The 46,253-nt window shown below is 43.9% G+C and carries 43 protein-coding genes and 1 pseudogene (1 of these 44 only partly in view); 20 read left to right on the top strand and 24 right to left on the bottom strand.

Annotated features, from left to right (window positions below; genetic code table 11):
- On the top strand, nucleotides 1-1,079 hold a 1,079-nt coding region (rlmM, locus tag MED222_RS08930; RefSeq protein ID WP_009847460.1), incomplete at its 5' end, for a 23S rRNA (cytidine(2498)-2'-O)-methyltransferase RlmM.
- Between the two features lie 451 nt (nucleotides 1,080-1,530).
- On the top strand, nucleotides 1,531-3,561 hold the full coding sequence (locus MED222_RS08935) for a TonB-dependent receptor (protein ID WP_009847459.1): 2,031 nt from the start codon (nucleotides 1,531-1,533) through the stop codon (nucleotides 3,559-3,561).
- A 199-nt stretch (nucleotides 3,562-3,760) separates the two neighbouring features.
- On the opposite strand, the gene xni is transcribed toward MED222_RS08935, so the two are convergent.
- From xni to queF, 5 genes are all read right to left on the bottom strand, one after another.
- Entirely contained in the window at nucleotides 3,761-4,534 is a 774-nt protein-coding gene (xni, locus tag MED222_RS08940) for a flap endonuclease Xni (protein WP_009847458.1), read from the bottom strand.
- A gap of 141 nt (nucleotides 4,535-4,675) precedes the next feature.
- Nucleotides 4,676-6,043 carry a nucleotide 5'-monophosphate nucleosidase PpnN gene (ppnN, locus tag MED222_RS08945; RefSeq protein WP_009847457.1) on the bottom strand — a complete coding sequence of 456 codons (1,368 nt, stop codon included), beginning with the start codon at nucleotides 6,041-6,043 and terminating at the stop codon, nucleotides 4,676-4,678.
- Between the two features lie 262 nt (nucleotides 6,044-6,305).
- Nucleotides 6,306-7,871 carry a sensor domain-containing diguanylate cyclase gene (locus MED222_RS08950; RefSeq protein WP_009847456.1) on the bottom strand — a complete coding sequence of 522 codons (1,566 nt, stop codon included), beginning with the start codon at nucleotides 7,869-7,871 and terminating at the stop codon, nucleotides 6,306-6,308.
- A 118-nt stretch (nucleotides 7,872-7,989) separates the two neighbouring features.
- The gene (locus MED222_RS08955) at nucleotides 7,990-10,248 is read right to left on the bottom strand and encodes a tetratricopeptide repeat protein (RefSeq protein WP_009847455.1); all 2,259 of its coding nucleotides are present in this window, start codon (nucleotides 10,246-10,248) and stop codon (nucleotides 7,990-7,992) included.
- Between the two features lie 57 nt (nucleotides 10,249-10,305).
- Nucleotides 10,306-11,151, bottom strand: a complete 846-nt coding sequence (gene queF / locus MED222_RS08960; protein WP_009847454.1) for an NADPH-dependent 7-cyano-7-deazaguanine reductase QueF — start codon at nucleotides 11,149-11,151, stop codon at nucleotides 10,306-10,308.
- Nucleotides 11,152-11,282: 131 nt separating this feature from the next.
- Here queF and syd point away from each other — a divergent pair, with 131 nt between their 5' ends.
- From syd to MED222_RS08975, 3 genes are all read left to right on the top strand, one after another.
- Nucleotides 11,283-11,828 (top strand): SecY-interacting protein, encoded by a 546-nt coding sequence (gene syd / locus MED222_RS08965; RefSeq protein ID WP_009847453.1) that lies wholly within the window; start codon nucleotides 11,283-11,285, stop codon nucleotides 11,826-11,828.
- A gap of 4 nt (nucleotides 11,829-11,832) precedes the next feature.
- Nucleotides 11,833-12,609: a Zn-ribbon-containing protein gene (locus MED222_RS08970; RefSeq protein WP_009847452.1), complete on the top strand. Its 777-nt coding sequence runs from the start codon at nucleotides 11,833-11,835 to the stop codon at nucleotides 12,607-12,609.
- A 113-nt stretch (nucleotides 12,610-12,722) separates the two neighbouring features.
- Nucleotides 12,723-13,571 carry a hypothetical protein gene (locus MED222_RS08975; RefSeq protein ID WP_009847451.1) on the top strand — a complete coding sequence of 283 codons (849 nt, stop codon included), beginning with the start codon at nucleotides 12,723-12,725 and terminating at the stop codon, nucleotides 13,569-13,571.
- A gap of 67 nt (nucleotides 13,572-13,638) precedes the next feature.
- Here the strand turns inward: MED222_RS08975 and MED222_RS08980 are convergent, their stop codons facing one another.
- The 3 genes from MED222_RS08980 to metN all read right to left on the bottom strand — a co-directional run bounded on the left by MED222_RS08980 (nucleotide 13,639) and on the right by metN (nucleotide 16,222).
- Nucleotides 13,639-14,448, bottom strand: coding sequence for a MetQ/NlpA family lipoprotein (locus MED222_RS08980; protein WP_009847450.1), 810 nt, complete (start codon nucleotides 14,446-14,448; stop codon nucleotides 13,639-13,641).
- Between the two features lie 66 nt (nucleotides 14,449-14,514).
- Nucleotides 14,515-15,198: a methionine ABC transporter permease gene (locus MED222_RS08985; protein WP_009847449.1), complete on the bottom strand. Its 684-nt coding sequence runs from the start codon at nucleotides 15,196-15,198 to the stop codon at nucleotides 14,515-14,517.
- Nucleotides 15,188-16,222, bottom strand: coding sequence for a methionine ABC transporter ATP-binding protein MetN (gene metN, locus MED222_RS08990; protein ID WP_009847448.1), 1,035 nt, complete (start codon nucleotides 16,220-16,222; stop codon nucleotides 15,188-15,190). Before metN ends, MED222_RS08985 begins: the two co-directional genes overlap by 11 nt.
- A 240-nt stretch (nucleotides 16,223-16,462) precedes the next feature.
- Between metN and gmhB the strand changes: the two genes are divergently transcribed.
- The 5 genes from gmhB (at nucleotide 16,463) to treC (ending at nucleotide 21,956) form a co-directional block, all read left to right on the top strand.
- Nucleotides 16,463-17,014 carry a D-glycero-beta-D-manno-heptose 1,7-bisphosphate 7-phosphatase gene (gmhB, locus tag MED222_RS08995; protein WP_009847447.1) on the top strand — a complete coding sequence of 184 codons (552 nt, stop codon included), beginning with the start codon at nucleotides 16,463-16,465 and terminating at the stop codon, nucleotides 17,012-17,014.
- Nucleotides 17,015-17,132: 118 nt separating this feature from the next.
- Nucleotides 17,133-17,468 carry an MliC family protein gene (locus MED222_RS09000; RefSeq protein WP_009847446.1) on the top strand — a complete coding sequence of 112 codons (336 nt, stop codon included), beginning with the start codon at nucleotides 17,133-17,135 and terminating at the stop codon, nucleotides 17,466-17,468.
- A gap of 90 nt (nucleotides 17,469-17,558) precedes the next feature.
- Nucleotides 17,559-18,503, top strand: coding sequence for a trehalose operon repressor TreR (treR, locus tag MED222_RS09005; protein ID WP_009847445.1), 945 nt, complete (start codon nucleotides 17,559-17,561; stop codon nucleotides 18,501-18,503).
- A gap of 204 nt (nucleotides 18,504-18,707) precedes the next feature.
- Entirely contained in the window at nucleotides 18,708-20,132 is a 1,425-nt protein-coding gene (gene treB, locus MED222_RS09010; protein WP_009847444.1) for a PTS trehalose transporter subunit IIBC, read from the top strand.
- 138 nt (nucleotides 20,133-20,270) lie between these two features.
- Nucleotides 20,271-21,956 carry an alpha,alpha-phosphotrehalase gene (treC, locus tag MED222_RS09015; RefSeq protein WP_009847443.1) on the top strand — a complete coding sequence of 562 codons (1,686 nt, stop codon included), beginning with the start codon at nucleotides 20,271-20,273 and terminating at the stop codon, nucleotides 21,954-21,956.
- 141 nt (nucleotides 21,957-22,097) lie between these two features.
- Here the strand turns inward: treC and MED222_RS09020 are convergent, their stop codons facing one another.
- The 3 genes from MED222_RS09020 to MED222_RS09030 form a co-directional block, all read right to left on the bottom strand.
- On the bottom strand, nucleotides 22,098-23,006 hold the full coding sequence (locus MED222_RS09020; protein WP_009847442.1) for a hypothetical protein: 909 nt from the start codon (nucleotides 23,004-23,006) through the stop codon (nucleotides 22,098-22,100).
- 102 nt (nucleotides 23,007-23,108) lie between these two features.
- Nucleotides 23,109-24,674: a winged helix-turn-helix domain-containing protein gene (locus MED222_RS09025; RefSeq protein WP_009847441.1), complete on the bottom strand. Its 1,566-nt coding sequence runs from the start codon at nucleotides 24,672-24,674 to the stop codon at nucleotides 23,109-23,111.
- Nucleotides 24,675-24,756: 82 nt separating this feature from the next.
- The gene (locus MED222_RS09030) at nucleotides 24,757-25,359 is read right to left on the bottom strand and encodes a YitT family protein (protein ID WP_009847440.1); all 603 of its coding nucleotides are present in this window, start codon (nucleotides 25,357-25,359) and stop codon (nucleotides 24,757-24,759) included.
- Nucleotides 25,360-25,706: 347 nt separating this feature from the next.
- Between MED222_RS09030 and glyA the strand changes: the two genes are divergently transcribed.
- Nucleotides 25,707-26,957 (top strand): serine hydroxymethyltransferase, encoded by a 1,251-nt coding sequence (gene glyA / locus MED222_RS09035; protein ID WP_009847439.1) that lies wholly within the window; start codon nucleotides 25,707-25,709, stop codon nucleotides 26,955-26,957.
- A 346-nt stretch (nucleotides 26,958-27,303) separates the two neighbouring features.
- Here the strand turns inward: glyA and MED222_RS09040 are convergent, their stop codons facing one another.
- The 6 genes and pseudogenes from MED222_RS09040 to tsaA all read right to left on the bottom strand — a co-directional run bounded on the left by MED222_RS09040 (nucleotide 27,304) and on the right by tsaA (nucleotide 31,830).
- Nucleotides 27,304-27,630, bottom strand: a complete 327-nt coding sequence (locus MED222_RS09040; protein WP_009847438.1) for a hypothetical protein — start codon at nucleotides 27,628-27,630, stop codon at nucleotides 27,304-27,306.
- A gap of 226 nt (nucleotides 27,631-27,856) precedes the next feature.
- A complete protein-coding gene (locus tag MED222_RS09045) occupies nucleotides 27,857-28,048 on the bottom strand; it encodes a DUF4250 domain-containing protein (RefSeq protein WP_009847437.1) in 192 nt (63 codons plus the stop codon).
- A gap of 1 nt (nucleotide 28,049) precedes the next feature.
- The gene (locus tag MED222_RS09050) at nucleotides 28,050-28,253 is read right to left on the bottom strand and encodes a YaeP family protein (protein ID WP_009847436.1); all 204 of its coding nucleotides are present in this window, start codon (nucleotides 28,251-28,253) and stop codon (nucleotides 28,050-28,052) included.
- Between the two features lie 187 nt (nucleotides 28,254-28,440).
- A complete protein-coding gene (locus MED222_RS09055; protein ID WP_009847435.1) occupies nucleotides 28,441-29,130 on the bottom strand; it encodes a tellurite resistance TerB family protein in 690 nt (229 codons plus the stop codon).
- 188 nt (nucleotides 29,131-29,318) lie between these two features.
- Nucleotides 29,319-31,033, bottom strand: a pseudogene (locus MED222_RS09060) (proline--tRNA ligase).
- A gap of 101 nt (nucleotides 31,034-31,134) precedes the next feature.
- Nucleotides 31,135-31,830 carry a tRNA (N6-threonylcarbamoyladenosine(37)-N6)-methyltransferase TrmO gene (tsaA, locus tag MED222_RS09065; RefSeq protein ID WP_009847433.1) on the bottom strand — a complete coding sequence of 232 codons (696 nt, stop codon included), beginning with the start codon at nucleotides 31,828-31,830 and terminating at the stop codon, nucleotides 31,135-31,137.
- Between the two features lie 124 nt (nucleotides 31,831-31,954).
- Here tsaA and MED222_RS09070 point away from each other — a divergent pair, with 124 nt between their 5' ends.
- The 3 genes from MED222_RS09070 to MED222_RS09075 all read left to right on the top strand — a co-directional run bounded on the left by MED222_RS09070 (nucleotide 31,955) and on the right by MED222_RS09075 (nucleotide 34,316).
- Nucleotides 31,955-32,215, top strand: coding sequence for a type B 50S ribosomal protein L31 (locus MED222_RS09070; protein ID WP_009847432.1), 261 nt, complete (start codon nucleotides 31,955-31,957; stop codon nucleotides 32,213-32,215).
- Between the two features lies 1 nt (nucleotide 32,216).
- Nucleotides 32,217-32,342 carry a type B 50S ribosomal protein L36 gene (gene ykgO, locus MED222_RS22020; protein WP_009847431.1) on the top strand — a complete coding sequence of 42 codons (126 nt, stop codon included), beginning with the start codon at nucleotides 32,217-32,219 and terminating at the stop codon, nucleotides 32,340-32,342.
- A gap of 387 nt (nucleotides 32,343-32,729) precedes the next feature.
- On the top strand, nucleotides 32,730-34,316 hold the full coding sequence (locus MED222_RS09075) for an AbgT family transporter (RefSeq protein WP_009847430.1): 1,587 nt from the start codon (nucleotides 32,730-32,732) through the stop codon (nucleotides 34,314-34,316).
- 277 nt (nucleotides 34,317-34,593) lie between these two features.
- Here MED222_RS09075 and MED222_RS09080 read toward each other — a convergent pair whose 3' ends face one another.
- Together MED222_RS09080 and MED222_RS09085 are read right to left on the bottom strand one after the other, a co-directional pair.
- Nucleotides 34,594-35,037, bottom strand: coding sequence for a YaiI/YqxD family protein (locus MED222_RS09080; protein WP_009847429.1), 444 nt, complete (start codon nucleotides 35,035-35,037; stop codon nucleotides 34,594-34,596).
- Nucleotides 35,038-35,075: 38 nt separating this feature from the next.
- Complete coding sequence (locus MED222_RS09085; RefSeq protein ID WP_009847428.1) at nucleotides 35,076-35,363, bottom strand: hypothetical protein; 288 nt, start codon at nucleotides 35,361-35,363, stop codon at nucleotides 35,076-35,078.
- 768 nt (nucleotides 35,364-36,131) lie between these two features.
- Here MED222_RS09085 and MED222_RS09090 point away from each other — a divergent pair.
- The gene (locus MED222_RS09090) at nucleotides 36,132-36,650 is read left to right on the top strand and encodes a GNAT family N-acetyltransferase (RefSeq protein WP_009847427.1); all 519 of its coding nucleotides are present in this window, start codon (nucleotides 36,132-36,134) and stop codon (nucleotides 36,648-36,650) included.
- Here the strand turns inward: MED222_RS09090 and MED222_RS09095 are convergent.
- Together MED222_RS09095 and MED222_RS09100 are read right to left on the bottom strand one after the other, a co-directional pair.
- Nucleotides 36,616-36,924: a DUF3301 domain-containing protein gene (locus tag MED222_RS09095; RefSeq protein WP_009847426.1), complete on the bottom strand. Its 309-nt coding sequence runs from the start codon at nucleotides 36,922-36,924 to the stop codon at nucleotides 36,616-36,618. The two genes, MED222_RS09090 and MED222_RS09095, sit on opposite strands and share 35 nt — an antisense overlap.
- 84 nt (nucleotides 36,925-37,008) lie before the next feature.
- Nucleotides 37,009-38,049, bottom strand: coding sequence for a DUF3549 family protein (locus MED222_RS09100; RefSeq protein ID WP_009847425.1), 1,041 nt, complete (start codon nucleotides 38,047-38,049; stop codon nucleotides 37,009-37,011).
- Between the two features lie 87 nt (nucleotides 38,050-38,136).
- Between MED222_RS09100 and MED222_RS09105 the strand changes: the two genes are divergently transcribed.
- Together MED222_RS09105 and truC are read left to right on the top strand one after the other, a co-directional pair.
- Nucleotides 38,137-38,451 (top strand): YqcC family protein, encoded by a 315-nt coding sequence (locus tag MED222_RS09105; protein ID WP_009847424.1) that lies wholly within the window; start codon nucleotides 38,137-38,139, stop codon nucleotides 38,449-38,451.
- The gene (gene truC / locus MED222_RS09110) at nucleotides 38,451-39,200 is read left to right on the top strand and encodes a tRNA pseudouridine(65) synthase TruC (protein ID WP_009847423.1); all 750 of its coding nucleotides are present in this window, start codon (nucleotides 38,451-38,453) and stop codon (nucleotides 39,198-39,200) included. Before MED222_RS09105 ends, truC begins: the two co-directional genes overlap by 1 nt.
- A 161-nt stretch (nucleotides 39,201-39,361) precedes the next feature.
- On the opposite strand, the gene MED222_RS09115 is transcribed toward truC, so the two are convergent.
- From MED222_RS09115 to map, 3 genes are all read right to left on the bottom strand, one after another.
- Nucleotides 39,362-39,745, bottom strand: a complete 384-nt coding sequence (locus MED222_RS09115; RefSeq protein WP_004734354.1) for a DUF3461 family protein — start codon at nucleotides 39,743-39,745, stop codon at nucleotides 39,362-39,364.
- Nucleotides 39,746-39,963: 218 nt separating this feature from the next.
- Nucleotides 39,964-42,585, bottom strand: coding sequence for a bifunctional uridylyltransferase/uridylyl-removing protein GlnD (gene glnD, locus MED222_RS09120; RefSeq protein ID WP_009847422.1), 2,622 nt, complete (start codon nucleotides 42,583-42,585; stop codon nucleotides 39,964-39,966).
- A gap of 123 nt (nucleotides 42,586-42,708) precedes the next feature.
- On the bottom strand, nucleotides 42,709-43,599 hold the full coding sequence (map, locus tag MED222_RS09125; RefSeq protein ID WP_009847421.1) for a type I methionyl aminopeptidase: 891 nt from the start codon (nucleotides 43,597-43,599) through the stop codon (nucleotides 42,709-42,711).
- 457 nt (nucleotides 43,600-44,056) lie between these two features.
- Between map and rpsB the strand changes: the two genes are divergently transcribed.
- The 3 genes from rpsB to pyrH all read left to right on the top strand — a co-directional run.
- Complete coding sequence (rpsB, locus tag MED222_RS09130) at nucleotides 44,057-44,788, top strand: 30S ribosomal protein S2 (RefSeq protein WP_009847420.1); 732 nt, start codon at nucleotides 44,057-44,059, stop codon at nucleotides 44,786-44,788.
- Between the two features lie 137 nt (nucleotides 44,789-44,925).
- On the top strand, nucleotides 44,926-45,771 hold the full coding sequence (tsf, locus tag MED222_RS09135; protein WP_009847419.1) for a translation elongation factor Ts: 846 nt from the start codon (nucleotides 44,926-44,928) through the stop codon (nucleotides 45,769-45,771).
- A gap of 156 nt (nucleotides 45,772-45,927) precedes the next feature.
- Nucleotides 45,928-46,253, top strand: the 5' end (the start) of a protein-coding gene (gene pyrH / locus MED222_RS09140) for a UMP kinase (protein ID WP_009847418.1). The gene runs 406 nt beyond the window's last position; the window shows 326 of its 732 coding nt (coding positions 1-326); the start codon lies at nucleotides 45,928-45,930; the stop codon falls past the right edge of the window.

Here is a 46,253-nt window from a genome sequence, read left to right as displayed (position 1 = left end):
TACTTTATTGTCGCTCTGGTTTTGAAAAAGAATGTGCTGGCGAAATTCAAGACAAGGCAACACAACTGGAAGTGTTTGGTTTTCCTCGCTTAAAGAACAATACAGGCTTTGTATTGTTTGAATGTTATCAAGCAGGCGAAGCCGATAAACTGGTAAAAGAGATCGACTTCCAATCGTTGATCTTTGCTCGTCAAATGATCGCGGTAGCGGTTGAAATCAAAGATCTGCCGACTGATGATCGTATTTCTCCAATTCTTGAGGCGCTTTCTGAGAAAGAAGGTTTCCCACGTTGTGGCGATATCCGTATTGAAACACCTGACACCAATGAAGCGAAAGAGCTTTTGAAGTTCTGCCGTAAGTTTACTGTGCCAATGCGTCAAGCAATGCGCGGTAAAGGGCTGATGACAGCGAAAGACAATGTTAAGAAGCCTGTGCTTCACTTATGTTTTATCGCTCCGGGTCACTGTTTTGTTGGTTACTCTTACCCAACCAACAACTCGCAGTTCTTCATGGGTATTCCTCGTTTGAAGTTCCCATCAGATGCACCAAGTCGTTCTACATTGAAGCTAGAAGAAGCATTCCACGTATTCATCCCTCGTGATGAGTGGGACGAACGTCTGGCTCCGGGTATGTGGGGCGTAGATTTAGGCGCGTGTCCAGGTGGTTGGACTTACCAATTGGTTAAGCGCTCTATGTTTGTTCACTGTGTTGATAACGGCATGATGGCAGATAGCCTAATGGAAACGGGTCAAATTAAGCACCACATGGTGGATGGTTTTAAATTCGAACCTGACCGTAAGAACGTCACTTGGATTATCTGTGACATGGTTGAGAAGCCAGCTCGTGTTGCACACCTTATGGGTGAGTGGATCATCAAAGGCTGGGCGAAAGAAGCACTGTTCAACCTTAAACTGCCAATGAAAGGCCGTTACGATGAAGTTCTGCAGGATATCGAAAACCTAAAGCAGTTCCTGATTGATAACAAAGTGAAGTTCAAGATGCAGGCGAAGCACCTTTACCACGATCGCGAAGAGATCACGGTTCATATTCAGTCGCTTTCGAATATCTCACCGTACTAATATTTACGTTAGTGTGTCAGTGATAAAGAAAATGCTCCTTTAAGGGGCATTTTTTATATCTGAAGTTTGTTTATGAGTTTGATTATCGCTTCGTATGGGTAGTTTAGAAAGGTTGGTCTATATGCGTTTTTTAGTCATATTTAAGTGTAAATGTGACTAATTCAACTTGGTTGATAGTCGTCGAATTGTCGACTATTAGTGTCGATATGAGACAAAAAAGCCGTAAGCTATCGATACTTACGGCTACCTAGTTCAGCGATGAAACGAAGAAGGGTTTATTTAAAATTCAGCAGTAAATTACAGCAAGAACATCCTAATCAAATTGTATTTTATTATAAGTAAGTAAATGTAAGTAAAGAATGTAAATGATAACTATTACTATTAACATTGTTATTAGTGTTGTGTACCATTCGTGCACTTTTACTTAAATCTATAAAATATAAGTCGCATTATGAAACTTAAAGCATTATCAGTAGCCGTTACGGTTGCCTTAACCTCATTTACAGCATTTGCTGCCGACGAACCAGAAACCGTAGTCGTTATCGGTTCTGCCCTTGACCAATTGATTCAGACTGAAATCAACTCTGACACACTGGAAAAGAAGCAAGCATCAGACATCAAAGATGTTTTGAATACTATGCCTAGCGTTACGGTTGACGGGAACGCACGTTACTCACGCAAAGTATTTGTACGTGGTATGGAAGACAAATTTGCCGTAGTGACTATTGATGGTGCGCGACAAGAAGGTCAGCTTTTCCACCACTCTGGTGACCAAGCGATTGATCCTGCAATGCTAAAAAGAGCTGAAATTGAATTAGGTGGTAACTCTGCACTGTCAGGTTCTGGTGCTATCAATGGTTCATTTAGCTACGAAACGAAAGACCCAAGCGATCTTCTTAAGCCGGGTGAAAGCGTTGGTGCTCGAGTAAAAACAAGCTATCAAACAGCTTATGAGCGTTTTGCAACCAACGTTGCTGTGTATGCAAAAGTGAACGACAAGCTACAGTTCATGGGTATTGCGAACTATTCAGAAGATGGCGATCTGCACATTCCTGATCAAGAAGCGGTAACCTCTAAGCAGGGTGAGCTTAAGTCGGGTTTGGCTAAAGTTGTTTTCATTCCTAATGATGCCAATGAATTTAAACTGACTTTCAACCGATACAGTGATGGTGGTACGCGTCAGCTTTCTGGCGAAAAGGCGGGTGCTCTGTATGCTGACGATAAACACGACTATCATTCGCTTAATCGCGATACAGTGACGCTACAGCACGAATACGATGCGGGTAGTGATCTAGTTCATCTGAAAAGTAATGTTTACTACAACCGTCAATACATGGATCGTGATGCTCTTGAAGGTACCGCTTGGGGCAAAACACCGGCAGGTAAATGGTTCAAAGATGGCAAAATGTCTTACCCTAAGCGTGAATACAATGTAACAACCATTGGTGGTGACATTCGTAACGTTTCTTGGGTTGGTGAGCATGAGCTTACTTATGGTCTTGAGGGCTACAAAGCCAAGCAATGGATTGATGCTGGTGAAGGCGTATATCTAAGCGGTACTAAGCAAGGCCAAACTGAGAAGTACAGCATGGATGGTGGTACGGTGACGGCTTACGGTCTGTATCTGCAAGATATGTACGAATTCAGCGATTTCCGTCTGACAACAGGTCTTCGTTACGACGTTCATAAACTGGGTGGTGTGTATAAGGGCGAGTTTGACCAACTATCTCCAAAGTTCAAAGGTGAATACCAAACAACGGAAAACCTAAAACTTCGTGTAGGTTACGGTCGTCTGTTTAAAGGCGCGTCACTACCAGAAACGCTAACGATGAAAGCACCAAGCAAAGTTAAGCAGTCTGATACTAAGGCGATGACGGGTAATAACTACGAAGCTGGCTTTGATTACGAGCTAACACGTTTGCTTGCGGCTGATTACGCGATTCTAGGTTTCACGGCTTATACCTATGACCTTGATAACCAAATGCACCCAACTAAGAACAACGCAACATTATCTAATAAGTATGATGTTGAAGTTTGGGGTGTAGAGACAGTATTGAGCTATCAGTTAGATGCATTAAGTGTTTACGCTAACCACTCTTACTCTGATGGTGAGCAAAAGAGCCTGAAAAACGGCAAGACAAGTCACATGAATAAAACCGGTATTCATAACTTTAAGGCCGGTTTTAACTACAGCCTAAACAATGAATTTGTGTTTGGTTGGGATTCACGCTTTGTTCCGGGGAACGATTACGAGAACGAAAAAGGCAAAGAGATCAAACGCTCAGGCTTCGCAACGCACAACATTTGGGCGGCTTACACACCGACGTTTGCTAAAGACCTAGAGATGAACCTTGGTATCGATAACCTGCTTGATAAGAAGTACGCTGAGCATACTGGTTTTGGTATCTCTTGGGGTTCAGAAAAGTACACCAGCTATGAAGCGGGTCGTAACTTTAAAGCTTCTATCGCTTATAGCTTCTAATCTGCTCTTAGCTGAAAGTTATTCTAGAAATAGAGAGTTATCAGTATAAGTGCAATGTTTCGTCTTAAAATGAAACAACAAAAAAGCCTTAGTTCAGACTAAGGCTTTCTGCTTTCTAATGATTTATTTTCTATTTGTTGATTTATAAGCGGATTTATTTCTAACGGTTAGCTTTAATGACTGAATTTGTGACGTCAGATTAAGACACAGCTTCGTAGCGAATATCTTGCAGATTAAAACCTAAATCGATGTCTGTTTTGAGTGCAGAAACGAGCTTACATACGCGAGCCGACTCGATATGCTCATCGAATTTCTTACGATACTTTTTCGGTAAGTCTTCAGCTAGGAATGCTGTTTCGATATCAGGGTATGTCGTTAATATCTCTTTGGCTGCTTTTGGCCCTATACCTGGAATTCCGGGGACTTGGCTTGAGCTGACGCCCGTTAATCCCCAGTAATCTGCCAGTTGCTCTGGCTTTACGCCAAATTCCGCTTCGATAAAGGGCTTATCTAACCAACGGTGTTGGAAATAATCACGGATTTGTAGCGTTGGAGACAACAGTTGGCAGTAGCCCTTATCTGTCGAAATGATAGTGACAGTTTCTCCGTGGTCAGCGACTTTCTTTGCCAATGTTGCAACTAGATCATCCGCTTCATCGCCGTCAGAGAGCAGTGAATCAATCCCTAATTCCCACCAAGCTTGTTGAATCGCATCGAGACCTTTCATCAATGGTTCTGGCATCGGCTTACGGTTTTGCTTATAAGCGGGAAGGACTTCCGCGCGCCAACCTCGATCTTGTAAATGATGATCAAATACCGCAATGATATGAGTGGGTTTTGATTCGTTTAGGATGCGATTAAGAGTACGAGCAGTCGTGGTGATGGTTCTTGCAATATCGGTTGGGTCCGGCTGAACAGAGTGCACGCGTCGGATGAGGTTCAAGGCATCGATAATAACAAGATGGATAGACATAAGTTTCCACTAAATAGGCAATAAATAAGGGGCTGCTAGCCCCTTATAGTAACGTATCACTTGGTGAGTTGAAACTTTGGTGACGTAAACGTCATGACTTGTTTAACTTTATACTTGTGGCTTGTTATCAGTTACTTGCCGTTATTCGCTGCTAGGCATAATTTTATAGCAAGGAACATAGTCAGTGCCGCCCGGCAGTTTCATTCGATGCTGTTCAACAAAGTCATTCAGCAGCTGGTCCATTTTTGTCATCAGCTCTTTGTCGCCATCAATCAGGAAGGGGCCATGTTTCTCTATCTCCAAAATACCTTCAGCTTTGACGTTACCTGCCACAATTCCAGAGAAGGCTTTACGTAGATTCGCCGCAAGGCTTTCTGTTTTCTGATCCATATGCAGATCAAGCGCCGCCATAGATTCATGTGTAGGGTCGAATGGCAGTTGGAACTCAGGTTCAATATGCAGTGACCAGTTGTAGCTGTAGGCATCGCCAGTCTCTTTACGGTGAGAGCGTACATCTGGCATTGCCTGTTTCATGATTTTCGCAGCGCGTGCTGGGTCATCAATCACGATCTCATAGTGTTTTTGCGCATCAGGCCCTAAGGTTTCGCCGATGAACTTGTCGATAGAACGGAAGTAAGCTTCACTCTCTTTTGAACCTGTTAAAACAATCGGCATTGGTTGGTCGACGTTATTTGGGTGCATCATGATCCCTAAGATATACAGCAGCTCCTCAGCCGTACCTGGACCACCGGGGAAAATAATGATGCCATGCGCCATACGAACGAATGCCTCAAGACGCTTCTCGATATCTGGCATGATCACCAGTTCGTTCACTATCGGGTTTGGTGGCTCAGCCGCAATGATTGATGGTTCAGTTAGCCCTAAGTAACGGTGGTCTGTATAGCGCTGTTTCGCGTGACCAATTGCAGCCCCTTTCATTGGCCCTTCCATTGCCCCCGGTCCACAACCGGTACAGATATTCAGCTCACGCAGGCCAAGTTCATTACCCACTTCGCGAGTGTACTGGTATTCAGTGGCATTAATTGAATGACCACCCCAACACACGATCAGGTTAGGTTCGATACCTGGCGTAAGTGCGCCTGCATTTCTCAAAATGCCAAATACAAGGTTGGTAATATGAGTGGCATTGGTCAGGTTGAGTCTTTGGTTATCTGCAAGGTGCATGTTGACGTAGACAATGTCGCGCAACACTGAGAATAAGTGTTCTTGGATACCCTTGATGATTTCACCATCGACAAAGGCATGCTCTGGTGGGTTGCTCAGTTCAAGCTTGATCCCGCGCTCACGACGGACGACCTCAACATCAAACGATTGATATTTATCGAGCAGCTCTTTGGAGTTGTCGGTGTGGCTACCCGAGTTGAGTACCGCTAACGTACAGTTACGATAAAGCTGGTACAGATCACTAGATGCGGTTTTCTTAAGACGCTCAACTTCAAGTTGAGAGAGTAAATCCATGCTACCGGCAGGGCTGATATGAGTGATCATAGTGCCTCCTTGTTGAAAAGAACTAGGGGAGGTTGAAAGTGGCCCTTTAGTTCGAGATGAGAAGCTAACGTTGAAAGTGTTTGGTTAAAGGCGAGAGAATTAACCAGACGAAACGATTACGACAGCGTTGCTCTTTTAAATACAGCATTGCTTGCCAAGAATGCTTGTTAAGCGAATGTTAATCATTAGCTTAGCAAACATTGAGGGATATGGTATGTGATAAGTATTTGAAAAAATGAAATAAATTAAATCTAGGGCTGTCTTAGTCCCAAACAAGTTGGTTGTTACCGCGCTGTTTGGCTTTGTTAAGTGTTTTATTGAGTCGTTCTAATACTTCTTCAGGTGTGTCTGACTCTTTAAACGGAGTACTTGCTGCGCACAAGGTAATTGTGATTTGTTGGTCACGGAATTTGAAAGGTAAGCGGCTGACTTGATTCTGGATGCTTTGAGTCACTTGATGGCAATATTCATCGCTTTGCTCGGGAAGTAGTAAGATGAACTCTTCACCAGAAAAGCGAGCGACAGTATCGGTAGTACCAATTTCTTTGGTGATCGCTCTTGCGATGATCTTGAGTGCTTTGTCACCAGCGGTATAGCCAAAGCTATCGTTAATTGCTTTGAAGTTATCGATATCTAGCAGCACGACTCTTAGTGAGTGTTGTGCACGAATCCAGCGACGATATTCTAACTCTAAACGATCGGTGAAGGCGGTACGGTTGTAGATCTTAGTCAGAGGGTCAAGCAGCATACGCTGAGCCTGATCTTCTAGACGCTTGCGGTAATCTTGGGTGACTTCATAGAGCGAATCTAATTGGTTTTTTCCGTAGCTCATTCTTTCTATTAGAGCTTGTTCTTTCTGTTCTGCGTGATTCAGTCTTTCTGAAAGAGAGGCAATTTCACTGAGCAGCGGGTTTATCGAAAGTTTTAAGTTATCAATATCCGTTGCTTTATCAACAGAGCTTTGGCTCTTAGTAACAAGTTCATTCAACTCCGAATTAAGACCTTGGCGATGTTCAAAATAGCTTTGGCTCTGGTCGGCGTTTTGATCGGCTGTTTTGATACTAGAAGCGAGCGAGGAATTGAGTTGTTCGATAAATTGTTCAGACTGCTTACGCTCTAGGCTCGTGCCATCAATCACCAGTTTGAGGATCTGAAGTGCTAGCTCAAGTAGGTTTTGTGTTGAAACACCAAGTAGTAGCTTCGCTCTAATATCGGTCAGTAGATCCCCCGATTCACCCTCGAAGTCGAGTTCAGTGATCAGGTGTTGTAACTCGTTTGATAGTTCGGAAAGGAGTTCTTGTTCAGTTGATTGATCTACGTCGGCAAAATGAGTGCGTGAGTTGTTTGCCATAATCTTAATGGCACGCTCATAAATGCTGAGAAGCTTCATCGCATGGTCGACTTTTTGACTGCCATGACACTCGGAGAAGCTAAGTAAGTTTCTTAGATCGCGCTTTAGCTGAGCCGGAAGGCCAGTTATACGCTGCAGCGTTTCCCCACTGTGCTTAATACTATCATCCAGATATCCGTTCTGTTTATCCATAGCCAACGTTTTTTGCTTGAGCATCCTTTCTAATACTGCCAACTTGGGGATCATTGAGCTAATGTCTTTTTGCTTTTCGAGCTCTTCCCTAAGGGCAATGAGATTTTCATCTAAATGAGTGTTGCTGCCAACACATGCATCACTTAAAGACGCAACGATACGCTTGAGAACTTTTTGTTCTCGAATAAATTTGAACGAGGTATCTCTTTGCGTCAAGCGGACTTGATCCAACTGATATTTCAGCTGGTGGAGTTGCGCCTGAATGTCTTTTTCAAGAATGCCCATAGATGTATTAATTAGCGCCGCGTAGATCGTACTCGATCGTATAGATGAAATTCCGTGACCTTGATAATAACAAAACTAAAAATAAGGTCACGACCTACGACGTTTAACCGCTCGCAAATCAGTCATCTTTTAGCATTTTTTTGATATTGTCCTCATTCTGGTGTGAGGATTGTATCTTTATTAACCCTTGATTAATCGCATGTTTACAAGCCTCTCTTATGTTACCCGTTGCAAGGCTTGCTGCGGGGGCATTGTCGATGGCTTTAAGGTAAACCCATTGGCTACTGCGTTCTTTGAGGCTGATTTCACGTGCCAGGTTGGTCGACATTAATAGTACATCGAGCAGCTCTTGGTCGTTAATCGCGGTATAAGCGCGTGGCAAGAACGGGTAGTCAGCGATGCCCATGCGGACGGTTCGATTAATGTTTCGCTCTGGTTCGAAGTGATTAATCCAAGATTGAATCTTTCTGAACATAGCCTCAGGCGATGTATCACGGTCAGCATTTGGTTCGATATAAAGCAAGTTTGCATCCGAGAAGTGGTAGACGCGCGCAGGACCTTCAAGCTTAGATTTAAGGAACTCGCCGAAAGCATCTTCGAGCTCTAAACCTGCTTTATAACCGTTCTGAGTGTACATATTGCGTAGGAACGGTAAATCTATCATCACAAAGCGTAAACGGTCGTTGAGTGGTTCATGAATCAACTCACCAAGTTGCCATTGTTCGAAGTTTTGGCTGGTTTGTTCTAGAGAATTTGATAGCTTCGCGTTCAGCATTCTTAGATTTGGAAGCTTTGAGCGTGAGTGTGTAAATAGGTCGGTACGCAGTGAATCCATTTCCGTGACTAAGGTTTGAATGATGTAGCCTCGGCGTAGCACAAAGAAGAACAAGACAATGCTGAACAAAAATAAGGCGAACGATATTTTCTGGAACTTATGGTGCTCAAGTTTGTATTTCTCTAATTCTTGTTCTTGACCTGCATAGTGGAGCGTTTGCTCGGCAAACTCTTTTTGTTGGCGGAATGCGTCTTCACCAACACGGTTGAGTTTTTGTTGTTCCAAAGAGACAAGGATATTGTATTGTTTGAGATTTGCTAGCGCTTGTTGTGGACGCCCTGCTTGCTCATAACCTAAAGAGAGCAAGTGGTAGGAGTGTTGCGACAGGCGCATGTTCTCTACCTGACGCGAAATCTTGAGCGCACGTGTCGCATGCTTAATTACATCTTCGCTTTCTTGTAGGTGGTATGCCAAACCTGCGGATAAGAGTGCAGCGCGGCCTTCCAATTTAGGAATGTCGGAATACTCCAGCAGTTCAAGAGCTCGTGCTAGGTATTGCTCGGCTAGAGGGTAGTTATAAAGTCGTAAGTAAGTCGCAGATAAACTTAGACGAATGTCAATGACTTGGTGGATGTCTCGGTCGGTACTCTCATGATCAAGGACATTGAAAAAGTGCACGAGGGCAAGGTTATATTTGCCTTGATTGAAGTACACATCCCCCATCTTTTTTAGTACTTGCGCTAATATGGGAGAGCTTTCAAAATTATCGTAAAAGTCAGCAGCTTGAGACAGGTGCTCTAGAGCTTTATCTAATACTTGGCGTTCAAAGAAAAGCTGTGCAAGTAGGCGGTTTACTTTGGCCAAGCGCGAACTCAGGTTACCTTCTACTGATTTCCAGTAGCCGTACAATAACTCAGATAGTGCATGGTTGTACTCTTTATGGGTAAGATAAAACTCGCCGACGGTGATGTGATAATCAATGACGACTTTTTCCGAGTGACGCTGTTCTAGGTAAGTTTTTGCTTCTTGATAGAGTTTTTCTGCTTCCCCTACGTTGTTGTTATAAGAGGAAATGTCGGCTTTCAACATGATTAAGCGATAGGTAATTCCTTCCGTCAGGCGTAAGGTTTTATTAACCGACTCTAAGCTTGTTTCTATTTTTTTTAGCTCTGATTCTGCTTGGGCAGATTTTCTGTCCGTAAGCCAAAGTAACCTAACTTTAAGTATTTCCAGATCTAACTTTAGATACTCAAGCTTATAGGTTTTTGCTAGCTCAGAGGCTTTGTCGATGTGCTGAATCGCAATACGAATGTTGCCTAGATTAAACTCTGCTTTCGCTAAGATCTTATACGCATCGATACTGCTGTTCGGGGTTCTAATCGAAGAGTCGGCCTCTTCACGAGAAATAGCTGACGGGCTCTTCTCGCGTTGATCTGAAAGGATACGTAGCGTTAGGTAGCTGTTGGCCATTCGTTTTGCTTGGCTCGGTTCTATCTCAACCAAGTTATTGGCTTCATTGAGGAGCGCCGACGAATAGACCGACGCATTAACCGATGTGCTTAAGCTTAAAATGAATAGACTAACAACGTATAACCAACGCATTTCAATGTCCCTTTAAAGATTTTGTAGGTTCAAATAAGTTTGGGCGGTTCACGCCGATTATTGGCGAGCCATACGCTTATTGTGGCTTGGTCTATCTTGCTCAGTTGAACGGTATGGATTGATATCCAGACCGCCACGACGCGTGTAACGTGCAAATACGGTTAGCTTCGATGGTGCACAGTATTTCATGATGTCAGTGAAGATACGCTCAACACATTGTTCGTGGAATTCGTTATGTTCGCGGAAAGAAACTAAATAGCGTAGCAGAGCTTCACGGTCAATTTGCTTTCCGGAATATGCGATCTCTACGCTGCCCCAATCCGGTTGATTGGTAATTAAGCAGTTTGACTTCAATAAGTGACTATGTAGAGTTTCTTCTACTTCTTGCTCGCCAGCAGCCCCTTCAAGCAGTGACGCTTCAAAATCATAGCTCGTGATTTGGATGTCTTGATTGTCGATACAGTCACCTTCCATCGTCACGATAGGTTGGTTGGTGTAATCGGTTACTGAATTTACATTCACAATCACAGATTCGCCTGCACATGCTGACAAATCTTGAGTTAGACGCTCAGTGACTTGATCCCAGTTTTCAAACTGAGTTTGGTTGTAGCTGTTTAGGTACAGCTTGAAAGATTTTGACTCAATCAAATTTTGGCTAGTTGCCGGAATGAACACTTCACCAACAGCCACTTGTGGTAAGCCATTGGTGTTTAGCCACGAAAGCTCGTACATCGTCCAAATATCATGACCAACAAAAGGTAACTCTCCGTTTAGCGCAAGATCATTACGATTAAGGCTACGAGGTACTGGTTGCAATAAACTTGCATCGTATTGGTTAGAGTACTCAGTTTTTTGGCCTAGGGTTAAACCCGCTAGCTCTTTTGCGTCAGAATATTTGCTCATACTTTCGTTTCAAATTCGATTAGAATGGGGTCGATTTTACTGAATCCCCATTATCCTGTCATTAAGTCATCGCTTAATCGGCACGGAAAGGGCTCGGATTCTATTTATTATTTTGTGTTTAGGAGATTTTCATGACTCAACGCGCTCAAGACGCACTACTTTCTTTCAGTCAGCGATACGTTGACGCGTGGCAGCAGCAACACCAAAGCTTACCTCGTAATGAGGAGTTAGTGGACATCGTATCGCCATGCGTAGAAGAAAAGAGTGGTGATGCCGTGTTGTGGAAACACTATCCACGTGAGCAATTCGCAGATTTCACCAATGTTGAAACGGGTATTGAGTTGACTCTGCATGAAGACGTCAAGACTTTCTACGGCGCACAATTTAGTGCGGATATGAACGCGACTTTTGATGGTAACGAACTGACTCTGTTACAGATTTGGAGTGATGAAGATTTCGAATGCCTACAAGAAAACATCTTAGGACACCTAGTGACTCAGCGTCGTTTGAAGCTAAAACCAACGGTTTTCATTGCCGCGACTGATGCTGAACTGGATGTTATCTCTATCTGTAACCTAACGGGTAACGTAATCCTAGAGCGCTTAGGCACCAAAAATCGTGATGTACTAGCCGAGACATTGGCAGAATTTTTAGAAAAGCTACAACCAGCGGTATAAATAGATGTACGTACTAGAACTTCAATTTGAGTGTTTTGATAACACAACGGTAAGCGCTGTCGATAAGGCGGTTAATGGCTTAATGGATGCACTTCGTTATAACGGACAAGTGTTAGGTCGTGAGTTTCCAATCGTGATGGGTGACGGTGAATTCTATGTTCGCGTTGTGTGTCCGGAGCAAGATAGCTTACACCCACGTAATCATTCAGACTTCGTCAAAGTCTGTTTCGAGCGCTTATCTGCGGCGAGTTTATTAGCGCCTAAGATGCGTCTGCTTGGCCGAGATCTTAACTCCGAAGAAGTAGCCGAAGATGAAACGCCGAGCTGGCAAGTGTTGTACACGACGTTCGTGCATACCTGTTCACCGCTGCGCAGTGGCGACAGCTTGTTGCCTATTCCACTATATCGTAACCCGCCGACATTTAATGGCGATCATAAAGCCGTACTGAAATGGCAGACCGAATGGCAAGCCTGTGATGAAGTGCAAATGGGTGGTGGTTGCCGTGCTGAACATGCAACGCTAACCGAGATCAGTGATACTAAGAGTGTGTTGTTTAAACGCGGTTGGGGTCTAAGAGGGCGCATTGAATTTCTGACTAAGATTCCAACTTACTACTACTTATATCGTGTCGGTGGGATCAGCCTGAAAGATGAAAAAGAGCGCAAATGCCCACAATGTGGTGGTGAATGGCTGTTAGATGCGCCAATCCACGATATTTTCTATTTCAAGTGTGATGATTGCCATCTGGTATCCAACATTTCTTGGGATCATCTTAAATAGACATCGTTCATTTTTTATGAGTTGGGCCTATGAACTTTAGAACCATTTAAATGGAACATGAGTTTATTGTTATAGGGTAATTTTTAATGCTAAAACTTTGAGAGCTTATTTTTATGAACAAAATTAAAATATTCAATATTTTTTTATCGTTATCTGTGGTTTTGCTCTTTGGTTGTTCTTTTTCAAAGTGGGAACAGATTAATTTGGATTCGGAAAATTTTGAGTCGTATGGTAACGAGAGTTCAGAGGTGGTTATCATTAACGCACAGGGTGGTGCTTTCCCTGATTTAGAACGAAACTTCCTTCGAGAAATGTTTTCTTGGTTAGATTTGGGTCGTTATATGCTATTGAACGTCCATCAAACTCAAACTAAGCCTGGTAGTGATTTTGAATCTAGAGAAATCACATTCGAGGACGCTAAAGAAGCGGATAAGCAAAGTGTTTTGTGGTTATCGGAAACCATTAACAAATTTAAAGATAGCGGCAAGCGTGTTTATGTCGTAGGTGCTTCATTTGGTGCGTTTATGGTTCAAGAGTCGCTAGCAACTCAAGGTAATGTTGCTGATGGTTATCTCTTGATGGTCGGACGGTTAGATATGCCAAGTGAAGTATGGACTGAGTTTGCAGGTGGACGCATGGTGGGGTTTGAAGATAACAATACTATAGTCGACTTTTCAGCGCAGGAAGCGGGAATGGGGGGGGATGGTCTTTACACCGATATCAACATGGCTAAACTATCTGCAGGGTTAGCATACAATCGTTATTCTGAGACCCTAAAAGGTCTCGATATGAGAAATGTTATATATGTTTACGCAGCGTCGGATGAGCAAGTTGGGGCATTGACGGAGGCTGAAACCTCATTTCTCAGAGAGCATGGTGCTAAGGTCATAATAAAAGATACTGATCATGTAGAAACAGCTCTTTCAATAAAACCCATACTACAGGCGATGATAGAAGAATAAGTTAAAAAAAAGCTGATACAGAAGGTATCAGCTTTTTTTGTATTACACGTTAATTATCAGCCTTAATTTACCAACCTTTAACTACGCCACCTTGGAAGATGTCAGAAGCTGCGTTGTACACTTCTTCAGTTTGATATGCTTTAACGAAGTTTTGTACGTTTTCTGCATTTAGGTTGTCTTCACGAGAAACGATTAGGTTCACGTATGGAGAATCTTTGTCTTCAACGAATACGCCATCTTTTTGTGGAGTCAGGTTGATAGAGCTCGCGTAAGTAGTGTTGATGATAGATAAAGTTACATCATCAAGAGAACGTGGCAGTTGAGCTGCGTCTAGTTCAACAATCGTTAGGTTCTTAGGGTTACCAACGATGTCACGAACGGTAGCTAGAAGACCTGCACCTTCACGAAGTTCAAGTAAACCTTGCTGCTCAAGAAGCAGTAGAGAACGACCTAGGTTTGTTGGGTCGTTTGGTACAGCGATACGAGCACCATCTTGGATTTCGTCTACCGATTTAACTTCTTTAGAGTAACCTGCAATAGGGTAAACAAAAGTGTTACCTGCGACCGTTAGCTTGTAACCACGGTCAGCAACTTGCTGATCTAGGTACGGCGTGTGTTGGAATGCATTGATGTCGATAGAACCATCATCTAGCGCTGCGTTAGGTGTTACATAATCCGTAAAAGTGACCAGTTCAACATCCAGGCCGTATTGCTCTTTCGCGACTTTAGCTGCTACTTCAGCAACTTGTGCTTCTGCACCTGCCATTACGCCAACTTTGATCTTAGAAGTATCGACTTCTTTATCACCACAACCTGCTAGTACTAGCGCTGAAGCTGCTGCTGCAATAGTAAGTAAACCTTTAAGGTTAAATTTCATAATAATCTCCTTTTAATAAATCTATTTAATTTGGTTCAGACGACTTTGATTTTGGTCTGTAAGTCGTTATCTGTGGTCAACGCGGCGAACTAATGAATCACCGATTGATTGAATAATTTGTACTAGCACAATCAACATGACGACTGTTACTGCCATAATGGTCACATCGTAGCGGTGAAATCCGTAACGAATCGCGACATCACCTAGGCCACCACCACCCACAGTTCCAGCCATTGCCGAGTAACTCACAAGAGTCACTAGCGTAATCGTCACTGAGTTGATGATAGTCGGCAGTGCTTCAGGAAGCAGAACCTTATTGATGATTTGTGTGGGTGTTGCGCCCATTGACTGAGCTGCTTCCACTAGACCTGTTGGTACTTCAAGTAGTGCACTCTCGATAAGTCGAGCTACGAATGGGATAGCACCAATCGTCAGCGGAACAATCGCTGCGGTTGTTCCGATGAAGGTACCAATCAGCATCTTAGTGAGAGGGATGATCGCTACCATCAATACTAAGAAAGGCACAGAACGGCCCACGTTCACAACCGCACCAAGAATTTTGTTTAGCTTGGTGTTCTCTAACAGGCCACCTTTTTTAGTCGTGTGTAGAATAACGCCTAATGGAATACCGACAGCGAAACCAACGATGCCAGCAACAGCAACCATGTAAAGTGTCTCGCCTGTTGCTTCCAATAGAAGGTTGCCGTTAAGGCTGATCCAGTCAGCAATCTCGTTGAAACTAAAGGACATAACCAAGCACCTCTACTTTTACATTGTTGTCGCGTAGGAATTGGATAGCAGCATTATCATCGGCTTCGTTACCGAACAGCTCAGCGACCATCATGCCGAACTTCACGCCGCCGGCGTAATCGAGGTCAGAGCTTAAGATGCTGACATCGATATTGAATTTACGAGCAATTTGCGTCATCAGCGGAGCATCAACCGTTGCACCAGTAAACTCAAGACGTACTAATGGGTAGCTACTGTTAACACGAGTTTCTTGAAAACGCGCTTGATAATCTTCAGGGATAGATAGGTCTAGCGTTGAGCGAATAAACTGATGTGCTAGCTCTGTCTTAGGGTGTGCGAATATGTCGCCAACTGTACCTTTCTCTACTAGCTCGCCACCGCCAATGATTGCGACTTCGTGACAAATGCTCTTAACTACGTCCATCTCGTGCGTAATAAGTAGGATCGTGATGTGTAGCTTGCGGTTGATTTCACGTAGCAGCTCAAGAATAGATTGAGTCGTTGCTGGATCCAGAGCACTGGTCGCTTCATCACACAGTAGTACTTTCGGGTCTGAAGCTAGCGCACGAGCAATCGCGACACGCTGCTTTTGACCACCACTTAAGTTCGCAGGGTAGGTATCACGCTTATCCGATAGGCCGACAAGCTCAAGTAGTTCACTCACTTTCGCTTCAATCGCAGCTTTATCTTTACCAGCAAGCTCTAAAGGCAGTGCTACATTGTTAAATACAGTACGAGAAGACAGCAGATTGAAGTGTTGGAATATCATGCCGATGTTACGGCGTGCTTCGCTAAGTTCTGATTTGCTGAGTTTTGTCAGGTCGATACCGTCAACAATCACTTCACCTGATGTTGGAGCTTCCAACATGTTTACACAACGGATAAGGGTACTTTTGCCTGCACCTGAAGAGCCGATGACTCCAAAGATTTGACCTTGAGGTATGTGGAGGTTGATATCAATTAAGGCATTGATTTCTTTAGTGCCTTGATAAAAAACCTTATTGACTTGATTCACTTTAATCATAGAGAAACCCGTGCAGGTGGAACAGAATAATATGTCGATAGCTCGCTCGATTTACAGACGATGCTATGGTGTTCTATGATCTAAGTCAATAGATATTTTTACGTCTAGACGGCTAAACGTCGATTGTGTTGCTAAGGTAGAAACAAATCGTTAACGAACGCAAAACTAAATAGATAGTGATGAAGCAAATAAAGCGTGTAATAATTAATGATTAATAGAGAGTTGATAGAGAACTAAATTTTGTCTAAACCTGCTGTTTTTATAGATCGTGATGGTGTGATTAACGTTGATCATGGCTACGTACATGATGAGCATGACTTTGAATACATCGATGGTGTGTTTGAAGCGGCAAAAGCGTTTAAAGATATGGGCTATTTATTGGTACTTGTGACCAACCAATCTGGTATTGCTCGTGGCAAGTTTAGCGAAGATCGTTTTCTTTCTTTGACGCAGTGGATGGATTGGAACTTTGTCGATAATGGCGTTGAGTTAGATGGTATCTATTACTGTCCTCATCACCCTGAACACGGCATTGGCGACTACAAGCAAGATTGTGAATGTCGTAAGCCTAAACCTGGTATGTTCATTTCTGCGCGTGACTTTCTCAAAATTGATATGGCTAACTCTGTCATGATTGGCGATAAAGCTGAAGACATGATGGCCGCAGAAGCCGCTGGTGTTGGTACCAGAGTATTGGTGAGAACCGGTAAACCCGTGACTGAAAAGGGTGAGGCACTTGCCAGTGTCGTGCTAGATAGCATTAAAGATGTACCAGCTTTCCTGAAAGGCTGATACATTTTCCTACCGTTAACAGGCTTACTTATTACGTGGGTTCTAACCAGTCAACTGGGGTGCTAACCTATCAATAAGATATCAGCGCCGTTAACTATATAAAGATGAGGAACGCAGTATGAAAGCATTGTTGGCAGCATCTCTATGTACGGTAGCGTTAGTCGGGTGTTCTAAATCCGCGGCGCTTGATGGTGCAGTCTCGGACGATCAATTCGTGACTTATCAATGTGAGTCTGACGCTTCATTTAAGGTCGCTTACCTTGGTAATGAAAAAGCGGTATTACGTTTGCCAGAGAATGAATATCGCCTAACTCAAATAGCGGCAGGTTCAGGAACGAAGTACATCTTAGATGATGGAACCTCTGAACTGATCAATAGCGTCACTTTACGCACTAAAGGTGACAACGCACGTCTAGAATTTGGTCGTGTCGTCTATAAAAACTGCCGAAAGTAGGTCATAGTTATCTACTAGGATTTACAAACAGTTAAGTGAGGGAGTTCGCCCTCACTTTTTCTTTCTCTTCCCTTTAACGTCAGACTTTTTATGAGCAAAAAACTCACTATTCTCGATATTGCTAAGCTGTCCGGTGTTGGTAAGTCTACCGTATCTCGCGTTCTGACCAATGATCCCAAAGTAAAACCTGAAACCCGTGAAAGGGTGGAAAGAGTAATTCAAGAATCTGGGTACACGCCTTCGAAGTCTGCGCAGTCGATGCGTGGTGGCAGTCAAAAAGTCATCGGTGTCATCATCTCTCGTCTGGACTCTCCTTCTGAAAACAAAGCGGTAAGTACGATGCTGGCCGAGTTGTATCGAGCGGATTATGATGTGGTGATCATGGAAAGCCAGCTAGATAGAGAAAAAGCCAATGAGCACCTTCAGGTTCTCAAGCGCCGCAATGTAGATGGCATCATTGTGTTTGGCTTTACTGACTGTGATATTCCTGCAATCGAAGCTTGGGAACACAAAGCGGTGGTGATTGCTCTGGATACCGAGAACGTGACGTCGATTAACTATGATAACCAACAGGTGATCAATAGTGCGTTAACGCATCTAGCAGAGCAGGAAATCTCTGAGGTTGGTTTCATTGGCGTTGATCCTAGCGACAAATCAACCGGTGAACTGCGTCTTAAGGCCTATCTAGATTGGTGTGAAAGCGCTGGAGTGATTGCCAACTATCGTACTGGTCAACTTCATCATGAAAGTGCTTATCAGCTGGTGGATGAGGTACTGACTCCTACAACTCAAGCGATTGTGTGTGCCAGTGACACATTGGCTCTTGGTGTAATCAAACGTCTGCAAGAACTACAACGTGAAGATGTGGTGGTGACCGGTGTTGGTGGCAATGATCTTCTCTCTTTCTTGTTCCCGCGAGTATTTAGTATTGATCCTGGGTATCAATCTGCGGGTAAGTTGGCCGCTAATTTATTGATCTCTCAGCTTTTAGGTAATGCAGAGATCTCTCATCACACTCAATCACCTATTCTATAATCCACTCAATCAAGCGAAATTGAACCGCTTAGATTAAAATTAGAGTGTGATCTCTTTCAATTAATGGGACTGTTCCCATTTTAATTTATCATTCATGTGGGCATTATAATAATCGTGATTGGGAATGTTCCCATAAGTCTAAATCCGAGTGGTTATCGCTGCATGGTTTAGATGAGTAATTGAATGAAACCAGGGTGGGGTAGTATGAGTAAGATAGCGAAGCAAGACGTTGCGCGTCTTATCGAGTTAGTCGGTGGCAAAGAGAATATTGCGAGTGTCAGCCATTGTCTGACTCGACTGCGTTTTGTATTGAATGATACGGAACAAGCGAACAAAGCAGAATTGGAGAAGCTTAAGCTGGTAAAAGGCTGCTTTACTAACGCAGGTCAATTTCAAGTGGTTATTGGCACCGAGGTTGATGAGGTGTACGCCCTTCTTATTGAGCAAACCGGTAAAGATGCATCATCAAAAGATGAGGCGAAACTAGCGGCTCGCCAGAACATGAACTTCCTTGAGCGTGGTATCTCCCATTTAGCCGAAATTTTCGTACCACTGCTACCTGCCATTATTACGGGTGGTTTGATTCTTGGTTTCCGTAATGTGATTGGCGACATTCGCATGTTCGACGGCAAAACCTTGGTTGAGATAAGCCAATTCTGGGCTACCGTTCATTCTTTCTTGTGGTTGATTGGCGAAGCGATCTTCTTCTTCCTACCGGTTGGTGTGTGTTGGGCAACGGTTAAGAAACTCGGCGGAACCCCTATTTTGGGTATCACGCTCGGTGTGACCTTGGTTTCCCCACAATTGATGAACGCTTACATGATAGGTAAATCGGTACCTGAGGTGTGGGACTTTGGTTTGTTCGTGATTGAGAAAGTCGGTTATCAAGCTCAGGTGATCCCTGCGATGTTAGCGGGCGTGGCTCTGGCTTTCATTGAGACCAACCTTAAGCGCATTGTACCCTCTTATCTGTACCTAGTTGTCGTGCCATTTGTCTCGATCATCTTGTCTGTGATTCTGGCTCACGCCTTTATTGGCCCATTCGGTCGTATGTTGGGTGATGGTGTGGCATTCACTGCCAAAGTGGCAATGACAGGTGACTTCGCGGTTCTTGGTTCAGTGGTCTTTGGCTTCCTATACGCACCTTTGGTTATTACGGGTATTCACCACACAACCAACGCTGTGGACTTACAACTGATGCAAGACTTAGGTGGCACACCAATCTGGCCTTTGATTGCGCTATCAAACATTGCACAAGCTTCAGCGGTTGTCGGCATCATCATTTTGAGTAAGCGCGAAGGCGAACGAGACATCTCGGTACCTGCGGCAATCTCTGCGTACTTAGGTGTGACGGAACCAGCGATGTACGGCATCAACCTTAAATACAAATTCCCAATGCTGAGCGCAATGATCGGCAGTGCCGCAGCGGCTGCAATCTGTGGTAGTGCAGGTGTGATGGCGAATGGTATCGGTGTTGGTGGCTTGCCGGGCATCTTATCGATTCAACCTCAATATTGGTCGATTTACTTAGTCGCGATGCTGGTGGCGGTTGTACTGCCGATAACGCTGACATTGTTCTTCTATAAACGAGCACAGATGAAAGGCGAGCTAGAAACCGCCAACGCGTAATGCATTTAACAAGCGATGATTCAATTGAGTCATCGCTTTTCTCTTAGTTATAGCTTTTTCTCTCAGTTATAACGGCTATTCGACCATGATTTGCATGGTGATTTTTATTTTATATTTTCTGGTAAGTGAGTGTTAGAGATGGCGATGACTGAACATGATGAAAGCTGGTGGAAAACCGCGACCATCTATCAAATCTACCCAAAGAGCTTCTGCGACAGTGGCAGTAAGGGTACTGGCGATATCAAAGGGATCATTTCGAAACTGGATTACCTCAAACATTTGAGTGTAGATGCGATTTGGCTAACCCCAGTTTACGCGTCACCCATGATCGACAATGGTTACGATATCTCAGACTACTACGCGATTAACCCTCAATTCGGCACTATGGAAGACTTCGACTTATTATTGTCTGAAGCGCACCAACGTGGCATTCGCATCGTGATGGATATTGTGGTCAACCATACTTCAACAGAGCATGCATGGTTTCAGTCTGCACTGGGTGACAAAAACAGCCCATACCGTGATTATTACATCTGGAAAGACCCAGTAAACGGTCAAGCACCAACCAACTGGCAGTCTAAGTTCGGTGGTAATGCATGGGAAATGGATGAAGCCACTGGTCAGTATTTCTTACATCTATTTGCGAAAGAACAGGCCGACCTCAACTGGGAGACCCCGGTTGTACGCGAAGAAGTAAAAGACGTTATCAGCTTCTGGGCAGAGAAGGGCGTCGATGGTTTCCGCCTTGATGTCATTAATCTGATTTCAAAGCAGCAAGATTTCTCTAATGATGATATTGGTGATGGTCGTCGTTTCTATACCGATGGCCCACGTGTGCACGAATATCTAAAAGAGATCAGCGAAGCGGTATTCCAGAAATATGGTAGCGTGACCGTAGGTGAGATGTCTTCAACCACGTTGGAGCATTGTCAGCAGTATTCAAACGTTGATAACAGCGAGCTATCGATGGTGTTTAACTTCCACCACCTTAAGGTCGATTACTCCAATGGTGAGAAATGGACCAACGCTCCCTTCGATTTCTTACAGCTCAAGTCGATCTTTAACCACTGGCAAACTGGCTTGAACGGAAAAGGTTGGGGCGCACTATTCTGGTGTAACCACGACCAACCAAGAGTCGTGAGCCGCTTAGGTAACGATCAACAATATCGTGTTGAATCGGCTAAAATGTTGGCTGCTTCTGTGCATATGATGCAAGGCACACCTTATATCTATCAAGGTGAAGAGATTGGCATGACTAACCCGGGTTACACCGAGATCAGCCAGTATCGTGATGTAGAGAGTACCAATATGTACGACATCATGGTTAACCGTGACAGTGTTACTCATGAAGATATGATGGCGATTTTAGCGCAGAAATCTCGTGATAACTCTCGTACACCAATGCAATGGAACAGTGAGCCTTACGCTGGCTTTTCGCTATCACAGCCATGGTTAGATGTTTCGAATAACTACACTGAGATCAATGCTGAGCAAGCGCTTGAAGATAAAGACTCGGTCTTCTATTTCTATAAGAGTTTGATTGAATTGCGTAAAGAAGTGCCGGTGATTACTCATGGTAGCTATCAAGACCTACTGCCTGAGCATCCATCCATTTTTGCGTATGTTCGTGAGAGTGAAGAACAAACTCTGCTGTGCATTAACAACTACTATGGTAAAGAGGCTGAATGCGTTTTACCTGAACGTTTTGAGATGGCGAAGGCTAAGAGCTTGTTGTCTAATTATCAAGTGAGCGAGAGTTTAGTGGCGTCTCATCATCAAGTTTTGCGACCTTACGAGACTCGCATTCTCTTGATCGAAGGTTAGCCTTGTTTTTATTTCAATCGGCTTGATTCTTATTCCCCTTAAAGGATTCGGCTGTTAAAAGGCTTTGGAGTGCTCCCCAAAGCCTTTTTTATTGTTTGCGGTTTCGCGGTCAAGTTTAGGTTTAGTGAATCTAAGTCAAGGCTAGCTAATTGAGGTCAGTATCGCTGCTGATTCTTCAATAGTAGATTGCTCTACAGACATCAATTCAATATGTTCAATTAAGCCGATACTTGGGTTGAACCAGCGCTCTGATGATGTGCCAAATTCTGCGGAATCCATGCCTTCACAGTTGATGTTGTAGGTGTTTTTCTCTGTTAGGTTCGCAGCTTCGATTAATTTATCAGAGATCTTGAAACTCTTACGTACACCTGTTTCTTCAATCTGTTGTTGCCATGTGACTCGGCACGAGGCGTCAGTTGGAAGGCTTGCTACCCACGAGTGATCTTCAAAGTCATTCAGCATGTTAGCGACTGCTTCGCCATCTAACGTGACTTGTAACGAAACGGTTTCCTCACTGATATCAATGATCGGGTTGCTCTCTTTTACGTCTGTTCCTTTCAAACGGAACATTGGGCTGCTGTACATCATTCTTGTGATGTATTGGCTACCAATGAAGTAAGCGTTGGTGATTTCGTGTAACCCACGGTCGGGGCCTGCAAAATAAATGCTGCCGTCTTCTTGTGTACCTTCAGCATTCGTCATGATGTCTTCAGAAACATAAAATTCGGTGATGCCGTAATTGATTAGGTCGTTGATAACTTGAACTACCGCTTCATTACCTGTCTCTTCTTTTAAACCAGCAATGATGAGTTCACCGCTTACAGGTGTGAAGCTCATTATCATCACGCCTTCAGTCTGACCATCTTTGGTAAATGAGTAGCCTAATGTTGTTTCTGATTTAGGGGCAAATGCAGAGCTCTCAATAGGGTAATCAACCTGATTGTTTGGACCTTTGTTACCATCTGTTGAACCAGAAGAAGAGCCGCCTCCGCCGCCACAACCATAGAGAGCAAAGAGAGAGGTTGCTAGCAGCGTCATTGTTTTTTTCATGTTGAACATTCCTAAAGTTGGAAGCCCTTGGTGGGCCCGATGTTTTTAGGAATGCTATTGTTTGAGGAGTGAATAGGGCAAAAAACGAAGTCACATAAGATCTTAATTTATATTTAAGTTATTTATCTGAAAGGTTTTTTTGTTTTCCTTTGAGAATTGTTGCCCGACTGCGGTGCAGTAGTTAAGCATTAAGTTTTCCCACTGCTTTATGATCAGAGGCTCTTTAACGCTTAGCTTTAAGCTCTTCCAAGGTTGTAGGCAGGTCGATTTTGATTCAGGTTTGGATAGTCGAGCGAATAGATCTTCGGATGGAACCACTCTTAATAACGCAACCAGAGACTCCATGTAGTTCAGGCGGAACTTCTCCATGTTGTCTTGCTTATAAGCAATGTGAGAAACCATCATATAAACCAACGCATTTTCGATCGTAGAGTTGCCTGAGGTATTGGTCAGAAGCTCTTTTGCGGTTTGCAGGTCTCTTAGTTTGAAATGAATGATACCAAGCCACAGCTTCAGTTCGTCTGGTAGTCGGTTAAAACGAGTTTGAACAAGGTTAGTGAACGCGACGAGCTTCTTCTGATCTGTTTCAAATAGCGCAAGTTGACGCGCAATCAGAGTCGACGTCATGGTATTGAGCTTGATGCCATCCAGCGCTATGGCTTTTCCACTTAGCAATTCGCTGACTTCGGCATTGTCGACTGACCATTCTGGTGGTAATGGTGCTGGCAGTGCAAAGTAGTTAGCTAGCTCTCGGTTGATCTCCATAAGGCTGCTGCTGATATTATTGACATCAATAGAGTAAACACCACCAAATGCGAGCTTCCCTGAGTTTGGGTAAATCAGGCTTATCTTTGCGATAAGGCGTTTGTCCACTTCTTGATCTTTGAGCTGAATGTTAAGCAGGTAATCACTGGTACGCATGTTCTTTGCGCCCGGAAAGAAGGGAGAGCTATCAATAGGGTCAAGGAAGTAGCTTGGCGCATCTTGGTTAGCAAGATCGGTGTAGGCGTATTCAATCTGCTGTTGAAGTAATAATGCTTTTACGACTTTTCGGTATTTTCTGGAATTATCACCAATGGCATCCAATCGATTCAGGAGGAGTTCGACCTTAGGAATCAATCGTTGGTCGCGTTCAACTTCGGAGGCTCGAGTCGAAGATTGCCAAAGCATATAACCCATTACCGCAGTGCTGATCAGCAAAGCCAAAGACACTACAACAAGCCAGGGGTTAACTGGATTGGAGGCAAATCCTTTTTGTCTGGTTGGAGGTTCTATTGTGGCATCATCCGCTGCGGTTTCAGGGGGAACCGTGGAAAAGCTAACCGAGCTAGGGTTAAGGAAGTAGCCCTTGCGCGGGTAAGTCACCAGTATTTTGGTCGCATCGCTATTAGGCAAATGTTTTTGAAGTATTGAACGTAAGGTACTGATTCGGTTTGTCAGAACATTTTTGGAAATGAAGCTACTTTGCCATATAGATTCAATAATGTACTCGGCAGAGAGCGGCTGACCAACGCTGGTAAGAAATAACTCTAAGAGCTCGATAGAACGAGGTTCTAAATCAATGACCTGCTCGTCGCAGCTAAAGACTCGTGTGTTGGGGTTGAATTCCAAACCTTCAATATAAATAGAGGCTTGTTGGTCTTTGGCGCTAGAGAGGTAATCTTGCATAGAAAAGGCGACGGTTTATAAAACCTAAATTCTAGCTGTTTTTGTTATTAAAAACAGCTAGTAATTCATAGGGGAATTGGTATTAAGACGCGTAATTCACCGAGTAGCGAGTTGGTTTGTGGTTCATTGCCAATACGATGTTCAATACTGCGGTGCCTAATACAGATACGGCAATCACCCAAGGTGATACAAAGAAGAAGGATGCAAACAGAATACAGGCATCAATGGCCATTTGGGTTTTGCCTACTGAGATACCGTAGCGATCTTGAATGAACAGACACAATACGTTGAAGCCACCCAAGCTCGAGCGATGACGGAACAAGATCAACATGCCTAAGCCCATTAATAAGCCGCCAGCGACTGCACAGTAAATTTCATTATGAACGTCTAACGAAATCACCAAGTATAAATGGTCGGCAAATACAGACACTAAAAATCCAGAGATGGCACTGCTTATTGCGAAGTGACGACCAAATCGTTTCCAAGCTAATAAATAGAATGGACAGTTGGCAACAAAGTACAAAATACCAAAGGTTACAGGTAAGAATTGACTCAAAAGCAGAGCCAAGCCAGTAGTACCACCGGTAAGCAGATTTGCTGACTGTAAAAAGAAGACGCCTAACGCCACTAAAAACGTGCCAGTAAGAATGGCTACCCAATCTTCTTTACGTGAGTGTTTTTCCATCGTTTTTATAATTACCTAACCAATAAAGGCGTGCATAGTAGAGAAAAACCTTAGCTTTCGGTAGCTTGAGGTGCAAAATTAAGGTAAACCTATGTAATCTGCGTTTTACAGGGTGTAAAGCGTAAAATTGACAGTAAGCGTCATCTTTGGTTGGATAAGCTCAATAACCATGATGAATCTTATTTGTGATTATGAAAAAACTGCATGATAAAATTGCAATTAGCTCTTTATGACCTAGATCAAATTATGTAGAATGCGTCACATCAAAACGGTGACGGAAACGTTTGCTTTCGGTCGTTGTGTGGTTTTTTTGAAACTTTCAGTACAATCTGAGTCAGGAGATACAGATGCTTAAGCGTGACATGAACATTGCTGATTACGATGCGGACCTATTCGCAGCTATCCAAGAAGAAACTCTTCGTCAGGAAGAGCACATCGAACTTATCGCTTCAGAAAACTACACAAGCCCACGTGTAATGGAAGCTCAAGGTTCTCAACTTACAAACAAATACGCTGAAGGCTACCCTGGTAAGCGTTACTACGGTGGTTGTGAGTTCGTAGATAAAGTTGAAACTCTAGCAATCGAACGTGCATGTGAACTGTTTGGCGCTCAATACGCGAACGTACAACCTCACTCAGGTTCTCAAGCAAACAACGCTGTATACATGGCACTACTGAATGCTGGCGATACTGTTCTAGGTATGAGCCTAGCGCACGGTGGTCACCTAACTCACGGTTCTCCAGTAAACTTCTCTGGTAAGCTTTACAACATCATCCCTTACGGTATCGATGAAGCAGGTCAAATCGATTACGAAGAGATGGAAGCGCTAGCTATCGAGCACAAACCTAAGATGATCATCGGTGGTTTCTCAGCTTACTCTCAAGTTTGTGATTGGGCGCGCATGCGTGAAATTGCTGACAAAGTAGGTGCTTACTTCTTCGTAGATATGGCGCACGTTGCTGGCCTTATCGCTGCAGGTGTTTACCCTAACCCAGTTCCACACGCTCACGTTGTTACAACAACAACGCACAAAACGCTTGCTGGTCCTCGTGGTGGTCTTATCCTTTCTAACGAAGGCGAAGATCTTTACAAGAAACTAAACTCAGCAGTATTCCCAGGTGGCCAAGGTGGCCCTCTAATGCACGTTATCGCTGGTAAAGCAGTAGCGTTCAAAGAAGCTCTAGAACCAGAGTTTAAAGAATACCAAGCTCGCGTAGTGGCTAACGCAAAAGCAATGGTTGCTGAATTCCTAGCTCGCGGTTACAACATCGTTTCAGGTTCTACAGAGAACCACCTGTTCCTAGTTGATCTAATCGACAAAGACATCACAGGTAAAGAAGCAGATGCAGCACTGGGTTCAGCTAACATCACAGTTAACAAGAACTCAGTACCAAACGATCCACGTAGCCCGTTCGTTACTTCTGGTATCCGTATCGGTTCTCCTTCTATCACTCGTCGCGGTTTCTCAGAAGCAGACGCGAAAGAGCTAGCAGGTTGGATGTGTGACATCCTAGATAACATGGGTGATGAGTCTGTTATCGAAGCAACTAAAGCGAAAGTACTAAATATCTGTAAGCGTCTACCTGTTTACGCATAATTTTTCTGCGTAGTAATTTGAACTTCGTTGTCGAGCATGCTCACTTACATCCGTAAGCTCCGCGTGCTCTCCTAGAATTTCAAACGACTACTTTGAAAAGTACTTTTAAAGGGGCTCATTGAGTCCCTTTTTGTTTTAGGGAAAGGTGCTGAAAACTCCGTGCCTTTTCCTTGAACTAAATCTATTTGATTGAAACATACGATTTGAAGGGCTCCTGTATTGGGGCCTTTTTTGTATCTGTAGGTATGAGATTTAGGTTATCTGAGAATACAGAAAGGCAGGTACTAAAAAGGGTTAATGCTTTCACATCAACCCTTTATTGCTTTATCGCTTTCTTGTGTAGCTTCTACTTTTTAATGCTAAGTAGGGTGCCTGACTTACACTTGAAAGAGTAGTAGTGACGGCTTTCGTTGAATTTACCTAAGCCTTCGCCATCACAATAGTCGATGTTGATATCGCGCATAATTTCTAGCGTATCTTCACTGTTTAAGGCAAATTTAGAGCCGTCAGAGCAGACGATACGTACTCTTTCATCATGGCTTACAGAGTAGATATCGACTTCAGTATTACACAGCTCAAAAGAGGCTTCACGGAAGTTGTCTTGTTGAGTATTTGAAGCACAACCTGCGGTAAATACGGCTGCGATAACGGCTAAAAGTCCGAGTCTTTTCATTGTTAGTCCTTCGATATCATCGAATTTGGTGATGAGTTTTATATGCTGTTTGGAGTAGCCTATACAACAACACGCTTTGATTCAAGGAGTGTTGGCTGACTCTAGGATATAAAAGTATAGGTACAAACAGATAATTTATAATAAGTTTATTCGTGTTTAGCCTGCCCTAGAAACAAAAAGACCAACACAGAGGTTGGTCTTTAAAATTTAAGTTTGTTCTAAATGATTATCGAAACTGTTTTGCTTCAGGAAGAAACTCAAAACCGGCAGACGCAAGTTTTGCAGTCAATGCCGCTTTGTCGATTTCATAGAAGTTGACTACTCGATCCAAGTCACCGCCGAAATCGTCACGCAGTTTCATGTTGACGATGCTCATCAACATCACAGGATCCATCTTTTCAAAGTTAGCGAGGTTCATATTAGTCCTCGAAATCTGAGATCAGTAGATTCGCTGCGGCAAATGCAGCACGATCTCTTGCTTCTTTAGGAAGAGATTCATCTGCAGCAAGGTCGTTCAATGTTTTTACCGCGCAGGTGATCGCTTTAGGGATATAGCCTTGGTCGCCACTGCCAATTTGAGAATACAGTTCACGCACCAAATCACAACAATCGTATACTTTCATTTTTATACCTAACCAAATGATAACTGATCTCAATATACACATAGAGATAAGCAAAAACAAAGTGGATCTGACTAAGTTCCGAGTTAGTTTGTTCTTGCTCAATATCTCATTCTGTTGATGCTCAATGTATCACTTTGCTAACTTGTTACTTAGCGTGATATTTACTGATTCGCCTGATAATTACCGCTTAACTAGAGATCTGCTGTTCAAGCTGATAAGTGACCTCATCAGCTAAGTTGAGCTGCTTTGCTAACTCTTTGAGGTAAGCCTTCTCCATAAAGTTCTGCTCATCCGCTACAATCAAAGAGGCTAAGTAGATCTCACTCGCTTGTTGAGGTGACGTTGCTAATTGAGCAATTTCGCTTGGATCGAGTGGCTTGTGCAATTCTTCAGACACCAATTTAGTCAGCTGATAATCGGCGCCCATGTTCTCGACGGCTTGTTCAATCTTAGCCATCTCTTCTTCATCAACATGCCCGTCAGCTTTGGACGCAGCAATCATTGATCTTAGAATCAGTACGCTATGGTTTGAATCGGTCTCATCAAATTGAGCTTGTTCGGAATTCGGTGCTTGGCCTTGTTTAGACTGATAGTCGTTATAGACCTTGTAAGCGAGTGCGCCAAGTGCCGCAGCGCCACCAATACCAGCGGCTTTCTTACCCATTTTATTGGTTTTCTTAGAGCCCATTAACGCACCTAAGAGTCCGCCGCCCACTGCGCCAGCGCCGAAGGCTCCGAGCGTGCTTTTGTTGATATTCTTACCACTGCCGCCTTGAGTTAGGCCACTTAAACTTGAAGAGCCTTGGGAAAGCTTCTGAGTACCTTGTTTTACGAGATCTGACTTAAGTGCTTGGTTAAGTAAGCTTTTGATATCCATCGATACCTCCAATGTAATCGTGTCTAAAGAGTTGATGAACCAATATACGGATTTAAAGATGAACAGGGGATTAACTTACGTTATTTACTCTGGTGATAAATAGAAGGGAGTTTGAAGAGAAACGACAGGCACAAAAAAGGCCACCTAATGGCAGCCTTTCAATGTATATCTAGCGAGTAATCGGATTACTAAGCTAGTTGAGCTGTAAGGTGCTCGATAACCGTGTCCATAGCGATTGCTTCTTTATCACCAGTACGACGGTTTTTGTATTCGAAGTTACCTTCGTCCATGCTGCGATCACCGATGACGATAGTGTGAGGGATACCCACTAGCTCGATATCTTTAAACATAACACCTGGGCGCTCTTTACGGTCATCAAATAGTACTTCGATTCCCATAGCCGTTAATTCAGCGTATAGCTTCTCAGCGGCTTCTTTAACGCGCTCAGATTTGTGCATGTTCATTGGTACGATAGCAACTTGGAATGGTGCTAGTGCGTCTGGCCAAGTGATACCGAATTTATCGTGGTTTTGCTCGATAGCAGATGCAACAACACGTGAAACACCGATACCGTAACAACCCATTTCTAGGATTACGCTCTTACCATCAGGACCAAGCACGTTACAGTTCATTGCTTTAGAGTAAGTATTACCTAGTTGGAAGATGTGACCAACTTCTATACCGCGCTTAAGTTGGATGGTACCTTGACCACATGGGCTAAGGTCGCCTTCAACTACGTTACGTAGGTCTTCAACTTGAGCAAGCTCAACGTCACGACCCCAGTTAATACCGAAGTAGTGCTTACCGTCTACGTTTGCACCAGCACCGAAGTCGCTCATTACAGCAACAGAGCGGTCAACGATGAATGGTAGCTCTAGACCAACAGGGCCAAGTGAACCAGGACCTGCACCAACAAGTGCACGGATTTCTTCTTCAGAAGCCATCTCTAGTGGAGTAGCAACCTGTGGAAGGTTCTCTGCTTTCACTTCGTTAAGCTCGTGGTCACCACGGATGATTAGCGCGATGATGTCTGCATTTACTTCATCAGAAGCTTTAACGAATAGAGTCTTAACTGTCTTCTCGATTGCTAAACCGTGTTGCTCTACAAGTTCTGCGATTGTTTTTGCGTTTGGCGTATCAACCAGTTCCATCTCTTGAGTTGGCGCTGCCGCTTCAGTCGTTGGAGCTAGTGCTTCTGCTTTCTCGATGTTCGCTGCGTAATCAGATTCTGAAGAGAATGCGATTAGGTCTTCGCCGCTTTCAGCAAGAACGTGGAATTCTTGAGAGCCGCTGCCACCGATTGCGCCAGAGTCTGCTAATACTGGACGGTACTCAAGGCCCATGCGGTCAAATGCTTTACAGTAAGCATCGTGCATCGCTTGGTAAGACTTTTCTAAGCCTTCTTTATCGATATCAAAGCTGTACGCATCCATCATAGAGAATTCACGAGCACGCATTACGCCAAAACGAGGGCGGCGTTCATCACGGAATTTAGTCTGGATTTGGTACAGGTTTAGAGGTAGCTGTTTGTAAGAGCTGATCTCGTTACGTACTAGGCTCGTTACCACTTCTTCTGCTGTTGGGCTAAGAACAAATGGACGAGAATGACGGTCTGTGAAACGAAGTAGCTCAGGACCCATCTTTTCAGAACGGCCAGTCTCTTCCCAAAGCTCAAACGGTTGAACTACGGGCATCAAGATTTCAACGGCACCTGCATTATCGATCTCTTGGCGAACGATATTTTCGACTTTACGCAGTACACGTAGACCAGTAGGTAGCCAAGTATATAAACCTGAAGCTAGCTTACGGATCATACCTGCACGTAGCATCAGCTGGTGGCTGATAACTTCTGCGTCGTTTGGAGTCTCTTCAGAGTAGAAAGAAGGTAGTTACTGGTACGCATTCTATGGTATCCGTTTCATCATTGATAAAAGAAAACTTGCTGTCGTTCGTAACCACAGCAAATCTGATATAGCCGCATATAATATCAGCCTATTTGGGATCTCAAAAGCGTTCAATGTCAGTTACATTGATGAAAAGCGTTTCAACCACGAATTTCACGTTAAGATCGAACAAATTTACCGCATATTCCTTATTGTCAGGCTTACCTTTCTTATAGGCAGGGCGAGGATCTTGGCCTAATACTTCTTTGATCACCTGAATGATATGGCGTGCTTGTGGGTGGTTTGCGAGCTTACTTTGGGCTTGCTGCGAGAAGTTCACATCTAGCACTTCAGGTTCATCGGCGGCAAACCCTCCTAGTGCATCGGGAATTGAATCCGAGTAGGGGATATAAGGTTTGATGTCGATGATCGGTGTGCCGTCAACGAGATCAACACTGCCCAAGTCCAACCAAGTTTGTCCCTTTTCTTGAGATACACCTTTGAGCTCAACCGCGGACATACCCACTCCATTCGGTCTGAATGTGGCACGAGACGCGAATACACCAATACGTTCGTTCCCGCCAAGGCGAGGTGGCCTCACGGTTGGTTTCCATCCTGCTTCAAGGTTCTTATCGAACAAAAACAACAACCACACATGACTAAATTGTTCAATATCACGAACAGACTCAAGGCAGTTCGCTGCTTCAACTAGCCTGACTCTTGAGGTAGAAGTGGGTACTAACCTAGGCTGTCTTGGCACAGCGAACTTCTCTTTATAAGGAGACTCAATAAAGCCAACAGGTTCAATGGTGTACATAGCAAGGTGTTCTCTGGTTTCAGTTAAGACGGAAAAATATCATAAAATCACTTGTTTTTCTTTTGATAATAATTATCATTTGATATGTTATAACATATCAAGTTAGTTATTTAAGGGAAATACAATGAAACCGAATATCCACCCTGATTACCGCCCCGTGGTTTTTCATGACACCAGTGTCGATGAGTACTTCTTAATCGGATCAACATTGAAAACAGATCGCACTATCGAATGGGAAGACGGAAATACTTATCCTTACTTCACGATTGAGGTGTCGTCAAAGTCGCATCCTTTCTATACGGGTAAACAGCGAGTGCTACATAAAGAGGGACGCGTTGCGAACTTCACTCGTCGTTTTGGTCAATTAGGTAAGGGAGCTAAATAGAATGAAAGTTGTGAAATCACTGAAAAGTGCGAAAAGCCGTCACCCAGATTGCCAAATAGTAAAGCGTAGAGGTCGTCTCTATGTCATCTGTAAATCCAACCCGAGATTCAAAGCGGTTCAAAAATAGTCAGTCAATTTGATGTGACATGAGTGTAAAAACGAGGGGAAAGTCAAACTTCATTCATTTGTCTGTTTTTCTTTTCCTTCGAGAGGAACTTTGCAGGAGAGTATGTGCTCACTTAGCGTACGTTGTTTCTTATTTGTCACTTTATCAATAGCTTACAAGCGCAAGCATAAACCGAACGAATGCATCCATACCAATTATAAACCTAACTTTTATACTTTAATCGGAGTTATTTGCTAATTTTTTGTTTTTATTAAGTTAAAAAGAATGGTTTATTACACACTTTGTAACATTTACGATTTCTAATTGACCCTTTTGTCGAGTAATCTGCGCGGGCAATTTAAACATCTTTGTCACAATTGCACAGGAATCACTACAAGGAGGGAACTGATGAGTTCATCAGCTTCAATAAAAAACAATTCGCCTAAAAAACCTATTTTTACTCGCTTTTTAGATGGCGTTGAATATTTGGGGAACCTATTACCCCACCCAATCACTCTTTTCGCAATCTTCTGCTTAGCAATCCTCGTTACTTCAGGTATTGCTGGTTACTTCGAAGTGTCTGTTATGGACCCTCGACCAGAAGGTGCTAAAGGTCGTGCTGCTGACGGCATGATCCACGTTGTAAGTCTGCTTAACGCAGAAGGTCTACAACTTATTGTGACTAACTTAGTTAAGAACTTTGTTGGTTTTGCTCCACTAGGTACTGTACTTGTTGCTATGCTTGGTGTAGCGATTGCTGAACACTCAGGTCTACTATCTGCTGCAATGCGTGGCATGGTAATGGGTGCTTCTAAGCGTATGGTTACAGTAACTGTTGTGTTTGCAGGTATTATCTCTAACACAGCATCAGAGCTTGGCTATGTGGTACTTATTCCACTAGCAGCAATGCTTTTCCATTCTTTAGGTCGTCACCCTCTTGCTGGTCTTGCTGCGGCATTCGCTGGTGTGTCAGGTGGTTACTCTGCAAACCTACTTATCGGTACGGTTGACCCACTGCTTTCTGGTATTACAGAAACAGCGGCACAGATGATTGACCCGTCTTACACGGTTGGTCCTGAGTCAAACTGGTACTTCATGTTTGTTTCTACTTTCTTCATCGCGATTACAGGTGCATTTGTAACTGAGAAGATTGTTGAACCTAAGTTGGGTAAATACAACGACGAAGAAGCTTCTGAAGATTTATCAAATGATTCGATGGGCAGACTGACGGATGTTGAGAAGAAAGGTCTAAAACTAGCAGGTATTGCTGTATTGGCTGTTTCTGCACTTCTAGCGTGGACTATCGTTCCAGCTGACGGTGTTCTACGTTCAGCGTCTGGTACGGTTTCGGGTTCTCCATTCTTGAAGAGTATTGTTGCGTTTATCTTTGTATTCTTCGCTATTCCTGGTTTTGTTTACGGTAAAGTTACCGGTTCAATGAAGAACGATCGTGATGTGATCAACGCGATGGCAACGTCTATGTCTTCAATGGGCATGTACATTGTTCTTGTATTCTTTGCTGCACAGTTTGTTGCTTTCTTTAAGTGGACTAACTTTGGTCAAGTAATCGCTGTTGGTGGCGCTAGCTTCTTACAAGATATCGGTCTTACTGGCCCAATGTTGTTCTTTGCATTTATCCTAATGTGTGGCTTCATTAACCTAATGATCGGTTCGGCTTCTGCTCAGTGGGCAGTAACAGCACCTATCTTTGTACCTATGCTAATGCTTGTTGGTTACGCACCAGAAACGATTCAAGCAGCTTACCGTATCGGTGATTCAACGACGAACATCATTACACCAATGATGAGCTACTTCGGTCTTATTCTTGCTGTAGCGACGCGTTACATGAAGAACCTTGGTATCGGTACTCTGATTGCTACAATGCTTCCATACTCAATCTGCTTTATGTTCGGTTGGAGCATCTTGTTCTACCTATGGGTGTTCGTATTTGGTCTTCCAGTAGGCCCAGGTGCAGCAACGTTCTACACGCCGTAGTAACGTTAGTACAAGTCATATTGTTAGATTTTAAAGCCTGCTTCGTGCAGGTTTTTTTTGATCGAAAGTATGGTGTACCAATCACGGAAAGTGATCTGAAAGAGTGTAGAAAATTGGGATGATTTAAAAAGAAGAGATGGTGACAAGGTGGATCATCAATACTCCGTTAAAGTAGCACTTAGTATCAAGTGTTAAGTAACAAAAACGGAGTATGTCGACAAACATATCTACAGGTTCACGGTTATGGCTATGAACGAATCTCAATGTTTCTTAATGATTAGCGCTTTGCTAGCAGGCGATCAAGATGATTCGCGAACTCACGACGATCGGTCTGTGAGAGGGCGCTTGGTCCACCCGTTTGGATGCCGCTTGAACGCATGGTATCCATAAAGTCACGAATGTTCAGGCGCGCTTTGATGGTTTCTTTGGTGTAGAGCTCGCCACGAGAGCTAAGTGCTTGACCACCTTTGGTGATCACTTCATCGGCGAGAGGGATATCGGATGTAATCACGAGATCACCGGGTTCAGTGCGTTTTACGATTTCATCATCTGCAATATCAAATCCGCTTGGGACTTGAATTGAGTGGATGTTATTGCGTTTAGGGACAGGAACCAGATGGTTTGCCACGAAGGTACATTCAACCCCAGTGCGCTCAGCTGCGCGTACGATTGTTTCTCGGATAACCTTAGGACAAGCGTCCGCATCAACCCATATTTTCATAGTGTTCTATTTCTCTGTTAGCTTATTGCTCAGTTAACTTATTGTTCCGTTAACTTGGCTTCTAGCGTGGCAACGCGGGTGGTAAGTTCAAGGATTTGCTTTTCCAGTTGGCTAACACGATCGAGTGCTGGCTCTTCTTGTGTCGCGACTTCAACTTTAGGAACGCGATTCGCGCTTTTCCAGCTCTTGATGGTTGTGATTAAAGCGGGCATCGGAACCGATGTACTCATACGAGCTTTAACTAAAGCAACTGTAGGCTCTTTCCCTTGTGCTTGCAGTCCTTCAAGCACTGATTTCAACTCTTCAGACACATCTTTTGTCAGCATGTTGACCTCCATTTTTAGTCTTCAGCCATTTTACTCGCTCTGGTGAGTGATAGCGAATCATAAAACCGCCCATAGCTTGTGAGAGATCTCTTACAAAGGTTGTGAGATAACACGAATACATCGCTAGAGAGATTGAGGTGCATATGATTAAGTGGTTGATTTTTTGTTGTTTTATATAATTAACAACTTTTATGAATTCAAAGTGTGATGCAAATCTATTGTCCCAAATCGTAAATCGCGTAAATTAAACCTTGTCGGAAGGATTCTGACACGGAACAGGAAAGCACCAAGGATTTGGTTATCTTCAGGATGAAGATTTGGTTACTTAGGATTGAGTAGTCAAGCATGGAGCGTAAGGACATTGTAGGGATACAGTCAGTTAACAGGAAGTTAGCTGCAACGGAATGACAATGGACACCTTTAGGATTTAAAGGGTTGGATTAGCATCAGGACGATGTAAAGGACACCGCTCACGGAACAAGTGATGTGCGCTAACTAGGATTGTTAGCTTTCAGGATGATTGGACACCGCTAGGACGGCGAAGTAAAGGAAAGAGCTGAAGGATTACAGCCACTATTATGGATGATGCATGGAGCATTTATTAGTAGCCGGACTGCTGCGAGTAAGACCCTAGCCCTGACACTTCGGTGTCGGGGCTTTTCTTTATCTGAGGCTTTTCTTCTCTCTAGGGGGCTCTTTAATTCAGGAGCTTTTATCTAAGATCGCGACATCTGCTTTTCTGCTAATGGTCAACACAAGGAGTGTTTTATGACGATAGCAACCTCAAGAACGCTGTTGGTACCTTATACCGAACAGCTACAACACGACTTTATCAAGTTGAATTGCTGCCCCGTTAATCGTTCTGAAATGAATGGGCCGCACTCTATTGCCTCTGCGAAGTTCTTATTTCAAGAGATACTGCAAGACAACGTCGGCTTCTGCCGCGCTATCATCCACAACCAAACCCGTGAATATCTTGGGCATGTCTTTATTTCATCAGAAGAGGGTAGGCATGAGCTTGGCTTTATTTTGGATAAAGAGTATTGGAATCGCGGCTTTGCTAGTGAGGTGCTAAAACCATTTTTAAGTTTGGTGTGTTTTGAAGAGCGCCTAACGAATGTTGTTGCGACTGTGAATGTCGGCCACAACCCATCGATTAAGTTATTAGAAAAACTAGGATTTGAATTTAAGGAAACCAAACAAGATTCGTTTGGCCCTTATCATGAATATAGCTATAACGCGCACTGCGACGTTACATTCTATGAGGCTGTAGCTCAAACCGCATAGAGCGGAAGCCGACCATGGTCAGTTTTCCTTGGTATAGGTCATCACCTAATGCCGAAAATTCAAAATGGTACACAGTATGCCAGCGCCAAATGGTCGTGAGTTCATGGCGCATCTTAAGTTTATGACCGTTGAAGGCAACGCTTAATAGCTGCAAGTCGAGCTCTTTACACTTTCTCGCAATGGCAGCTTTCGCAAGCTCGGATTGCCTGCGCTGCTGCCAAAACAGAAAGCAAAAGAAGCACAGCATCAAAATAGCCACTAAGTTATCTATCATCTAGTCCATACTTCCTTTTATCTTTCTATTCCAATTGTGTTTTGAGCTCGTTGTTACGAGCTACTGAGCTGTTCTGTCTAGTTTTTATTGCGACTTAGCCGCTTGTTGTAACTCAATCAATGCATTTGCGAGTTCTGGTGATGGGTTCGAATTCAACAACGGCAAAAATACCATTCTTAGTGTCGGAATCATCACTAAATCTGCAAATAACTGATTGAACAGGTTTTGGTTGCCTGTTTGTGCGAGACGTAACAAGAATTGCTCGGCAATCGCTGGATCTTGTAGTGCGTGCCAGCTGCGACCCGCTAAACCAATTAACACCTCTTGGTGGCTTAAGCGTGGACTAGCGAGAACTTGGTTAATGATGTTATTCGCGATTCCTTGTTCTGCACCGGAAAGGGCACGAACCAAAGCTGACAGTAAGAACAGATCCGGCTCTTGACTGTTAATCTCATTGTCTGCCATCTCTTGTAAGCGTTGAGCGAGCTTATCATTGATTTGCGTGTGCTCAAGCGCCCCTAGTGTTGCGTATAGCGGCTCTGATGGCAGTTTATTCAATGCCTTGCGAATAGCGACACCGTTTTGCTGACTGCCTAAGCGAGCACACATATCGGTGATGCCTTGAAGACCAACGGTTTTCCAGTTGTCCCAACCTAGGTCGCCAGTGAAGTAGTGTTGAGCGTGTTCGTAATATTGGCTCGTCGCTAGGTCTAACCCTGCTCTTACTTGGCTATGAAATACGGCCATTTTGTCTTCTGAAGGCTTGAAGGTATATGGGTTGTTAGACAGCTTTTGTTGTTGCTCTTCGCTGATATCACCGTTCAAACGTGTGCCCATCGCTTCGATAACAAACTTAAGAAAATTACCCACATCCCCTTGATGCAGTAAGCCTCTTTCATCGAGTTTGAATTTTAGGAACCAGATCCAAGGTTGCTTGTGTTCGTTCCAGTAGCTAATCGCTAAGTGAGCTTGTTTCTGAAGTGGAAACGGGTATGGCTGTTTCCCCTGCTCAACATCAGAGAATAGGGTGTTGTCGATTTTCTGGATACGACGACCTAGGTCGTAGATGTCGTATTGGCAACCGCTATTCTTTAGTAACTGAGTGAGCGTGTGAATGGTTTCCATAGTAATAAAGCTCCTAACTTTCTTTCCTAAATAGATGGTACTCTATGCCCCAATTTCAAGGTCACTAGATAAATAACTTGGTGAAAAATGACAGCTGCCACAAAGTTACCTCCTTTACTTCAACAATTAGAACAACAAATGCGCCAATGTTCGCTATGGAGTGAACTTCCGCCTTCGAATGAAGCTTTGGCGAGCGTTGAGCCTTTTGCGATTGACTCGCTACAACCAGAAGAGTGGTTGCAGTGGATCTTTATCGTAAAGATCAACGCAATGATGGATGCCCAAATGAGCCTACCGAAAGGCTTTGCGATTCATCCTTATTTTGGTGAAGTGTGGAAAAATGAGGCAGACAAAGCTGAACTGCTAGTGACGATTCAGAGCATTGATGAGGTATGCGCGTAATGTTAGAGATCATTTATCAAGATGAGTATTTTGTCGCGGTGAATAAGCCAGCGGGTATGCTAGTGCATCGCTCATGGTTGGATAAACACGAGACTCAGTTTGTGATGCAGACTCTGCGCGACCAAATTGGTCAGCACGTATTTCCTCTGCATCGCTTAGACCGTCCAACGTCTGGCGTATTGGTGTTCGCACTGTCGAGTGAGGTTGCCTCAGAGGTGATGCCGATGTTCGCCAACCATGAGATGCAAAAGACTTATCATGCGATTGTCCGTGGGTGGATAGAAGAGGGCGATACGCTCGATTATGCACTCAAGGTCGAGTTGGATAAGATCGCCGATAAGTTCGCGAAAGAAGATAAAGAACCACAAGAGGCCGTCACTGTTTACGAGCCGTTAGCGAAAGTCGAAGTGCCGTATTCAACAGGCCGTTTTCCTACCAGTCGTTATTGCTTAGTTGAGATGATGCCAAAGACAGGACGTAAACATCAGCTGCGTCGTCACATGGCTCATCTAAGACACCCAATCGTGGGCGATACTTCACATGGTGATGGTAAGCATAACCGACTGTTCCGTGATGATTTAGACTCACACCGTCTGTTGCTGCATGCTTCTGAATTGCGCTTCATTCATCCTTTCACTAAAGAAGAATTGGTGATGAAGGCGAACTTAGATGAAACGTGGTTAAGGTTGTTTGAAACTTTTGAGTGGGATGCCAACTTAATCGATGCTCAAACTTGCTTGTCGAAGTAAGTCACGCGTGTTTAAGCAATCGCGAGTCTAAGTGAATAGAGAAAATAGAATAAAAACAAAGGGCTGATAGTGATATCAGCCCTTTTTGATGTCTGTGCGACCTTAACGGCATAACTAATGTAGGTTAGTTAATCGTTAATTGCTAACAGTTAATCGCGGGATCATTTAAGTTTTTCTAGATCGGCTTCGATCTCTGCGATCTTGCTTGATACCACTTTTTCTAGATGGCGTAAGTCAGTAAGGATCTTCTGCTTCACATCCACCTCAGCCGTTGGCGTCGGTTTGGTGATTTTGTTGAGTTCATCAATCACAAGAGTGAGGTTGCGGTTAATCTCGGTCACTTCTTTGTATTGATTATTGCCGCCGCTAACAAGCACACTTTTTACTTGTCGTGGGTACTTAAACTTAACGCTTTTCGCGAACAGTTCACCTTTCTGCTTACGAAAGTAAATCTTCAGGATATCTTTGTGCGCTTCTTGGCGAAGGGAGTAACGTTCAATCTGTTTAGGTTCGTGGATACCTAAGCCAGTGAGGTTTGGATACATAAGCGACCTCTAGGTTATGAATGTAATACTTTTATGTAATTGACTTGATCAATGTAGCAGCCTAACGACGAGCTAGATAGTTGATATCTGTGAATTGATTGTAAGTTGTGGGCAAGATCGCTCTCTATCTTTGCCCACACTTATTTGGCTATTAAAGCAGCTCCTAGAGCTAAACTTGTTTCCTCGTCACAACTTACTTCTAGCTCTAAATTAGCTTTCTAAGGTGCGAGTTCTGAAACGTGCTCGGTTAATCTTTCTCTTAAGGCTTGTTCTTGTTCTTCAGACAACCTTCCTCCCGCGTCACTGGTCAGAATAAACAAATCTTCTGCACGTTCGCCGATGGTGGTAATTTTAGCGCCGTGCAAATTGATGTCTAACTCAGCAAAGGTTGCGCCGACTTGAGCCAACAACCCCGGTGTATCAAGAGCTCTCAACTCCATCAAGGTGCGCTTCTTGCTCTTAGTTGGTAGGAACTCAACCCGAGTTTTTACCTTGAAATGCTGCAAGTTTCGAGGCGTGCGACGTGTCTTAATCTTAGTTGGACGGCCATCAGCCAGAACATGAGTTAGATGCTTCGCAACGGCTTTGTGCCTTGCTTCATCAATCGCTTCACCATGTTGATCAAGTACGATAAAGGTATCCAAAACGTGACCATCTTTACTGACCATGACCTGTGCGTCGTGAACGTTAAAGTTACGTCTGTCGAGCTCGGCAACAACGGTGGCGAAAAGTGCTGCTTGGTCTTTACAGTATACGAATACCTCTGTACCACCTCGTGTTGCTTTTTTGCTGATAAGTACTAAAGGTTGGCTCGGATCTTCTAAGCGAAGTAAGTGCTCACAGTGCCAAGCAATTTGAGTGTGTGTATGACGCAAAAAATAGTCAGCTTTAAAACGCTGCCACAACACTTCAATTTCACGAGCGGAGAAACCTTCTTTACGCAGCAGTGCAGATGCCATTTGTTGATTGTGACGAATACGGTCTCTGACATCGACTGGGTTTTCCAAGCCGCGACGCAGTGCTCGCTGCGTAGAATGGAATAGCTCTGCGAGTAGGGTACGTTTCCAGCTGTTCCATAGCTCTGGGTTGGTTGCACAGATATCAGCGACAGTTAAGCAAACCAGCAGCTCAAGTGACTCTTCATCGCGAACTTTTTTGGCGAATTCGGTAATCACATCCGGATCGTAGATATCACGGCGCTGAGCGGTCACTGACATTAATAGGTGGTTTTGTACTAGCCACGCAACTTGTTTGGCTTCAGGCTTCGATAGCCCATGCTCAATACAGAAAGAGTAAGCCTCAACGGCGCCGATTTCCGAGTGGTCTCCACCACGGCCTTTTCCGATGTCGTGGAAGATAGCGGCGAGGATCAGGAGTTCTTTTTTCTGAACTCGAGGGTACACTTCACAACAAATTGGGTGTTTGTCGTGGTTCTCTACTTGGCTAAAGCGGTTGATGTGCTTGAGCAGGCGAATACTGTGTTCATCCACGGTGTAAACGTGGAACAGATCAAACTGCATTTGGCCGACAATTTGGCTCCATTGCGGTAAGTACGCCGATAGCACGCCCAGTTTATGCATCAAGCTAAAAGCTTTGTGCAGTGCGTTGGGGTGGCGAACTAAATCCATGAACTTGTCACGAGCTTCAGGAATGGTATGCAGGAAGCGGTTCAATCGGCGACGCGCCGTTCGCAGTTGTCGTAATGTTGGTGGGCTTACCCCTTCGATCGTCGAGTCATTCGCGATATGGATAAACATATCGAGAATCGTTTCTGGCCGTGCTTGGAATAGGGCTGGCTTACGCGCTTCGATTAATGAACCTCGACGTTGGAAGTCATTGTCGAGAATCTCGGCTTCTTGTGTTTGACCACCGTTAATGATTGCTTGGTCAAACAGCTTAAGCAGCATCTTGTTGAGCTCTGCTACACGACGAAGTGTTCGGTAGAACTCCTTCATCATCATTTCTACGCCGCGATTGCCCTCACCAGTGTAACCAAGGTGTTCGGCTACTTGAGCCTGATGCGCAAAGGTAAGTCGGTTGTCATAACGGCGCAGCTCTATGTGCAGTGCAAAGCGAACGCGCCATAAGAAATCTTGGCACTCCACGAGTTCACGATATTCGGCATCGGTAAGAAAGCCATACTTGCTCATTTCTAACAAAGAAGTCGCACCGAAGTGGCGACGTGCTACCCAACTCAGAGTGTGGATGTCTCTGAGCCCGCCCGGAGTTGATTTAATATCCGGCTCTAGATTGTAAGTTGTGTCGTGATAACGAGCGTGACGCTCTCTCTGTTCTTGAATCTTCGCCTTGTAGAAGGTCTCACTTGGCCAAAATGAATCGGAATGAATCTTTAGCTTTAACTCTTGAAAGGTGTCTTCGCTTCCGCATAGTAAACGTGACTCTTGTAAGTTGGTCGCAACGGTTAAATCATCGATGCCAATCTCAAGACACTCGGCAATGGTACGGACTGCGTGGCCGACTTCTAGCTTCAAATCCCACAGTAGGGTGATGAATTGACTGACTTTCTCACCTAGTGCTGATGGCAGAGTTCTTTGCGAGACGATGAGAATATCAATATCGGATAAAGGGTGTAGTTCACCACGGCCATAGCCGCCTACTGCGACCAACGCAATATGAGGCAGTTTGCTAAATCCGAAATGCTCCCATAAACGGTTGAGAAGCAAATCCATGTATTCGGAGCGCAGCAGAACCAAATCGGTAACTGGATGATGATTTAGAAATTCACTCTTTTGATACTGCGTGAAGATTTCGAGCTGATTTTTTAATTCGCAGATTTCAAGTTGTTCGTCATTGAACGTAATAGGGCATTGATAAGGCATAGTCTGCTATCCGTGCAAGCAAATGAGAATAGTAAACAATTTAACAGAAGCTGATGCAAAATCGAAATTGAGCGGATAAAAAATATCCTCGGCAATGCGAGGATATTTTCAAAGTCTGAGTGTTCAGTTTGTTGAACTAAGCGTCTTCATGATACGTGGAATCGTATCATCACTGCGTAGTGTTAGTACTTCACAACCAGTATCAGTAACAACTAAAGTGTGTTCCCACTGAGCCGAGTTCTTGCTGTCAGCTGTGTACACTGTCCAGCTATCTTCGTCATCTAGACGGCAACCAAATTTACCAGCATTGATCATTGGCTCGATTGTGAAACACATGCCTGCTTTTAGCACTGTGCGATCGCTGTTTTTGTAGTGAACGACTTGTGGATCTTCGTGGAACTCAGAACCAATGCCGTGACCACAGTAATCTTTTACAATAGAGAACTTAGCGCGTGGGTTATTCTTGTTGTTTGTCTTGATGTACTTCTCGATAGCAGTACCAACTTGGCCAAGTTGAACGCCTGGTTTAACCTGACGCATGCCTTCGTAAAGTGCTTCTTGAGCAACCATGCATAGACGTTTGTTTGCTGGTGAAACTTCACCCACAAGGAACATTTTAGATGTGTCACCATGGTAACCTTGCGGACGAGTGCTTAGGTCTGCATTTTCGTCATCAGGAACAATCACAGTGATATCAACGTTTAGAATATCGCCATCTTTCAATACTGCAGGTTTGAATTGACCTGTGCTACCAGTCTCATCTTGTGATGCTGGAATACCATGACACACGATGTGGTTGATAGACGTACAGATAGACTTAGGGAAACCGTGGTAATCAAGTGGTGCTGAGTATGCGCCTCTCTCTAGAGCGTACTCGTGACAGATTTGGTTAAGCTCTTCTGTCGTTGTACCCACTTGGATGTGAGGTTCAATCATCTCTAAAATTTCAGAAGCCAGCTTGCCGGCGACGCGCATTTTTCCAATTTCTTCAGCAGTTTTAATTTTTACAGCCATTGCATATCTCTTAATTTGGTAGCACCTAAGTGTGCATATTGGGGCTATTCTATCAGTGCAGCATTTTAGCGCAACATTCCCATATCCATACAATGCTGGTGGATACTACTTAATTTAAGCCGATATTGCTCTGTAAGACGATGCTGAATCGATTTGATTAGGCCGCGATTTATCGGTGAAATCCGCTAATAGGCTAGAGTATAGCAGTCGCCATTTTTGGATTTTTTTCTAGCCATAGATAGACAAAATATGGTATAAAGCGCGCCGGACATCAGGACTGTTTTCTCCAATTGGCGAAACAAGCTTTGTGTCCACTAACTTATTTCTTTAAATCACACACATTCCGACACATGTTCCGGGGTGCCTCAACAACACAGATAACGGCTGAAAAGTGGTTAGTTGTTAGGGGTCGGATTCATGGGGGATGTGGAGGCCTAACCCCATAGAGGATTTTAAAATGGCAACTGTATCAATGCGCGATATGCTTAAAGCTGGTGTTCACTTCGGTCACCAAACTCGTTACTGGAACCCAAAAATGAAGCCATTCATCTTTGGTGCTCGTAACAAAGTACATATCATCAACCTAGAAAAAACTGTACCAATGTTCAACGACGCTCTAGCTGAAATCGCTAAAGTTGGCGAGAAGAAAGGTAAAGTTCTTTTTGTTGGTACTAAGCGCGCTGCATCTGAAGCTGTTAAAGAAGCTGCTATCAACAGCAACCAGTTCTACGTTAACAACCGCTGGTTAGGCGGTATGCTAACGAACTACAAAACTGTTCGTCAGTCTATCAAGCGTCTGAAAGAACTTGAAGCGCAAGCTCAAGACGGTACTTTCGACAAGCTTACTAAGAAAGAAGCTCTAATGCGCACTCGTGAAATGGAGAAGCTAGAGAAGTCTCTTGGTGGTATCAAGAACATGGGCGGCCTTCCAGACGCTCTATTCGTTATCGATGCTGATCACGAACACATCGCAGTTAAAGAAGCAAACAACCTAGGTATCCCAGTTTACGCTGTAGTTGATACTAACTCTAACCCAGACGGTGTTGACTTCGTTATCCCTGGTAACGATGATGCAATCCGTGCAGTACAGCTTTACCTAAACGCTGCTGCAGACGCGGTTAAAGAAGGTCGTAACAAAGATGTTGCTGCTGTAGCTGCTGAAAAAGACGGTTTTGTAGAAGCTGAATAATAGCGGCTCTGAGCCATATTTAGTTCATATTAAGCGGTCATAATCGATGGCTTAAGAACTGAATACAGTCAATATCAGGGGCCAATTAATTAGGCCCCTGTTTTTTATCTTTTTTAGAATTTACTGAGGAATAGAGAATGGCAACTGTAACTGCAGCTCTAGTTAAAGAACTTCGTGAACGCACAGCTGCGGGCATGATGGAATGTAAAAAAGCGCTTGTTGCTGCTGAAGGCGACATCGAGCTAGCAATTGAAAATATGCGTAAATCTGGCGCAGCGAAAGCAGCTAAAAAAGCTGGTAACGTTGCTGCTGAAGGCGCAATCATCATTAAAGAAGAAGCTGGCGTTGCTGCTCTTCTTGAAGTGAACTGCCAAACTGATTTCGTAGCTAAAGATGCAGGTTTCCTTGCATTCGCTAACGAAGTTGCTGAAGTTGCTCTAGCTGAACGTCTAGACATCGTTGCACTTCAAGCTAAGTTTGAAGACGCACGTATCGCTCTAGTAACTAAGATCGGTGAGAACATCAGCATCCGTCGTGTTGAGCTTGTTGAAGGTGTTGCACTAGCTTCTTACCGTCACGGCGAGAAAATCGGTGTTGTTGTTGCTGGTGAAGGCGAAGCTGAAACGCTTAAGCACATCGCTATGCACGTTGCTGCTTCTAAGCCTGAGTACGTTAACCCATCTGACGTACCTGCTGACGTAGTAGAAAAAGAAAAAGCTGTTCAAGTTGAAATCGCTATGAACGAAGGCAAACCACAAGAGATCGCTGAGAAAATGGTTATCGGCCGTATGAAGAAATTCACGGGCGAAGTATCTCTTACTGGTCAAGCTTTCATCATGGAACCTAAGAAAACTGTTGCTGACATTCTTAAAGAGAAAGGCGCATCAGTTACTACCTTCGTTCGTTTAGAAGTTGGTGAAGGTATCGAGAAAGCAGCTGAAATGAGCTTCGCAGACGAAGTTGCAGCGGTACAAAAAGGTTAATCCTTAGCGTATTGTTTGAAAAGAGACCGTGGCAAATGCTGCGGTCTTTTTATGAATAATGAATTATTTCCGGCTTTTAGCTGTTATGAATGCAAACTGAGCTCTTCAGTTTTTATCCATGACTGTTAATCATCAACTCTTTGGAAGGTAAGCTCCATGACTACGAACCCTAAACCAGCGTATCAACGTATTCTGTTAAAACTTAGCGGTGAAGCGCTACAAGGCGAAGAAGGTTTTGGTATTGACCCAACGATCCTTGATCGTATGGCTCAAGAAGTAAAAGAATTAGTTGAACTAGGCGTTCAAGTTGGTGTTGTTATCGGTGGTGGTAACCTTTTCCGTGGCGCAGGCCTAGCAGAAGCGGGTATGAACCGTGTTGTTGGTGACCATATGGGGATGCTGGCAACGGTAATGAACGGCCTTGCTATGCGTGACGCACTACACCGTGCTTACGTAAACGCACGTGTAATGTCAGCAATTCC

The organism is Vibrio sp. MED222, assembly GCF_000153005.1.
In the GTDB taxonomy this organism is placed as follows: Bacteria; Pseudomonadota; Gammaproteobacteria; order Enterobacterales; family Vibrionaceae; genus Vibrio; species Vibrio tasmaniensis_A.
This window is presented reverse-complemented; position numbering and strand designations above follow the sequence as displayed.

Excerpts from the sequence above, each read along its gene's own strand:
- MED222_RS08935 (WP_009847459.1), top strand. The coding sequence starts at position 1,531 with ATGAAACTTAAAGCATTATCAGTAGCCGTTACGGTTGCCTTAACCTCA.
- xni (WP_009847458.1), bottom strand. The coding sequence starts at position 4,534 with ATGTCTATCCATCTTGTTATTATCGATGCCTTGAACCTCATCCGACGC.
- ppnN (WP_009847457.1), bottom strand. The coding sequence starts at position 6,043 with ATGATCACTCATATCAGCCCTGCCGGTAGCATGGATTTACTCTCTCAA.
- MED222_RS08950 (WP_009847456.1), bottom strand. The coding sequence starts at position 7,871 with ATGGGCATTCTTGAAAAAGACATTCAGGCGCAACTCCACCAGCTGAAA.
- MED222_RS08955 (WP_009847455.1), bottom strand. The coding sequence starts at position 10,248 with ATGCGTTGGTTATACGTTGTTAGTCTATTCATTTTAAGCTTAAGCACA.
- queF (WP_009847454.1), bottom strand. The coding sequence starts at position 11,151 with ATGAGCAAATATTCTGACGCAAAAGAGCTAGCGGGTTTAACCCTAGGC.
- syd (WP_009847453.1), top strand. The coding sequence starts at position 11,283 with ATGACTCAACGCGCTCAAGACGCACTACTTTCTTTCAGTCAGCGATAC.
- MED222_RS08970 (WP_009847452.1), top strand. The coding sequence starts at position 11,833 with ATGTACGTACTAGAACTTCAATTTGAGTGTTTTGATAACACAACGGTA.
- MED222_RS08975 (WP_009847451.1), top strand. The coding sequence starts at position 12,723 with ATGAACAAAATTAAAATATTCAATATTTTTTTATCGTTATCTGTGGTT.
- MED222_RS08980 (WP_009847450.1), bottom strand. The coding sequence starts at position 14,448 with ATGAAATTTAACCTTAAAGGTTTACTTACTATTGCAGCAGCAGCTTCA.
- MED222_RS08985 (WP_009847449.1), bottom strand. The coding sequence starts at position 15,198 with ATGTCCTTTAGTTTCAACGAGATTGCTGACTGGATCAGCCTTAACGGC.
- metN (WP_009847448.1), bottom strand. The coding sequence starts at position 16,222 with ATGATTAAAGTGAATCAAGTCAATAAGGTTTTTTATCAAGGCACTAAA.
- MED222_RS09000 (WP_009847446.1), top strand. The coding sequence starts at position 17,133 with ATGAAAGCATTGTTGGCAGCATCTCTATGTACGGTAGCGTTAGTCGGG.
- treR (WP_009847445.1), top strand. The coding sequence starts at position 17,559 with ATGAGCAAAAAACTCACTATTCTCGATATTGCTAAGCTGTCCGGTGTT.
- treB (WP_009847444.1), top strand. The coding sequence starts at position 18,708 with ATGAGTAAGATAGCGAAGCAAGACGTTGCGCGTCTTATCGAGTTAGTC.
- treC (WP_009847443.1), top strand. The coding sequence starts at position 20,271 with ATGGCGATGACTGAACATGATGAAAGCTGGTGGAAAACCGCGACCATC.
- MED222_RS09020 (WP_009847442.1), bottom strand. The coding sequence starts at position 23,006 with ATGAAAAAAACAATGACGCTGCTAGCAACCTCTCTCTTTGCTCTCTAT.
- MED222_RS09025 (WP_009847441.1), bottom strand. The coding sequence starts at position 24,674 with ATGCAAGATTACCTCTCTAGCGCCAAAGACCAACAAGCCTCTATTTAT.
- MED222_RS09030 (WP_009847440.1), bottom strand. The coding sequence starts at position 25,359 with ATGGAAAAACACTCACGTAAAGAAGATTGGGTAGCCATTCTTACTGGC.
- glyA (WP_009847439.1), top strand. The coding sequence starts at position 25,707 with ATGCTTAAGCGTGACATGAACATTGCTGATTACGATGCGGACCTATTC.
- MED222_RS09040 (WP_009847438.1), bottom strand. The coding sequence starts at position 27,630 with ATGAAAAGACTCGGACTTTTAGCCGTTATCGCAGCCGTATTTACCGCA.
- MED222_RS09045 (WP_009847437.1), bottom strand. The coding sequence starts at position 28,048 with ATGAACCTCGCTAACTTTGAAAAGATGGATCCTGTGATGTTGATGAGC.
- MED222_RS09050 (WP_009847436.1), bottom strand. The coding sequence starts at position 28,253 with ATGAAAGTATACGATTGTTGTGATTTGGTGCGTGAACTGTATTCTCAA.
- MED222_RS09055 (WP_009847435.1), bottom strand. The coding sequence starts at position 29,130 with ATGGATATCAAAAGCTTACTTAACCAAGCACTTAAGTCAGATCTCGTA.
- tsaA (WP_009847433.1), bottom strand. The coding sequence starts at position 31,830 with ATGTACACCATTGAACCTGTTGGCTTTATTGAGTCTCCTTATAAAGAG.
- MED222_RS09070 (WP_009847432.1), top strand. The coding sequence starts at position 31,955 with ATGAAACCGAATATCCACCCTGATTACCGCCCCGTGGTTTTTCATGAC.
- ykgO (WP_009847431.1), top strand. The coding sequence starts at position 32,217 with ATGAAAGTTGTGAAATCACTGAAAAGTGCGAAAAGCCGTCACCCAGAT.
- MED222_RS09075 (WP_009847430.1), top strand. The coding sequence starts at position 32,730 with ATGAGTTCATCAGCTTCAATAAAAAACAATTCGCCTAAAAAACCTATT.
- MED222_RS09080 (WP_009847429.1), bottom strand. The coding sequence starts at position 35,037 with ATGAAAATATGGGTTGATGCGGACGCTTGTCCTAAGGTTATCCGAGAA.
- MED222_RS09085 (WP_009847428.1), bottom strand. The coding sequence starts at position 35,363 with ATGCTGACAAAAGATGTGTCTGAAGAGTTGAAATCAGTGCTTGAAGGA.
- MED222_RS09090 (WP_009847427.1), top strand. The coding sequence starts at position 36,132 with ATGACGATAGCAACCTCAAGAACGCTGTTGGTACCTTATACCGAACAG.
- MED222_RS09095 (WP_009847426.1), bottom strand. The coding sequence starts at position 36,924 with ATGATAGATAACTTAGTGGCTATTTTGATGCTGTGCTTCTTTTGCTTT.
- MED222_RS09100 (WP_009847425.1), bottom strand. The coding sequence starts at position 38,049 with ATGGAAACCATTCACACGCTCACTCAGTTACTAAAGAATAGCGGTTGC.
- MED222_RS09105 (WP_009847424.1), top strand. The coding sequence starts at position 38,137 with ATGACAGCTGCCACAAAGTTACCTCCTTTACTTCAACAATTAGAACAA.
- truC (WP_009847423.1), top strand. The coding sequence starts at position 38,451 with ATGTTAGAGATCATTTATCAAGATGAGTATTTTGTCGCGGTGAATAAG.
- MED222_RS09115 (WP_004734354.1), bottom strand. The coding sequence starts at position 39,745 with ATGTATCCAAACCTCACTGGCTTAGGTATCCACGAACCTAAACAGATT.
- glnD (WP_009847422.1), bottom strand. The coding sequence starts at position 42,585 with ATGCCTTATCAATGCCCTATTACGTTCAATGACGAACAACTTGAAATC.
- map (WP_009847421.1), bottom strand. The coding sequence starts at position 43,599 with ATGGCTGTAAAAATTAAAACTGCTGAAGAAATTGGAAAAATGCGCGTC.
- rpsB (WP_009847420.1), top strand. The coding sequence starts at position 44,057 with ATGGCAACTGTATCAATGCGCGATATGCTTAAAGCTGGTGTTCACTTC.
- tsf (WP_009847419.1), top strand. The coding sequence starts at position 44,926 with ATGGCAACTGTAACTGCAGCTCTAGTTAAAGAACTTCGTGAACGCACA.